The sequence below is a fragment of the Streptomyces sp. NPDC002156 genome (assembly GCF_053593675.1).
In genome coordinates, this window is sequence record NZ_JBSFDA010000039.1 from 1 (window position 1) to 56,872 (window position 56,872).

At 70.3% G+C, this 56,872-nt stretch carries 47 protein-coding genes; 12 read left to right on the plus strand and 35 right to left on the minus strand.

What is annotated here, in order from left to right; translation table 11 throughout:
- The 13 genes from ACWCRB_RS18290 to ACWCRB_RS18350 all read right to left on the minus strand — a co-directional run.
- Positions 1-1,495 (minus strand): putative baseplate assembly protein (locus ACWCRB_RS18290; protein ID WP_450997021.1); only part of this gene is annotated, 1,495 nt, incomplete at its 3' end.
- Positions 1,492-3,450, minus strand: coding sequence for a putative baseplate assembly protein (locus tag ACWCRB_RS18295; protein ID WP_450997022.1), 1,959 nt, complete (start codon positions 3,448-3,450; stop codon positions 1,492-1,494). The genes ACWCRB_RS18295 and ACWCRB_RS18290, both read right to left, overlap by 4 nt.
- Positions 3,447-3,869, minus strand: coding sequence for a GPW/gp25 family protein (locus ACWCRB_RS18300; RefSeq protein ID WP_450997023.1), 423 nt, complete (start codon positions 3,867-3,869; stop codon positions 3,447-3,449). The genes ACWCRB_RS18295 and ACWCRB_RS18300 overlap by 4 nt, the downstream gene beginning before the upstream one ends.
- The gene (locus tag ACWCRB_RS18305) at positions 3,866-4,567 is read right to left on the minus strand and encodes a phage baseplate assembly protein V (RefSeq protein WP_450997024.1); all 702 of its coding nucleotides are present in this window, start codon (positions 4,565-4,567) and stop codon (positions 3,866-3,868) included. The genes ACWCRB_RS18300 and ACWCRB_RS18305 overlap by 4 nt, the downstream gene beginning before the upstream one ends.
- Positions 4,564-5,745: a phage late control D family protein gene (locus ACWCRB_RS18310; protein ID WP_450997025.1), complete on the minus strand. Its 1,182-nt coding sequence runs from the start codon at positions 5,743-5,745 to the stop codon at positions 4,564-4,566. Before ACWCRB_RS18310 ends, ACWCRB_RS18305 begins: the two co-directional genes overlap by 4 nt.
- A 10-nt stretch (positions 5,746-5,755) precedes the next feature.
- Positions 5,756-6,427 carry a CIS tube protein gene (locus ACWCRB_RS18315; protein WP_450997026.1) on the minus strand — a complete coding sequence of 224 codons (672 nt, stop codon included), beginning with the start codon at positions 6,425-6,427 and terminating at the stop codon, positions 5,756-5,758.
- The gene (locus ACWCRB_RS18320; RefSeq protein WP_369035229.1) at positions 6,424-6,618 is read right to left on the minus strand and encodes a putative phage tail protein; all 195 of its coding nucleotides are present in this window, start codon (positions 6,616-6,618) and stop codon (positions 6,424-6,426) included. The genes ACWCRB_RS18315 and ACWCRB_RS18320 overlap by 4 nt, the downstream gene beginning before the upstream one ends.
- Positions 6,615-7,133 (minus strand): phage tail protein, encoded by a 519-nt coding sequence (locus ACWCRB_RS18325; RefSeq protein ID WP_450997027.1) that lies wholly within the window; start codon positions 7,131-7,133, stop codon positions 6,615-6,617. Before ACWCRB_RS18325 ends, ACWCRB_RS18320 begins: the two co-directional genes overlap by 4 nt.
- Positions 7,130-8,629, minus strand: a complete 1,500-nt coding sequence (locus ACWCRB_RS18330; protein ID WP_450997028.1) for a phage tail sheath family protein — start codon at positions 8,627-8,629, stop codon at positions 7,130-7,132. The genes ACWCRB_RS18325 and ACWCRB_RS18330 overlap by 4 nt, the downstream gene beginning before the upstream one ends.
- A gap of 1 nt (position 8,630) precedes the next feature.
- Complete coding sequence (locus ACWCRB_RS18335) at positions 8,631-9,086, minus strand: phage tail protein (RefSeq protein ID WP_450997029.1); 456 nt, start codon at positions 9,084-9,086, stop codon at positions 8,631-8,633.
- Positions 9,087-9,144: 58 nt separating this feature from the next.
- Positions 9,145-11,409, minus strand: coding sequence for a phage tail sheath family protein (locus ACWCRB_RS18340; protein WP_450997030.1), 2,265 nt, complete (start codon positions 11,407-11,409; stop codon positions 9,145-9,147).
- Between the two features lie 13 nt (positions 11,410-11,422).
- Entirely contained in the window at positions 11,423-12,169 is a 747-nt protein-coding gene (locus ACWCRB_RS18345) for a carboxypeptidase-like regulatory domain-containing protein (RefSeq protein WP_450997031.1), read from the minus strand.
- Positions 12,166-12,750: a DUF4255 domain-containing protein gene (locus tag ACWCRB_RS18350; RefSeq protein WP_369035223.1), complete on the minus strand. Its 585-nt coding sequence runs from the start codon at positions 12,748-12,750 to the stop codon at positions 12,166-12,168. Before ACWCRB_RS18350 ends, ACWCRB_RS18345 begins: the two co-directional genes overlap by 4 nt.
- Before the next feature lie 207 nt (positions 12,751-12,957).
- On the opposite strand from ACWCRB_RS18350, the gene ACWCRB_RS18355 reads away from it, so the two are divergent.
- Both ACWCRB_RS18355 and ACWCRB_RS18360 read left to right on the plus strand, forming a co-directional pair.
- Entirely contained in the window at positions 12,958-13,155 is a 198-nt protein-coding gene (locus tag ACWCRB_RS18355; protein ID WP_450997032.1) for a hypothetical protein, read from the plus strand.
- Between the two features lie 80 nt (positions 13,156-13,235).
- Entirely contained in the window at positions 13,236-14,069 is an 834-nt protein-coding gene (locus ACWCRB_RS18360) for an AfsR/SARP family transcriptional regulator (RefSeq protein ID WP_450997033.1), read from the plus strand.
- Positions 14,070-14,137: 68 nt separating this feature from the next.
- Here ACWCRB_RS18360 and ACWCRB_RS18365 read toward each other — a convergent pair whose 3' ends face one another.
- The 4 genes from ACWCRB_RS18365 to ACWCRB_RS18380 all read right to left on the minus strand — a co-directional run bounded on the left by ACWCRB_RS18365 (position 14,138) and on the right by ACWCRB_RS18380 (position 19,313).
- Positions 14,138-15,157 (minus strand): LLM class flavin-dependent oxidoreductase, encoded by a 1,020-nt coding sequence (locus ACWCRB_RS18365; RefSeq protein ID WP_450997034.1) that lies wholly within the window; start codon positions 15,155-15,157, stop codon positions 14,138-14,140.
- A 26-nt stretch (positions 15,158-15,183) separates the two neighbouring features.
- The gene (locus ACWCRB_RS18370) at positions 15,184-16,854 is read right to left on the minus strand and encodes a thiamine pyrophosphate-binding protein (protein ID WP_450997035.1); all 1,671 of its coding nucleotides are present in this window, start codon (positions 16,852-16,854) and stop codon (positions 15,184-15,186) included.
- Positions 16,851-17,921, minus strand: a complete 1,071-nt coding sequence (locus ACWCRB_RS18375; RefSeq protein ID WP_450997036.1) for an alpha/beta hydrolase — start codon at positions 17,919-17,921, stop codon at positions 16,851-16,853. The genes ACWCRB_RS18370 and ACWCRB_RS18375 overlap by 4 nt, the downstream gene beginning before the upstream one ends.
- 177 nt (positions 17,922-18,098) lie before the next feature.
- Positions 18,099-19,313: an MFS transporter gene (locus ACWCRB_RS18380; protein WP_450997037.1), complete on the minus strand. Its 1,215-nt coding sequence runs from the start codon at positions 19,311-19,313 to the stop codon at positions 18,099-18,101.
- 291 nt (positions 19,314-19,604) lie between these two features.
- On the opposite strand from ACWCRB_RS18380, the gene ACWCRB_RS18385 reads away from it, so the two are divergent.
- The gene (locus tag ACWCRB_RS18385) at positions 19,605-20,720 is read left to right on the plus strand and encodes an extracellular solute-binding protein (RefSeq protein ID WP_450997038.1); all 1,116 of its coding nucleotides are present in this window, start codon (positions 19,605-19,607) and stop codon (positions 20,718-20,720) included.
- 103 nt (positions 20,721-20,823) lie between these two features.
- Entirely contained in the window at positions 20,824-21,819 is a 996-nt protein-coding gene (locus tag ACWCRB_RS18390; RefSeq protein ID WP_450997039.1) for a LysR family transcriptional regulator, read from the plus strand.
- A 15-nt stretch (positions 21,820-21,834) separates the two neighbouring features.
- On the opposite strand, the gene ACWCRB_RS18395 is transcribed toward ACWCRB_RS18390, so the two are convergent.
- Genes ACWCRB_RS18395 through ACWCRB_RS18405 form a run of 3 tightly spaced genes read right to left on the minus strand, consistent with a single transcriptional unit; the run spans position 21,835 to position 26,295 of the window.
- On the minus strand, positions 21,835-23,070 hold the full coding sequence (locus ACWCRB_RS18395; RefSeq protein WP_450997040.1) for an ABC transporter ATP-binding protein: 1,236 nt from the start codon (positions 23,068-23,070) through the stop codon (positions 21,835-21,837).
- A gap of 48 nt (positions 23,071-23,118) precedes the next feature.
- Positions 23,119-24,849 (minus strand): ABC transporter permease, encoded by a 1,731-nt coding sequence (locus ACWCRB_RS18400; protein ID WP_450997041.1) that lies wholly within the window; start codon positions 24,847-24,849, stop codon positions 23,119-23,121.
- Between the two features lie 51 nt (positions 24,850-24,900).
- On the minus strand, positions 24,901-26,295 hold the full coding sequence (locus ACWCRB_RS18405; RefSeq protein WP_450997042.1) for a CapA family protein: 1,395 nt from the start codon (positions 26,293-26,295) through the stop codon (positions 24,901-24,903).
- A gap of 307 nt (positions 26,296-26,602) precedes the next feature.
- Between ACWCRB_RS18405 and ACWCRB_RS18410 the strand changes: the two genes are divergently transcribed.
- Positions 26,603-28,273, plus strand: a complete 1,671-nt coding sequence (locus ACWCRB_RS18410; protein ID WP_450997043.1) for a carboxylesterase/lipase family protein — start codon at positions 26,603-26,605, stop codon at positions 28,271-28,273.
- A gap of 249 nt (positions 28,274-28,522) precedes the next feature.
- On the opposite strand, the gene ACWCRB_RS18415 is transcribed toward ACWCRB_RS18410, so the two are convergent.
- From ACWCRB_RS18415 to ACWCRB_RS18435, 5 genes are read right to left on the minus strand one after another with little or no spacing between them, the layout of a single operon-like run.
- On the minus strand, positions 28,523-28,867 hold the full coding sequence (locus tag ACWCRB_RS18415; RefSeq protein WP_450997044.1) for a DoxX family protein: 345 nt from the start codon (positions 28,865-28,867) through the stop codon (positions 28,523-28,525).
- Positions 28,864-30,843: an acetoacetate--CoA ligase gene (locus ACWCRB_RS18420; RefSeq protein WP_450997045.1), complete on the minus strand. Its 1,980-nt coding sequence runs from the start codon at positions 30,841-30,843 to the stop codon at positions 28,864-28,866. The genes ACWCRB_RS18415 and ACWCRB_RS18420 overlap by 4 nt, the downstream gene beginning before the upstream one ends.
- On the minus strand, positions 30,840-32,420 hold the full coding sequence (mhpA, locus tag ACWCRB_RS18425) for a bifunctional 3-(3-hydroxy-phenyl)propionate/3-hydroxycinnamic acid hydroxylase MhpA (RefSeq protein ID WP_450997046.1): 1,581 nt from the start codon (positions 32,418-32,420) through the stop codon (positions 30,840-30,842). Before mhpA ends, ACWCRB_RS18420 begins: the two co-directional genes overlap by 4 nt.
- A 19-nt stretch (positions 32,421-32,439) precedes the next feature.
- Positions 32,440-33,378 carry a fumarylacetoacetate hydrolase family protein gene (locus tag ACWCRB_RS18430; RefSeq protein WP_450997047.1) on the minus strand — a complete coding sequence of 313 codons (939 nt, stop codon included), beginning with the start codon at positions 33,376-33,378 and terminating at the stop codon, positions 32,440-32,442.
- Positions 33,379-33,405: 27 nt separating this feature from the next.
- Positions 33,406-34,551 carry a VOC family protein gene (locus ACWCRB_RS18435; protein WP_450997048.1) on the minus strand — a complete coding sequence of 382 codons (1,146 nt, stop codon included), beginning with the start codon at positions 34,549-34,551 and terminating at the stop codon, positions 33,406-33,408.
- A gap of 135 nt (positions 34,552-34,686) precedes the next feature.
- Here ACWCRB_RS18435 and ACWCRB_RS18440 point away from each other — a divergent pair, with 135 nt between their 5' ends.
- Positions 34,687-35,337: a TetR/AcrR family transcriptional regulator gene (locus ACWCRB_RS18440; RefSeq protein WP_450997049.1), complete on the plus strand. Its 651-nt coding sequence runs from the start codon at positions 34,687-34,689 to the stop codon at positions 35,335-35,337.
- Here ACWCRB_RS18440 and ACWCRB_RS18445 read toward each other — a convergent pair.
- Together ACWCRB_RS18445 and ACWCRB_RS18450 are read right to left on the minus strand one after the other, a co-directional pair.
- A complete protein-coding gene (locus ACWCRB_RS18445) occupies positions 35,334-36,119 on the minus strand; it encodes an LmeA family phospholipid-binding protein (RefSeq protein ID WP_450997050.1) in 786 nt (261 codons plus the stop codon). The genes ACWCRB_RS18440 and ACWCRB_RS18445 overlap by 4 nt on opposite strands.
- 36 nt (positions 36,120-36,155) lie before the next feature.
- Positions 36,156-36,794, minus strand: a complete 639-nt coding sequence (locus tag ACWCRB_RS18450) for a TetR/AcrR family transcriptional regulator (protein ID WP_450997051.1) — start codon at positions 36,792-36,794, stop codon at positions 36,156-36,158.
- Positions 36,795-36,918: 124 nt separating this feature from the next.
- Here ACWCRB_RS18450 and ACWCRB_RS18455 point away from each other — a divergent pair, with 124 nt between their 5' ends.
- Both ACWCRB_RS18455 and ACWCRB_RS18460 read left to right on the plus strand, forming a co-directional pair.
- Entirely contained in the window at positions 36,919-38,532 is a 1,614-nt protein-coding gene (locus ACWCRB_RS18455; RefSeq protein WP_450997052.1) for an MFS transporter, read from the plus strand.
- Positions 38,533-39,246: 714 nt separating this feature from the next.
- The gene (locus tag ACWCRB_RS18460; RefSeq protein WP_450997053.1) at positions 39,247-40,959 is read left to right on the plus strand and encodes a SulP family inorganic anion transporter; all 1,713 of its coding nucleotides are present in this window, start codon (positions 39,247-39,249) and stop codon (positions 40,957-40,959) included.
- 39 nt (positions 40,960-40,998) lie between these two features.
- Here ACWCRB_RS18460 and ACWCRB_RS18465 read toward each other — a convergent pair whose 3' ends face one another.
- Together ACWCRB_RS18465 and ACWCRB_RS18470 are read right to left on the minus strand one after the other, a co-directional pair.
- Entirely contained in the window at positions 40,999-42,213 is a 1,215-nt protein-coding gene (locus ACWCRB_RS18465; RefSeq protein ID WP_450997054.1) for a sensor histidine kinase, read from the minus strand.
- Positions 42,204-42,866 (minus strand): response regulator transcription factor, encoded by a 663-nt coding sequence (locus ACWCRB_RS18470; RefSeq protein WP_450997055.1) that lies wholly within the window; start codon positions 42,864-42,866, stop codon positions 42,204-42,206. Before ACWCRB_RS18470 ends, ACWCRB_RS18465 begins: the two co-directional genes overlap by 10 nt.
- A gap of 122 nt (positions 42,867-42,988) precedes the next feature.
- Here ACWCRB_RS18470 and ACWCRB_RS18475 point away from each other — a divergent pair, with 122 nt between their 5' ends.
- Genes ACWCRB_RS18475 through ACWCRB_RS18485 form a run of 3 tightly spaced genes read left to right on the plus strand, consistent with a single transcriptional unit; the run spans position 42,989 to position 46,379 of the window.
- A complete protein-coding gene (locus ACWCRB_RS18475) occupies positions 42,989-44,251 on the plus strand; it encodes an FtsX-like permease family protein (RefSeq protein WP_450997056.1) in 1,263 nt (420 codons plus the stop codon).
- Positions 44,248-45,663, plus strand: a complete 1,416-nt coding sequence (locus tag ACWCRB_RS18480; protein ID WP_450997057.1) for an ABC transporter permease — start codon at positions 44,248-44,250, stop codon at positions 45,661-45,663. The genes ACWCRB_RS18475 and ACWCRB_RS18480 overlap by 4 nt, the downstream gene beginning before the upstream one ends.
- Positions 45,660-46,379: an ABC transporter ATP-binding protein gene (locus ACWCRB_RS18485; RefSeq protein WP_450997058.1), complete on the plus strand. Its 720-nt coding sequence runs from the start codon at positions 45,660-45,662 to the stop codon at positions 46,377-46,379. The genes ACWCRB_RS18480 and ACWCRB_RS18485 overlap by 4 nt, the downstream gene beginning before the upstream one ends.
- Positions 46,380-46,393: 14 nt before the next feature.
- Here the strand turns inward: ACWCRB_RS18485 and ACWCRB_RS18490 are convergent, their stop codons facing one another.
- From ACWCRB_RS18490 to ACWCRB_RS18515, 6 genes are all read right to left on the minus strand, one after another.
- Positions 46,394-50,008 (minus strand): alpha/beta fold hydrolase, encoded by a 3,615-nt coding sequence (locus ACWCRB_RS18490; protein ID WP_450997059.1) that lies wholly within the window; start codon positions 50,006-50,008, stop codon positions 46,394-46,396.
- Positions 50,005-51,912 (minus strand): fatty acyl-AMP ligase, encoded by a 1,908-nt coding sequence (locus ACWCRB_RS18495; RefSeq protein ID WP_450997060.1) that lies wholly within the window; start codon positions 51,910-51,912, stop codon positions 50,005-50,007. The genes ACWCRB_RS18490 and ACWCRB_RS18495 overlap by 4 nt, the downstream gene beginning before the upstream one ends.
- 720 nt (positions 51,913-52,632) lie before the next feature.
- Positions 52,633-53,346 (minus strand): anti-sigma factor family protein, encoded by a 714-nt coding sequence (locus tag ACWCRB_RS18500; RefSeq protein ID WP_450997061.1) that lies wholly within the window; start codon positions 53,344-53,346, stop codon positions 52,633-52,635.
- The gene (locus tag ACWCRB_RS18505; RefSeq protein WP_450997062.1) at positions 53,343-53,921 is read right to left on the minus strand and encodes a sigma-70 family RNA polymerase sigma factor; all 579 of its coding nucleotides are present in this window, start codon (positions 53,919-53,921) and stop codon (positions 53,343-53,345) included. The genes ACWCRB_RS18500 and ACWCRB_RS18505 overlap by 4 nt, the downstream gene beginning before the upstream one ends.
- Positions 53,922-53,997: 76 nt before the next feature.
- Positions 53,998-54,951, minus strand: coding sequence for a DUF1996 domain-containing protein (locus tag ACWCRB_RS18510; protein ID WP_450997063.1), 954 nt, complete (start codon positions 54,949-54,951; stop codon positions 53,998-54,000).
- Positions 54,952-55,110: 159 nt separating this feature from the next.
- A complete protein-coding gene (locus ACWCRB_RS18515) occupies positions 55,111-56,094 on the minus strand; it encodes a CHRD domain-containing protein (RefSeq protein ID WP_450997064.1) in 984 nt (327 codons plus the stop codon).
- Positions 56,095-56,264: 170 nt separating this feature from the next.
- Between ACWCRB_RS18515 and ACWCRB_RS18520 the strand changes: the two genes are divergently transcribed.
- Positions 56,265-56,747: a COG4315 family predicted lipoprotein gene (locus ACWCRB_RS18520; RefSeq protein ID WP_450997065.1), complete on the plus strand. Its 483-nt coding sequence runs from the start codon at positions 56,265-56,267 to the stop codon at positions 56,745-56,747.
- Positions 56,748-56,872: the final 125 nt, after the last annotated feature.

Below are 56,872 nucleotides of genomic sequence, written 5' to 3' on the forward strand. Positions count from 1 at the left end.
GGCCGTAGTCGGCCGGTGCCACGGCCCGGCCCCGGGCGCGCAGTTGGCCGACGCCCCGGCGCATCGCGTCCGCGTCGGGCTCGGCGTCCGTTCCTCCAGTGGCCGGGAAGGGGTTGTTGACGCCGGTGACGAACGGCAGCGCGGTCACCACCGAGTTGACGGCACCGGCGCGTACGGCACCGGCGCTGCCGCCGCCGACCCGGTAGCGGACGGCCCGTACGTTGCGGAACCCGGGCGGCACGGCCGTACCGTTGACGCCGTCCCCGAAGGTCACCTCGCCGGTGGCGTGGTCCACGGTGAACACCGGGTCGTCGGCGCCGTACGCGGCCAGGCTCTCCACTTCCCGCCAGCGGGAGGAGGTTCTGGACGTGGCGCCGGTCGTATTACCGGTCGTGGTGCCGAACACGTCGCCGCCGGTGTCGTCGTCGACCTCGATGACGACGGACCCAGCGAGGATGGGGGTCTGACTGAGCGTCATCCGCCGCAGGCCGCTGGCTCCCGGGGTCTGGACCGGCTGCAACGGCTCGTCCCTGATCGTGCGGGCGGCGGTGGCCGCGACCGTGTTCAGCCGCAGTCCGGACAGTACGGGCGCCGGGCCGCTGAAGGCGCCGTGCGCGATCTGCAGCCGCAGCCAGCGCAGTTGGGGCCGTGGCCGGGAGCCGGGCGGGCTGCCCGGCTCCCACGAGCGCGGGACCCTGAGTTCGACGGTTCCGTCGGCGCTCAGCCCGCCCGTGGAGTCACGTACCAGTTCGGCGGGTACGAGGCGGGTGCCATCGAGGACGTCCCAGCGCAGCAGGGGCGCGGCGGGCAGCGGAAGGGGTGCCGTGCCGCCGGAGTCCGCGGGAACGGGCGCGGCGGCGACGACCACGAAGCCCAACGAGAGACGCGGGTAGGGGACGGCCGTACCCGCGAGGCCGATCCACAGGCCGTTGCCAGGTTGCGGGTCGCGGCCGAACGGCGCGAACGGTCGGCCGGGGCCGGCCGGTCCGAGCGGCAGGTCCTCCAGCGTCCCCGCCTCCTGGACGGCGAGTGCGGCGAGGGTGGCCGGTGTGGCGTACAGGTCCTGGTCCGTCTCGTAGACGACCTGGCCCGCCGGTGTCGAGGCCGCGCTCTGGAAGCCCGCGGGGATGAGCACGGAGGCGCCGTCCGGCGGGTTCACGGTGAACTCCAGGAGCGCGGCGGCCGCACTCGCGGGTCGCCTGCGCACTCCGGCCGTGGCCAGGTGCTCGGCCAGTACCTTCTCCGGCAGCCGGTTGACGCGGGAGAGCACGGGTTCGGCCAGGGTCCCGAAGAGGCGTACGAGCGCGACTCCGGCGTCCTGGCGGTCGGGGTCGGTCCAGTCGGGGGTGTATCCGGCGATCCGGCCGCGTACGTCGGTGCGTACGGCTTCGCGGGTTGCCTCGACCAGTTCCGGCTGGACCCCGGTCGGTCCTGTGCCGGGGACGAGGTCGCCCTCGGTCCGCGTGTCCTTCTCCCACCACACGTCGCCGGTCATGCCAGCCCCTCCCCCGGTTCGACGGCGGGCACGATCCGGGTGCGGACCGACCGCAGTACGGGCAGTTCACCGGCGCGCAGTGGCACCTCGTCGCAGTCCTCGGCCGGTTCGGTCCCGTCGAGGCCGATCGCCACACCGGCGACGTCCGCGAGGTCTCCCAGGGCCCGCTGGGCGGTACGCAGTACGGCGGACGGGCGCAGCGCCTCGCCGAACGGCCAGCCGTCCTGCTCCTCGCCGCCGACGAGCGGGTCGAGGAAGCGCCGCAGCGCGGACGTGACCACGGCGGACACGCGGGCGCGGTCGGCCGGGCCGCCCGACAGGTCGACACGGAGGCTCAAGTCTCGGTAGCGGGGCTCGCGCACGAAGACCTCGGAGGTGAGCAGCCGGGCCTCGTCGAGGCGAGCGGCGACCGCGCGCAGCATGCCCGGGTCGGGCCGTGGCGCGACGACGAAGTCCTCGCGGTCGAGGTCGGTCCGCTGCACCGACGGGACGATGTGGACGGTCACCGCGCCGGGCACCCGGTCGCACGCGAATCCGGCGTGCTCCCCGAGAGACGCGTAGGCGCGGGCGACGGCGACCCCCGGCGTCGTACGGGCGAGGGTGACGAAGTCGTCCGCCGTGACCGCCCGGGTCACCTCCCCCAGGGACGCGCCCGCGCGCTGCCGTGCGGCGGTGACCGTCTCGGGGTCCTGACCGCCCTCGGCCCGTACGAGGTTGGCGGCCACGACCGTGCCGACGTCCGCCGGGGTGTCCGGGGCCGCGACCCAGTTGTCGGTCAGTCCGCCGTTGCCCTCCCGGCCGCCGCCGAGCACGTAGTCGACGACGACGTCCGGGTCCGGCTTGGGAATGCGCCCGGTGAGTCCGTCGCCGAAGACGACAGCGCCCTCGGTCCGGTCGACCAAGTGGACCCGGTCGGTCGGCGCGCCGAAGGTGAAGTCAGGCACCGGCCGCCACTCCTCGCCCGCCAGGCGTACGGCCGCTTCGAGGAGCCGGCCTGCGGCGTCCGGCAGCACGAGGTGCTGGCCGGGGAGCTTGAGCCACGCCTCGATCTGCTCCGCCAGATCCGCACCCTGTGCCGTGAACCGTCGGCGGTGGCGGGCGACGGAGACGTTGACGGCGAGTCGGCGGAGGCGGGGCGGTGCCGCGTGGGTCGCGGCCGGGGTCGACACCAGTACGCCGGTGTTCCGGGTGGTCCAGCCTGCGGGCGGGTGCAGCCGGACGACACCGGACCGCCTCAGCCCGGCCGTTCCGTCCTCGACCTTCTCGAACTTCTCGAACGGACCCGCGAGGCCGGAGTCCGGCCGGAACCAGGACCAGGTCAGCTCGGCGGGGGGTGGTACGTCGGCGACCGCGGTGGGCAGCCAGGACGCCACGGACGCGGCGGGGGCGTCCAGTTCGAAGAGGAGGCTGATCGGGCCTGGGGCGGGGTGCTCTCCGGTGAGCGGCAGGGTGAACCGGGCCTGGGCCGGCGCGCCGTCGTTCGCGAGGAGGGCGACGCCCCGACCGGCCCGGAGGTCCGCCGTGCGGTCGCGGTCGGTCCACACGGTGATCTCGGCGCTGTCGGCGAGCGGAAGGACGGTGACGTCGTCGTCGAGGGTGAAGACGACTCGACCCAACTGGTCCCGGGTCAGCGCCGTTCCGGCGGGGACGAGCGGAACGGCCGCACCCGGCTGCCGGGCGGACAGCCGCAGCACCGTGGCCGCGGCGCGGGCGGGGCGCGGCGGGTCGAGGCCGAGCAGCCGCAGGATGGCGACGACCAGGGCGTCCGGCACCTGGTCGAGCCAGTACAGCCGCTGTTCGAGGAGGTAGGCGAAGAGTTCGAGGAGAGTGACGCCGGGGTCGACGGGGGCGTGCAGTGTCCAGGCGCCGTCCGACTCGGCGGGGATGCGGCGGCGGACGGCCGCCATCATGTCGGCCCAGGTGAGGTCGTCCAGACGGGGCGCGGGCATGGTCATGGCGTGCTCCCCGTGGGGCCGGTGAGACCGCTGAGTCCGACGTAGAACGGGAACACCAGGTTGGCCTTGGTGTTGCTGCGCCGGACGCGGTAGACGACCGAGACGGTGACCCGTGACTCGTCGGCCGGGTCGGCCTCCGCGCGGACCTCGTCGAGCTCCACCCTGGGCTCGTGGGTGCGTACCGCCTCGGCGATCGAGTTCTCCAGGTCGCGCAGATTCTGCACACTGCCGGGAGCGAACACCAACTCCGGTGCTCGGGTGCCGAGTTCGGGCTGCATCACGCGCTCGCCGCGGCCGGTGAGCAGCAGCGCCCGCAGACAGTGCTCGATGCTCTCCTCGCCGACGGCGTAGCCGAGCCGCCCGGCCTCGTCGGGCAGGATCGGGAACCGCCAGCCCGTGCCGAGGAACTCCTCGCTCATGCCGTCCTCGCCTTCTTGGCCAGTACGGCGGCCGTGAGCGGTACGAGGGGCGGGCTGGTCGGCCCGGCGGAGGACGGGTGGGTGTGCGTGTTGAACGCCTGGAGCAGCGCGTTGCCGAGCACGAGCGGTTCGGTGGCGCCGGCGCCGAGTTCGATGGAGGAGGAGTCGACGGTCACCTTCGGCGCCTTGAGCGTGATCTCCCCCTGCGCGGACACCGTCACGCTGCCGCCCTCGGCTGCGGTGATCCGGATCTCCTTGCCCTGGTCGTCGAGTTCCACCACGTGTCCGGCGGCCGAGGTGATGCGTACGGCGGCCTGGGAGGCGTTGTCGTCGAAGAGGACCTGGTGGCCGTGCTTCGTCCGGATGACCTTCTGGTCGCGGCCGTCGGTGCGGGCGGTCGGCGGCTTGTCCTGGCCGTTGTAGAGACCGCCCAGGACGACGGGGAACCGCATGTCCCCGTGGACGAAGGCGACGAGCACCTCGTCTTCCTTCTCGGGGACGAACACGGAGCCGTAGCCGTTGCCCGCGTACAGCTGGCTCACCCGGCACCAGTCGGTGACCGTGGTCCCGTCGAACCACGGGAACCTCAGCTTGACCCGGCCCTCGTCGTCGCCGTCGACCTCCGCGACGAGCGCTTCCACGACGCCGTAGAAGCGTTTGTCGGTGCTGCGGGCCCGTGGCGCGGTCCTGGTCGTCACTTGTCCCCCTGGTGGATCCGCCGGCCGGTGAACTGGGTGAAGAAACCACTGGTGTTGAGGGTGTGCTCGACCCGTTTGACGAAGTAGGTGCCGGAGAAGCGGCGACCGAGGCCGTAGATCTCCAGGTTGTCGCCGGGCCGCAGTTCGGGCAGGCCCGCGACCTTGCCGGTCGCGGTGATGAACTCGTAGGCGCGCTCGCGCAGCAGGCTGATCGCCAGTTCGCGGGCCTCCTGGTCGCTGGTGACCGGTGCGTCGACCATGACCTCCTGGCGGCCCTGCGCCGCGGACTCGGCGGCCTGCGGCCCGCTCTGGCCGTCGGCCGTGTTCTGTCCGGCCGGGAGGTTCTCGGCGGTCGCGGTGAACGCGATCGGCTGCTTGGTGCGGGGGTCCCAGCCTCGTACCGTCACCTTGCTGACCTGCTGGGAGACCGTCAGGGTCGGGGTGAACTCCATCAGGTTGGGGATCAGTCCCACGGGCTGATTGGTGGGGCCGGTGGACAGCCCGGGAGCGTAGGCCAGCCGGTACACCCGGATGGGGCGGCCGTCCCGGCCGTCGGTGGGTTTGATGAAGTACAGCGTGTCCTCGCCGGTGGCCGGGTCCGGCAGCAGGAAGCAGTCGAAGTCGAGCCGCTTGGCGCGTTCCAGCAGGAAGCTCGCGTCGTCCTGGTTCTTCTGCACCACACGGTCGTGGACCGGGCCCTCCTTGGTGACCTCGATCTTCAGGTGGTTGCGCTGGGCGATCTCCTGGGCGATCTCCCAGTCCTGCTTGTTGAGGTAGATCTTGGTCTCGTTCTCGGTGGGCTTGCGGTCCTTCAGCCGCAGCAGCCCGTCGACTCCGCTGACCGAGACGGTGGGGGACGAGCCGTCGGTGAACTTCGGGCTGAGCGTGGAGATGGTCCCGGTGGCGACGGTGAGCAACTGGTCTGCGTAGCCGAGGCGGACCGAGACCCGGCAGCCGAGCTGGAAACTCGGCGAGTCGCTGTGCTTGAACCTCAGGTTGGCGTCGTCCCAGTTGTTCAGGGTGAGATCGAAGCCGGACATCTCGTCGATGTCCCGGTTCACCTTGATGTCGATGATGTCGTTCTTGGTGGACGGATCCATCTCCAGTCCCTCGATGCGCACCTCGAACTCGGGCGCGTACCGGTCGGGAGAGGCGACCTCGGGCGTGGGAGAGCTCATCGCGCGCTCCTCACGGCAGCCGGGGCACGGTCAGCACCCGGCCCGGTCGCAGGTCCCGTGGGTCGTCGATCCCGTTGGCGCGCGCCAGTTCGCGCCAGGCGTCGGGGCGCCGGTACACGGCGGTGGAGATGGAACTGAGGGTGTCGCCGCGGCGCACCACGTAGCTCTTCTCCACGGTGGGCGAGGAGCGGGGTACGGCGGCGACCTGCACGGCGGCCGTGCGGTACTCCTTGAGGGAGAGGTCCAGCATGGCCCGCAGCGGCACCCCGTCCGGCCGGAACAGCTGGTAGTTGACGTCCAGCTTCTCGACGACGCCGGTGAAGACCTCCTCGTCCCACACGAACCGGACGATGGGCGGCGCGTGTTCACGGCTGTCGGGGCGCAGCAGGTTGCGCAGGGCGTCGACGTACGCGGTCCGTACGTTCTCCAGGGTGTCGGAGGTGTCGACCAGCGCCTGGACGGTGAGCGTCTCCGTACCGCCGCGGATGTACTGCAGGGGCGGTGTCTCCAGGCCGGGGATGGTGATCTCGGCGAAGGTGTTGCTCTTGCTGAGCTTGTAGTCGGTGGGGTTGAACCGCAGCGGGATACGCCGCTGCCGCTCGTCGGCGATCACGGGCCGGACGATCTCCAGGCGGGCCTGGGCGGCGCCCTGGCGGGCGAAGGAGACGGGCGTCACGCTCACAGCGGGCCCTCCCCGTCGCCGAAGCTGCGTTCGGCCTCGGTGTGCTTGGCGCGGGCGCACGCGTCCTCGTACAGCTTCGCCCAGGCCTGGATGTGCTTGTTGAACAGCCGGGTGAAGACGGCGCCGTCGTCGCCTTCCACCTGGAACCGGACTTCGAGGTTGTGAATGGTCACCTTCGGCACACCGGTCACCTCCCTTGGCTCTGTCGCGGCAGCGCGTTCGCCGCGGTGTCCTGCAGGACTTTGGTCAGCCCCTCGTGGGCGATCTCCAGTGACTCGATGGCGATCGCGTTCTGTTCGGCGTGCAGGTCGGGTCCGCTCCACTTGGCGGCGAGCCCGCCGTGGAACGCCCAGGCCGCGCCGGGTATCCCGTCCGGGGCGAGCAGGATGATGGCGCCGTCGCGGCGGGCGCCGAGGGAGTCGGCGAGTCCGGCCTGGTACCAGGCCCACAGACCGGGGTCGCGTACCACTCCGCGTTTGAGGGTGATCCGGTTCCACGAGTGGCGCAGCGGCAGCTGGTGCACCGAGTCGTTGCGGCCGCCCTCCGGGTAGCTCGTCACCTCCAGCTGGGCGCCGAGCCCGGCGACCTCCTGGAACGCCCCGGCGGCGACGAGCGGCAGCAACAGCGCCTGCGCGGACGGCAGATACGCGTCGCCGGGGTCGAGCGTCACCAGGAATCGGTACTTCGGCAGCGGATCCTGGTTCATGCCTCGATCACCTCCAGACCACGGTCCTGGCCGAGTACGAGACGCAGCCGGACGAACTCCATGGGTACGGCGGCGGCGACCTCGATCTCGCAGACCAGCTGCCCGGGGTCCTGCTCCGGCGGGTTGTTGGTGTCGTCGCACACCACCCGGAACGCCTGCTCAGGGCGTGTTCCGGTGAGTGCGCCCGCCCGGAAGGCGGACAGGAGCACCGAGGTGATCGCCCGGACCAGGGTCAGCCGCAGCTCGGGCGAGTTGACGTCGAACACCAGGGGGCCCGCCACCCGCCGGATCGCGCGCACCAGGAGGTGCAGCAGTCTGCGGTGGGCGATGTAGCGGGTGCGGGGGTCGGCGGACAGGGTGCGTCCGCCCCACACCATCAGTCCCCGGCCCCGGGTGCACCGGATCAGGTCGACGCCCGCGTCGAAGAGGCGGACCTGCTGGGGTTCGGGGAGTTCGGCGGCGAGGTCGACGGCCTCCAGGATCACGGCGCCCGCGGGCGTGTGGTGCGCTCCGCGCTCGGCGTCGAGCCGGGCGATCACACCCAGGACGTGGCCGGACGCCGGGACGGTGCGCAGTGCGGGTCCGTCGGGGGTGCGCAGCAGCGGGTGGTAGACGGCCGCGCAGCTGAGCAGCCCGCTGTCGCCGGTCGCGGTCAGTGACTCCACCCACTCCACCGTGGCGTCGACGGAGGACAGTTGGAGCGGGACGTCGAGGACGACCAGGCGGTCGAGGAGCGGGGAGACGGTTCCCAGCAGTTCCAGGACCATGTCGGTGTGCACGGTCCCGGACAGGTCCGTGCCCAGGTCGGGCAGTGCCACCAGGGCCGGTTCCGGGAGTTCGGACTGCACGGTCACGGCGTCCGAGTACTCCTGCCGCGTCGGCGGGGCGTCGGTGCCGCCCGCGAGCGTCAGGGGCCAGGACGTCGAGATCGGGCCGGGAGTCCCGGGGGCGGGGGCGGGTCCGTCGGGGACCAGCCGGATGTAGCGGGACCCGGTGAGCCGGTCGGCCACGTCGGCGGGCGGCAGTCCGGCGAAGGTCTCGGGCGCCTCGCCGGGCACGGTGACCCGCACACTCACCGTCGGCGGTCCAGCCACCGTACTGGCCTGGTAACGGATGTCGACGCGCACGGTGTTGGCCCAGGCGCCCGGGCTGGTCGCGACCACCCGGTAGCGCGTGGCCGCGAATCCGGCGATGTCGCCGACCGGCCACAGGGCCCGCGCGGTGGCGGCCGGCCCGGACACCCGAAGCACCCAGGCCGTACGGCCGCCGTTCTCGAAGAAGCCGCGCAGCGCGTACGGCGTGGCGAAGGCGCCCTCCGGCGGTGGCGGCCCGAAGACGCCCACGACGTCGTTCCAGCTCTCCACCCGCACAGGGGTGGCCACCGGGCCACGGCGGAACCGGCCGAGGAACGCCGCCACGTCCGTGCGCAGCGGCTCCGGTTCCGGGCCGCGGGACGCGAACGTCAGGGATACGCCGGGAAGCGCTTCGCTCGTCATGTCAGACGTCGATCTCCAGCTTCTCGACCGCCAGGACGAGCGTCTCCATGGCGATCTCGTTCTTGGTCGCGCTGAGCGTCGGGCCGGTGTACTTGGTCGGCCAGCCCCGGTCGAAGTTCCAGCGCATCGTTTCCTGGCGGTTCTCGTCGAGCAGCACGATCGACCCTGAGGCGCGGCGCACCTTGCCGTTGAGGGCCTCGGCCACCCAGTTCCAGAAACCGACGTGGCCGGTGATGCCGCGCTTGAAGGTGAGGTTGGTGAACTTCTTCAGTCCCGGGATCTTGCGGACGGTGATGTCCTCGCTGCCGTTGCGGTACTCGATCGGCGGGATCTCCAGCTCCAGACCGCTCATCTCGGTGAAGGACCCGCTGACCGCGACGCCGTCGTCACTGACGTTGGTCACGATGATCTGGAAGTTGTAGGACGCGTAGGGATCTTCCCTGGTCACGGGTGGCATGGTGGCCGCTCCTCAGTCGGTGCACGGGCTCGGTCGGGGCTCTGGCTCGGTCGGGTGCTCAGGCGAGCTGGGTCTCGCGGGTCTTCTGCTGGATCCGGAAGATCACGAACTCCGCCGGGAAGACCGGCGCGACCCCGATGACACAGATGAGCCGGCCGTTGGCCAGGTCGTCCTCGGTCATGGTGGTGCGGTCGCAGGCGACGAAGAACGCCTCGTCGGCGGTGGTGCCGGCGAGCGCGCCACTGCGCCAGACCGTGGTGAGGAAGTTGGTGACCGTCTGGCGGACCAGGGCCCACAGCGACTCGTCGTTGGGCTCGAAGACCACCCACTGGGTGCCCTCGTCGATGGACTCCTCCAGGAAGAGGAAGAGCCGCCGCACGTTGATGTACTTCCACGAGCTGTCCGAGGACAGCGTGCGCGCGCCCCACACCCGGTGGCCGAGGCCGGGGAAGAACCGCAGTGCGTTGATGCCCTTGGGGTTCAGCAGGTCCTGGTGGCGTTTGGTGATGTCCTGGGCGATGCCGTCGGTCTGCCGGATCCCGCGGATGACCACGTTGGCCGGTGCCTTGTGCACGCCCCGCTCCACGTCGACCCGGGCGTAGATCCCGGCCATGTGGCCGGACGGCGGTACCTCGACGTCGCGGTTGGTGGAGGGGTCGCGGGTGACGAGCCACGGGTAGTAGAGCGCCGCGTACTTGGTGTCGAAGGGCTCGCGGAACGTCTGGATGCCCTCGATGTCGAGGCCGTCGCGCGGGTCGAGGATCGCGAACCGGTCCCTGAGCAGCTCGCAGTGGGTGACGAGAGCCGATTCGACGGTGCCTGACCACATGCCGGGCACCGCGCAGACGGCCACCTCGTCGATGTCCTCCAGGGCGACGATTCCGGTACGCCGTCCGCTGCCGCCGTCGGTGCCGACGAAGTCGGCCGGGCTGAGGCTACCGTACGCGTCGTCGCCGTCGGCCAGCGTCAGCCAGGAACCCGTCGCGGGCACCGGGAACTTCGTGGGGTCGGTGGACAGGCCGGGCAGCGCCGTGGCCTGCACGAGCTGCGAGCGACTCTGCAGGGCGGTCGTCAGGTTGGCCGGGTTGTCGCCGGTGAGCCGGAGGCCCGGGAACGTCTCCGTGACCGCGGCCCCGGCCGTGTCCGTGAACCGGGTGGTGACCTCGGCCTCGACCAGATGGATCCGGTCGGTCTCGAAGAGCGTCCCGGGTACGTTCCGGTCGAGGGTGACGAGATCCTCGGCGACCGTCTGGACGGTCAGGGCGGTCAGGGCGGTGCCGTCGTCGACCTGGACGACCGCGCCCTCGTACAGCCTGCTCGCGCCGCCGACCCGCAGCGTCGGTCCGGCGGCGGTATTGCCCCGGCGTACGCGGCGTACCGTGAGCCCGGTCTCCCACGCCGCGTGGGTCGTGTCCGCCGGGAAGGTCAACGTCACCTTGCCGTCGGCCGGTTGGCTCGCCTGGACCTTGAACCGGCGGGGGCCGATCTGCACCCACACGTCGGCGGGCAGGTCGTCGGGGTCGAGCCCGTTCGCCGCGGCCACCTCGACGGATTCACTGTCCGCGTCCGCGTCCGCGACCAGGCGCGTGATGAACAGGGCGCCCTCCTGCGGATCGGGCAGCACCGGCAGCGCGGCGCCGACCATCGGCTGGACCCGGACCCGGACACCGCCGCCCCACGCGCCGGGGCTCACCGCGGACAGCCGCAGCGTCTGTTCGGCGCCGCGCTGCCCGACCTGGACGTAGTCCCCGCGGGCCGTCCTGACCTCGGCGGGCAGCGCCGTCTCCAACCGGATCCGGCGGGCGGACATGTCGTAGCCGGCGACCACGGCGGTGTGGATCGTCTGCTGGTCGTCGCCACGGAAGATGTCGATCTGCTGGCCGACCCCGGTGAAGCCGATCAGGTGCCCGAGCTGGAGGCTGGTCGCACCGCGCGCGGCGTCGGAGGCGACGGGGCTCACCAGGCCGTTGGCCAGTTCCCCGGAGGCGGGTTTCGCGTCCGCGCTGGCGACCCGCTTGACGTAGAGCCGCTGGCCGCCGTTGTCGAAGAAGCCCTTGACGGCCAGCGGGAACAGCCACCAACGGCCGCCTTCGGTCGGGTCGTTGGCCCAGCGGTCCCGTACGCCCGCGTCCGGCTCGGGCAGGAAGCCGCCGAAGACGGTCTGGAACTCCAGGAAGTTCGTGACCAGTTTGGGCTTGCCGGTGTACGGGCCACGAGCGGTCACCCCGACCATGCCGGCCGTGCTCGTGCTCACCCCCGCGATCGGCCGTGGCCCCGCATCGATCTCCTCGATGTAGACCCCGGGGCTCAGATACTCGGCCATGGATGTGGCTCCTTCACTGCTCACGAATCTCGATGACGTGTCGGCGCTCGGCTTCCTGGGGCAGGCGCACGGTCAGCGACCCGGCCCGGCCCGGCCGTTCGGTGGCCTCAACGAGGAAGGTCTCCTCGGTGGTGTTCTCGGTGGCTTTCTCGCCCTCCCAGCGCAGGGCGAGCCGGAAGGCGCCCGTGGCGTCGGAGAGGGTGCGTTCGTGCCACGGCGTCAGGTCCTGGCCGGTCCGCCCCGCGGCCTCGACGAGCGCGTTCGCGACGGGTGCCCGGGTGGTCGCGTCGAGCACCACGCCGTGGACGGTGCGCACACCCGGCGGATAGGCAAAGGCGGCCCCCGGCAGCAGCCGGACCAGCCTCGGGGAGGCCTCCACGGACGGCGGGTGGGTGTTGTCGTACGGATACACCAGGAACTCGACGCCGACGAGAGCGGCCGAGAACGGCTCGCCGTCGGCCGGGTAGAGCGGCTGGTAGCCGGCGGCCTCGAACCGGACCCGGTGGCGCTCCGGCCGGGCCGCCCACGGCTCGGCCCGTCTGCCGAGTCCCGGGAAGGCGAGGTGGCCGCTGGGGGTGCGCACGGCCCGGTCGTCCAGCGGCACCCAGCCGCCTTCGCCGTCGAACCCGCCCTCGTCGTCGAACCGTTCGAGGCGGGCCTCCACGCCCGCGGAGCGCACCCGGCGGGCGTGGTCGTCGAACGGCACCAGCCAGACGGGGCTGTAGAGCGCCGACCGGGCAAGCGGCAGGAAGGCGCTCATGGCGTCGCCGTCCCCGCGATGATCCGGCTGCGCACCGGGCGCACCGGCGTCTCGACGGCCGAGTCCAGGTTGACGACGCGGATCTCGTAGTTCAGCGAGAGCCGGTACGGCTTCTGGATCGCGTACCAGACCCAGGACTTCTGATCGAGGGTCAGGGGCGTCAGTGTCGTGTGCAGTGAGTCCGTGCTGCCCGCCAGGCTGCCGGCCAACTGGGTGCCGTCCAGGATCGCGTCGTCGTAGAACGTCTGCAGGGCACGCCCGAGCATCCGGTGCTGGGTGTCCTGGTCGCCGCCCCAGGGGGTGATCAGATATCGCAGGAGCAGGGCCATCGGCGGTTTGCGGGCGGTGAGCGGGTCGGGCGGCTGGGAGCGCACCGGGGGCCGGTTGCGGGAGGTGGGGTCCTCGGCGATCTCGTAGAGGAACACCGTGAGTTTCGGGGGCGGCGTCTGCACCGTCTCGGAGAGGTCGTTCAGTTCCGCGATCGGTGGTGGCATGTCGCGCTGGCCCAACCCGCGCAGGGACTGCGTCAGAGTGCTCACGATGACGGACGAGACATCGGCGATCACACCGAAGTCACCCATGCGAAGCCCCCTCCCGGCGCGCGCCGACGACGTATACCGATGACATCTACCGAGAGGATGCAGAGGCCCCCGTGATCCGCCCGCGACTCACCCGTCACACCGGCGTCACCGATGCATCCCTGGATCCGTCCCCGTCGCTCGCGATGACGTCATCGAACACGGATCGACAACGCCCGGGTGACAGCGGTGAGGGACACTCGGTCTCTCATGGAGACCCCCTCGACACGGTCCGGCGTCCTGATCCTCCGGGTGTGGGTGGAGGACGGCAGGGAGGACGGCTTCCGCGCACGCATCATCCAGACCGTCGACGGAGAGCAGGAACCGCCCACCGCGGTGAGCAAGACCGTCGATGTCCTCACAGCGGTGCGGACTTGGCTCGATGAGCTTCTGGAACGCGAAGGGTGACGCCAATGCGACGCTCTGGTGATTCCCTTGTGACGCCGTCACGTTGATAGTCGACCCTGCAGGCATAACTTGCTCGTAACATGGCCTCGGGAATCCCAGCAGCCACGCCGAAGATCACCGAAGCCGAGATCGGTACGGGGGCGTCGATGAACGGACAAACACAACCCATCTCCCTGAGGTTACTCAAGGGATTTGCACTGGCTATAGATCACACTCGCATTCCGGTCTGCTCCAGCACTCAACGACTCCTCGCGTTTCTGGCTTTGCAGGACATGCCGCGATCCCGCACCTACGTGGCCGGAATCCTCTGGCCGGATGTCACGGCATCGCGCGCCAACGCAAACCTGAGGTCGTCCCTGTGGCGGGCGACGCGCGCCGGCCACCCGATCATCGACGTGTCCGCGCACGACCTGGCCATCTCCAAGGACGTCACCGTCGACCTGCACGCGGCGGTTGCACACGCGCACAGACTGCTCGACAACTCACGCTCGTGCGACGACATCCTGACCATGCAAACACTGGCAGGCCTGTCATCGGATTTGCTACCGGAATGGCCAGAAAACGACTGGATGTTGATCGAGCAGGAGCAATACCATCAGCTCCGGCTTTATGCCCTGGAAGCGATGACCGAGCGTCTGACGGAAGCGCGACGCCACGGTGAAGCCGTCGCCGCGGGACTTACCGCCGTGCGTACCGAACCCCTGCGGGAAAGCGCTCATCGCGTACTGATGAAAGCGCATTTGGCGGCCGGTAACAGGGGTGCGGCAGTGCGCCAATTCGAGCAGTGCCGTCGCGTCCTGCGGGAGGAATTGGGCCTGGAGCCCTCCCCCTCGCTGAGGGCCCTCCTGCCGCCCCACACCGAACGCAACGGACGGACACGGCTTCAGCCCTCCGCGACCCAGCTCAAGGTGTGACCGTCCGCGCCGAGTCGCGCACGAGCGGTGGCGGCAAGCGGGCCGAGCGGCTCCTTCCGGGACGGCGCTCACCGGATTCGGGGCAGTACCTGTTCCCCGAAGTTCCGCAACGTCGCCTGGAGTTGCGTGAGGCTGCCGCGGTTGGCCAGCCACATCCGCCGTATCCCCGAGTTCCGGAGCCTCGCGATGCGGTCGATCCAGTCCTTCGTGTCGCCGGCCATCCCCCAGCGGTCCAGGGCGAACCCGGTCAACCCGAGGCGGTCCATGAGCTGTTCGTTGGCTCCGCCCGGTCGCTGGTGATCGGCCAGGACGTAGTGCCGTACGTAGGCGCGGACGGCGTCGTGGTGGCGTTCGGGAACCAGCCGTCCGTCCACTCCGGCTCGCATGCTGTGATGCAGGATCGAGGCCAGGGACGGACGTATCCGCTTCCGCGCGCCCTCCCGGTCGGCGTCCAGGACGCTGCGGACGGTGAACCAGGCCTCGACGTCGGCGGGTTCACGCCCGCGCAGCCGCGCACCGGCACGTACGCGGTCCAGTGACCACGCGACGACATCGGCCGTGAGCCCGGTGCCGATGGAGACCGCCTCGGCGATGCCACCGGCGAGTTCCAGCATCCGGGGACCCTCGGCACCGACAGAGATACGGACGGGAGCCCGCGCGCCGCCGTACACGTCGATCTCCCGTCCGTCGAAGCGGCCGTGACCGGTCGTCAGGAGAGCGCGGACGCACGTGACGTACTCCTCCAGTCGTGCTCGCGTCGCCGGTCGCCGCCCGACGCTGCGCACGGCGGAGTCGCCGGTGGCGATCTCCATGAAGGCGCGGCCCCCGGTCATGGCGTCGATCGTGGCGAGGAAGGCCGCAGTGATCTGCGGGTCGCGGGTCCAGGGGTTGGTCGGGCGCATCCCGACGTACGCCCGGGTGGTGCCGAGTGCCAGGAGGGTCACCCTCGACGCCGCCTCGTTCAGTCGGAATCCGGTGTCGCCCACGCCGATCGAGTGCAGGCCGTAGTCGTCCGCCATCCGGGCGAGCTCGACCAGACCGTGGGCGTGCTGTCGGGTGAGGACGGGATCGGTGAGGGTGAACTGCATCGCGAACTCCATGGGCGGGGCCGCTTTCAGCTGTTCGGTGTCGGGGTCCGGTGCGGCAGGCGCAGATGCCGGCTGAGCACCGAGCGCGCCGTGCGCACATCGACGACCGCGAGGCCGGGACGCAACGCGGTCTCCGCGAGTGCGAGCGTGTCGGGCGAGTCGATGGTGAAGGCGTCCACGCCGAACGCCGCCCCGAGCGCCGCGAGGTCGGGCGCGGGCACGACGGCCGCCTCCGCGTGACCGCCTTCGAGACGGAGCCGCTGGTACTCGGTGCCCAGGGCGTCGTCGTCGAGGACGAACAACGTCAGGTCCGCGCCGGCCCGGGCCGCGGTGTCCAGCTCCTGCACATGCATCATGAACGCGGCGTCGCCCTCGAAGACGACTGTCTTGCGCTCGGGCGCTCCGAGGGCCGCGCCGATGGCGGTCGTGAGTGCCTGTCCGATGGATCCGAAGCCCTGCGCGGCGAAGAACCGGCCCCGCGCCGGGGCCGTGAGGAAGGCGGCGGCGAAGCCCGAGCAGTGGCCGTTGCTGATGACCACGGTCGCGTCGTCGGGGATGTGCCGGTCGATCGCCGCGAGCGCGACCCGTGGATCGACGGTGCCGTCGGGGACGGGTGGGCTGAAGTCGCGCAGGTCCTCCTGCCAGCAGGCGGCGGACGGGCCGACGGGGGTGAACCAGGGCGCCCGGGTGTCCGGGGTGTCCCGCGTCAGGGACAGGGTGTGCCGCAAAGTCGCCGCCGCGTCGCCACGGAGGGTCTCGGCCTTGCCCGTGGCCGCGAGGTCGTCGACGACCTTGACGACGTGTGCCGCCTCGAACAGGCGCGTCGACTGCGTGGTGCTACGGCCCATCGAGGCGCCGACGGCCACGACCAGGTCGGCGGAGCGCAACACCCGCTCCGCCGCCGGGTGCGCCAGCCCTCCGGCGATCCCGAGGTCGTACGGATGTCCGTCGAACAGCCCCTTGGCGGGCAGCGTCGTGGCCAGAGCGGCACCGAACCGGTCCGCGAGCGACGTCATCATCGCGGGCGAGGTGTCGTCCATGGCACCGCGGCCCGCGATGAGTACGGGGCGTTCCGCACGCGTCAGGAGTCGGCTGATCCGTCGGGCCGCGTCGATGTCGTCATCGGCGGTGGTCGTCGCTCGCGACCGGTGTGTCGATCCGCTTCGGACACACCCGTCCACGGGCAAGGTGAACAGGTCCGCCGCGACGCCGAGAACCACCGGTCGGCACTCGTCCCGGGCGAGCGCCAGGACTTCGGCGAGGACGTCCGCCGGATGCTCCCCCGGCTTCATCCTGCGGTAGGCGGCCTCGCACGAGGCGACGAAGGAGGCCTGGTCGAAGGTCTGGGCCCCCTGGTAGCCGCCCGGTGTCTCGGCCGCCACGACGAGGAGCGGGGACCGGTTGCGGGCCGCCACCAGCAACGACGTGGCCACGTGACTGAGTCCGGGGCCGTGGGTGACCGAGCAGATCCCGATGCGCCCCGAGGACCATCCGTAGCCTTCGGCCATCGCCACGGCGGCGTTCTCGTGCCGTACCTCGACCACGGGAACACCCCGTTGTCCGAGGGCGATGAGCAGGTGCATGTTGCCGTCGCCCATGAGCCCGAAGACATGCGTGGCCCCGGACCGCGCCACGGCGTCGGCGAACTCCTGTGCCTGCGTGCGACGCCCGGTGCCGCGCTCGTCGATCTGCCTCAAGAGGACTCCTTCGAGGCCCGGGACGACCGTTGCAGGTGTGCGGAGAAGAAGGGGAGGACCTCTTTCTCGAACCGTTCGGGAATGCGGTTGGTGTGGTTGCCCTCGTAGACCTCGAAGGTGTGCGGCACCCGGTAGGTGGTCAGGACGCGGTCGAGTTCGGTGAGGTTGGCGGCGATGTTCGTGTCCTGGTCGCCGACATCGAACGCGATCCGCTGTCTCCTGAGGTTGCCGATGTACTGGTCGATCATGGCCAGGGGGCGGTTGGCGGTCATGCGCGCGATGACCGACTCCTGGAGTTCGCCGTTCTTGACGGGAGAGTCGTAGTAGAGGGGCGGCTTGGCGGGATCGGGTGCCCACGACGCGGCCGCGGCGACCGCCGTACGGATGCCGGAGGGGATCTGCGTGTAGTCCTCGGGCCGTTCGGTGAACGCCTCGAACTCGGCCATCTCCTCGGGGGTGTCCGGGATGTTGCTCGTCCGGGAGATGCAGCACGCGCTCAGCACGTAGAGGGCCGAGAAGACATCGGGGTGTTTCATACCGATCCGCAGCGTGCCGTAGCCGCCCATGGAGTGGCCCGCGAGCCCGCGAGCCGCCGCCCGGGGGATGGTGCGGAAGTGCCGGTCGACGTAGGACACGAGGTCGTGCGAGACGAAGGCCTCCCAGTCCCCGGTGGTCGCTCCGCTGGAGTAGTTGCTGCCGCCGTAGACGGTCATCGCGTTGGGAGTGACGATGATCATCTGTCGTGAGGTGCCGGCGTCGAGCGTGCGGTCGGCGCTTACGGGGATGTTCGTCCGGGCGTCGGTCGCGAAGTAGCTCAGATCCGTTTCCGTGAATCCGTGGAGCATGTAGAGGACGGGGTAACGGCGTTGGGAGTCGGACTTGTATCCGGGAGGCAGGTAGACCGAAACCTCGCGGTCCGGTGAATCTCCTTCGAGGTTTCCTTCGAGTGATGTCCCGTGCACCCGGACGCGCAGAACCGTGCCTTTCCCATTCTGCGCCGTCCGGTCGACCGAACTCTCGAACGGTGCGGCGCCGAGGGAGACCGTGATGAGAACGGCGGCCGACACGACAGCGCCGATTCGCCTTCTCAGACGCCCTGTGTTCCATTTCGGTTTCACGGCTCGCTCCTCTTGTCACGGCGGCATCCCCATCAGGAAAGTCAGCTTGCGGAGCGAGTGCAACACTCTGCGCGTAAGCGTTCGTGATCGACCGATAAGCAGGAACGCAACGGACGCCGAGGAGAATCAGCGCCTCACGTTCGGCAGGTGTCTGCGCGCCTGCGGCGGAAGCGCGGCGGCGGCCGTCCCGGCGAGGAGGGCGAGTGCCACACACGCCGCGGGCAGGGAGAGGGTTCCGACCAGGGCCGCGATGAGGAACGGCGCCGCGGAGGGGCCCAGTTCCGTGGTCAGCCGCCACGATCCGAGGAAGACCGCGGGTGATCGCGGGTCGGCGAGATCCGACCCCACCGTGGCGACGACCCCGCCGCTCCAGCCGTTGGCCACGGCCATCAGCGTCGTACAGGCCAGGAACCACCAGAGCCCGGCGGGCAGACGGGAAGCCACGGCGAGACCGAGGTGCGCGACACCGAACACGACCAGGGCGGGAACGGCGACCGCCAGCCGGCCCCAACGGTCGGTCACCACTCCCCCGATGTGGAACAGGGAGAAGTCGAGGCCCGCGGCCAGGCCCACGACCAGCGTGACGGTCGCCTCGTCCAGTCCGACGGCGGCACCCACCAGGGGCACGAGGACGCGTCGGGCGCTGCGCATCGTGCTGACGACCGAGAGGGTCAGACCGAGCGTCAGCAGGACGTCCCGCCGTCGGCGGACGACGCTCAGAACGCTCGGCCGTGCCCCTTCGTCACGCTCGCCCGCGCCTCCCCCGGCGAAGGGCGCCCGCGCGACAATGACCGCCAGCAGGCCGGAGGCTGCCACGACCACCAGGAAGCCGCCCCGCACCTCACCCGTGAGGCGGATGAGCACGGACGCGAGGAGCGGGCCGGTGAACAGTCCCAGCCGCGTGGCCCCGGCGAGGGCGGAGAGCGACCGGCCGCGTACCTCGGCGGGCACCGCCACGGTCACCCAGGTGTGCCGGGCCATGGTGAACACGGCGACGCCGCTCCCGATCAGCATGGCACCGGCCATGAGAGCCCACAGGGAAGCCGCCCGGTAGGCCGCCAGACCACCGAGTCCCGTGACCGCCGTGGACCCCAGCATCGTGGGCCGTTCACCGAACCGTTGGACCAGCCATCCGGCAGGCAGGGCGAGCAGCAGTTGTCCGACGGTCAGCATGGCGGCGACCACTGCCGCGACCGCCGAGGAGTCCGTCAGGGACAAGGCCGCCAGGAGTGTGACGGGCGCCGCCGCGCCCTGGCCGGAGCCGTGGAGGACGTTGGGTATCAACGCGGTCGGCAGCAACTCCCGCCAGGGAACGGCCGACCGCGGTGCCTCCGCTGTCACAGGCGCCTCCCTGCGTAAGGTCACGTCCGCACCGTTCCGCGCCGACGGCACATGCGTGTACTGTCCCCATGCCAACTGTGGACAATGTTGTCGACGTTCAAGGATGGAGGGCGCCGTGGTTCCGTGGGAAGCCACTCCACCGAAATCCCATCGAGCGATAAGACCAGCCTTATCGGTCGAGTAGGGACCCGACGCTTTCAGGCCCCGAAGTGCGGCCCTACCGTTTCTGGCGGGTTACGGACGGCTACGGCCGACTCCTTGCCGACAACCCGGAGTTGGAGGCTGGTCAGCATGCGAGCGAGAATCGCACTCGTCGGGATCACGGCCGCTCTTTCCCTGCTGCTGGCAGGCTGTGGCGGCTCCGGAAGCAGCAATACCGAGAACCTGCCGAAGAGCGCGGCCGACGCGGGCGGAATGGATGCCCTGGTGACGAAGGCGAAACAGGAGGGCGAGGTAAGTCTCTACGCCGCCACCACGGAGAAGTCGACTTCCGCATGGGTGAGGCATTTCGAGAAGAAGTACGGCATCAAGGTCAAGCTCTACCGGGACGGCAGCACGACCCTTTTCCAGAAATGGGCCCAGGAAGTCAGCGGCGGCGTGAACAACGCCGACATCGTCATCCAGAACGTCTACCAACTCTGGCAGGACGCGAAGGACAAGAACTGGATCACCGGCTACAGGACCGGGAACTACGGCAGTTACGACTTCGCCGGGGTCCTGCCCGGCACGGGACTGGCCGGGCTCGTCTACCCGCTCCACCAGAGCATCGGAGCGGTGGCGTGGAACACGAGGGTGACCACGCCCGAGCAGGAGAAGCTACTGAGGGAGGACCCCGTCGCGGCTCTCGCCGATCCTTCGTTCAAGGGCCGGATCGCACTCGGCGACACCGGCGGCGCCACCACCGCGGGGAACTACGCCAACGTGATCCTGCACCAGTCCGCCACGTACGGGTGGAAGTGGCTGGAGAGCGTCGCCGACAACGATCCGGCCCTCTTCGAGAGCCAGATCCCGATCGCCGAGCAACTGGTGAAGGGCGAGTACGCGGTGACGTTCGGCACCGACACCCTCTACAACGACTACATCGACGACGGCGCCCCCGTCGAGTACGCCTACCCGAAGCCCACCAACGCCGCCCTCTGGATGGTCGGCCTGCCGACGACAACCCCCCATCCGTACGCCGCCCGGCTGTTCATGGAATGGGCGACGTCCGACGAGGGCCACGATCTGATGGCGACCTACGGTTCGGGCACCGGAACCCGTACGGGATGGGTCGACAAGCGCGAGGTGGCCAAGGAGCCGTGGTACACGAAGCCCGAGGTCTGGTACGGCATGGCCACCGAGCCCGACCTGCAGAGTGACGGTTTCGCCGACTTCGTCAGCAAGGTAAACGCCACCCTCGACAGGTGACCGCTCACCTCCGAGGACTCGACACCCCGGGGAGAGCCGTACGGGACACGGCCCTCCCCGGGTTCACGGCTGTGCGCAGCCGTTCACGGCGACAGGAGAGAACATGGCGCTCCCCCACGGCGACTGGCGTCACACCAGCCGTCAAAGGCTCATAGCGGGCCTGACGTTCGAGCAGATGTACACCTTCCAGACCCTGGCCCGCGCCGGGTCCTTCCGGGCCGCGGCGGCCGAGCTGACGCTCACCCAGCCCGCCGTGTCCCAGCGGATCCGCTATCTGGAACGCCTGCTGGGCTGCACACTGCTCGAACGCCGACAGGGAGCACGGTCCGAACTCACGGCCGCGGGCCGGGAGTTGCTGGCCTTCTCCGAGGAGGTGCTGTCGTACACCGACCGGTTCCACCACCGGCTGGAGCAGATGAAGGACCTCCCGGAGGACACGTCCCTCACGGTCGTCAGCGACTCCGACCACATCCGGCATCTGCTCGTCGAGGCCGTCATGGCCATGAAGAAGCTGGCACCGTCCGTCCGCGTGGTCATCAGACACGAGCCGTCGCGGCAGGCGTGCACCCAGGCGCTCTCCGACGGACGCGCGGACCTCGGCATCTGCCGCTACCCGGCGCCCAGCGAGTTTCCCGCGCTGGGCACGATCGAGGAGCGGATGTACCTCTACGCCCGCCCCGAGGACCGCATTCACACACTGTCGGAGGGCGACCGGATCGCCCATCTCGCGCGCGCGGACTTCGCCACGTTCGCGGACGGGATGCGCAGCCGCCAACTGGTGGAGCGCTGGGCCGAGAAGGTGGGCATCTCGCTGCACGTCGTCCTCGAATCGCGCGGTCTGGAGGCGATGCGCACCTATGTCACCCACGGCCTGGCCCTGGCCGTCCTCCCGGAGTTCTGCGTGCGGGAGGATCTCGCCGCCGGCCTCCTCCGGGCCGTGTCGGCCCCGGGCCTCCCCCTCCTGCGGGGCGCGGTCATCCTGAGCCCGCCCGACCGTGAGGTGACCCGGGCGGCCCGGGTGTTCCTCGGCAGGCTGCCGGCCAAGGTGAACTCCTCGCCACGCCTCGCCACCCGCGCAACGGTGCCGACGCCCGCCTGAGCCTGCCTCCTGGGGTCAGCGGCCCAGCACCTCGGTCGGTACACCGGAGAGAAGTCCGACGTCCACCGCTTCCTCCCCGCTCCCACCCGCACCCGGTGCCTCTCCGTGACCGGGGAACCAGGTCACGTTCTCCGGCGGGAGGAGCAGTGCCTGTTCGGCTCCGAGCCGCGGGGGCGGGGAGGTCGGTCCGGTGACGGCCTGGACGCGCAGCCGGTGCCTTCCCGCTTCGTAGGTGCGCTCGAAGTGATCGCCGAGGAACTCGCTGGCGACGAGACGGGCCCTGAACTCGTTCCCGTCGAGAGTCTCCGGAAGCGGTCCGGTCTCCCTGGAAACCCGCACCCATTCCGGCCGGAAGACGACGGATATCTCGTCGCCCACGCGAGGGACGCCGTCCGTCGCGCCGCGGGCGATGTCGAGCACCACGTCCGGCCCGAGCGTGGGGACCCGAACCGTGAAGGCGCGGATCCCGATGCCGGCGACCGTGCCCGGTACGACGTTGGCCTCACCGACGAACGTCGCCACGAAGGCGTTCGCGGGCCGGTGGTACAGGTCCCAGGGAGCGCCGACCTGCTGGATGACGCCGTGGTTCATGACGACCACGCGGTCGGACAGGGACAGCGCCTCGGACTGGTCGTGCGTCACGTAGAGCACCGTGATCCCGGTCCGGCGCTGGATCTGCCGGATCTCGTCCCGCATCCGGGCGCGCAGTTGCGCGTCGAGGTTGCTCAGCGGCTCGTCCATGAGGACCAGGCTCGGTTCGGTCGCCAACGCGCGGGCCAGAGCCACGCGTTGCTGCTGTCCGCCGCTCAGGTCGGTCGCGTTGCGGCCGGTGAACTCCGCCAGGCCGACCAGCTCCAGCATCTGCCGGGCCTTCGCACGCGCCCGGTCCCGGGGCATCTTCTTCGCCTTGAGGCCGTACATGACGTTCTCCAGGGTCGTCATGTGCGGCCACACCGCGTAGGACTGGAAGACCATGTTGATGTCCCGCTTGTGCGGCGGGACGCCGACGCCCCCGGAGTAGAGCCGCCGGCCGCCCAGGGTGATCTCCCCGGACCTCGGGGTGTGCAGGCCGGCGACACACCGCAGTGTCGTCGTCTTCCCGCAGCCGCTGGGTCCCAGCAGCGTCACGAACTCGGACCGGCCGATCCGCAGACCGAGATCCGAGACCGCCATGGTGCCGCCGTAGTCCGCGTAAAGCCCCTCCACCAACAGGCCGTCGTCCGACGACGGATTCCCGTGCGGCTCGTCCATCGATCCGTTCACCTCGTTCGTGTGTCCAGGCGGTGTGGTCCGTGCGGGTCAGGCCCGCTGGTGCAGCTTCCCGGGCCGCAGCAGGGCCCGCATGACGACGATCCACGCGATCATCAGAGCGGTCTCCAGAAGTCCTACGACGGCGGCGGCGGGCAACGACGCCTGCTGGGCGTAGTTGAAGGAGAGGATGGACAGCAGCATGGTGTCCGGCGTGTAGAGCAGGATCGCGGTGTTGATCTCGCGGACCGTGAACAGGAAGACCATGATGACGGCGGCCGATATCGACGGCCGCATCAGCGGCAGGAGGACGGTGTACACCATGCGTGCCTGGCTCGCCCCGCACATCCTCGACGCCTCCTCCAGGGACTTGTCGATCTGGGCGAACCCGTTGCCGGTGACGCGGGTCGCGTGCGGCAGGTAGGACGCCACATAGGCCAGCACCATGATGGTGAGCGAGCCGTACAGCGGCGTGCCGAGGTACATCGCGAACACGCCGGTGGCGAAGACGATGCCGGGAACGGCCAGGGGCGACATCGCGACGGCGTTCAGCAGACCGGAGCCCCTGTGCCGGACGCGTTCGGTGACGTACGAGGTCAGGATGCCCACGGCCACGGCACCGAGGGACGTCGCCACCGCCACCGCCACCGTGTTGGCCAGCGCGTCCTTCAGCTCGGGTGCGCCCAGCACCTCTCTGACGACCTGGGTGGTCGGATGGATCTCGTCCAGGTTGGACGAGGTGCTGAAGGCGCGCAGGCAGAGCGCGGCGTAGGGCAGGACCGTGGTGACGAGGGAGTAGAGCGCCAGAAGAAGGATCACCGCGTACTTGGCCCGGCCCAGCGAGATCCGCTTCCTGTTCTGCGACTTGCCCGTGACGGTGACGAACTTCGAGGACTGGCGCAGGCCCCGCTGGTACAGCCACAGCCCGATGACGCTGAGCAGCACCAGCATCGTGCCCAGGGCGGCGGCGAGCGCGTAGTCGCTCGGGTAGCCGTTCGTGGCGCGGTAGATCGTCACGGCCAGGGGGTGGAAGGACATCTTGGCCCCCAGCAGTGCCGGCACCGAGAACATGCCGGTGGCGCTGATGGTGACGAACATGACCGACGAGAGCGTGGCGTGCCGGACGGCCGGCAGCGAGATGCGCAGGGCTGTCTGGACCGTGCCCCGGCCGTTCATGTGCGAGGCCTCCTCCAGGCTCGCGTCCATGTTCTGGAGGCTGCCGGACACCAGCAGATAGCCGTACGGCACGTAGTGCAGCGCCAGGATGACGATCAGCCACTGGAACGTCATCACGTCGATCGACACCCAGCCCGGCAGACCGATGTCACGCGCGAGCTGGTTGAGCAGTCCGGTGCGCGGGGCGCCGAGTTCCAGGAACGCCAGGGCACCGATGAACGGCGACAGGAAGAGCGGCGCGATCACGACGAGTTCGAAGAACCGTCGCAGGGGTACGTCGGTGCGCGCCAGGATCCAGGCCAGCGCGCCGCCCAGCACGGTGGCGAGGATCCCGCATGCCAGCGACATGGCCATGGTCTCGGCGAGGATCCGCCAGATCCGCGGAGATCCGTACGAGTCGGCCAGGGCGTGGAGGGTGAAGGTGGACAAGGGGTTTCGGGGGTCCTCCGTGACGGCGCGGACGAACACCAGCGCCGTCGGGAGGAACACCAGGCCCGCCAGGAGCAGGACGACGAGGACCAGGAGACCCCGGGGCCCCCACCGCGCCCTGAGCGCCTCCCTGGTCGGGCGGGGCGGGGAGATCTCCTCCCGGGTCAGCGTGGCCATGTGTCACCGCATCCCATCCTCGGAACCTCCTGATCCGTGATCGCGCCGCGGTCAGTCCCCGATCCGCACCCTGCCCACAGCCCCGTCGATCTCCACCTGTGTGTCGTACTCCGCGGACAACCGCTGGTAACGCTCCAGTACGCGGGCGCCGTTGGCCTGGTCCGCGATGAGCGGGCGGCCCTCCGTCAGGGGGTGCTCGGTCGACTTGCCGGTGCCGCGGGTGATCTTCGCTTCCTTGGAGACCTCACGGCCGAGTTCCACCGGGTGGAGTGTGACGTCGGTGACCCGGCCGTCGGTGAGGCGCACGTCGAGGACGGCCGAACTCCACCACGTGGGGGACGGTGTGTCGAGGCCCGGGTGCAGGGGGTGGACATCCGGGGTGAGGGTCGGCAGGGCGTCCACGTCGTGGCCCCAGGTCTCGTAGCTGTCGTACGGGACGCGCTCCAGGAACTCCGACTGGGCGAAGAAGTTGCCCAGACCGTAGAAGATGGGTTTGCCGCGGTAGATCTCGATGCCGAGCGTCTTGTGCCAGCCGTGGCCGACGAAAATGTCCGCGCCGGCCTCGATCGCACGGTGGGCGAACTCCCTGACGAACCGCGGCGGTCGGTCGCCGCGGGGTCCCTCGGAGATGTTGAAGTGGTGGGCGACCATGACCAGATCGGCCATCGCCGCCGCCGACCGGATCGACCGGAGGTTGCCCTCCAGGTCTCCCTGGTGGCACTCGGTGTGGATCCCGAACTCGTCCCCCTCGCGGAAGACCATCTCCCCGGCGGCCGACTGCCCACCCGGCAGGTTGTACTGGAACTCGCCGGCGGTGAGCATCCGGCCCGTCCTGCCCGACTTGCAGTCCTTGTTGGTCCGCAGCACGTTGAGCCGGTCCGCCGCGGACCTCAGGTGCTGGGCGGCATCCGACGGCACCACGTAGGTCGTCGTGACGCGCAGGGGGTTGATGCCCGGGCGGCCCGCCATGGTCTCCTTGGGCACGCCCGCCCACTCGTGCGGCCGGTTGCCGGAGGTCGTCGAGATCAGGGCCATCCGGCCCTTCGGGGTCTCGACGAAGGCCGGAGCCCGCGCGGCGTCCAGGTCCTGTCCCGTTCCGGCGGACGCGAGTCCCGCGCCCCTGAGCGCCGCACGCGTCGAGAGCAGAGCGCGTTCCCCGAAATCCAGACTGTGGTTGTTCGCCGTCGACATGACGTCCACGCCCAGCCAGCGCAGATCCCGTGCGATGCCGGGATCCGCCAGCATGTAGCTTCCGAACCAGTCACCGCGGGCCGGATACACCTCCGAGGAATTCCCGAAGTTCATCTCCAGATGCGCGTATCCGACATCGGCAGCACCGAACAGCCCACGAATTTCCTCGAATTCACCCTCACGATGAATAGAGAACGGCCGGGTCACCATGCACTCGCCTGCGATCGCGACCGACCAGTCGCCGGTATGGGGCATATGACCTGCACTTCCCTTCGAAATGCCGGACGCAGCCGCACACCGTGGCGCGGCGACTCCTTCTGCCATCACGTTCCGCCAGGCTAGGCCGGTGCGGTTTCCCCGCAGAAGTCCACAGTTGCTACTCCCCCCATCAACAACAGTTATCGGTCGCCCGCAGGGAATCCCGTCACGCGTATTGCTCCCAACATTGCCGGACGGCTACGTTCTCGGCGCTCGCACGATCTCTCCGCGGAGGCCGCCTCCATCAGGGCTGCCTCTCACCGCAGTTCACCGTTCCCGATCACAGAGTCAGGAGCTGGGAACCATGATCAGAACGAAGTCGTCCAGCCGAACCGCCATCACACTGGCCGCAGTGGGCGTGCTCGGCCTGGGACTGCTGTCCCCGGTCGCCGCCGACGCCCTGGGATCCTCGGCGGATCCCCCCGCAGCCGCCCGCACCTCTTCACTGGTGGTGCGGACGGATGCGGGCAAAGTCCGCGGCGAGAGCCGCACCGGCTACGACGAGTGGCTGGGCATCCCGTACGCCGCCGACGCGTCCGGGCGCAACCGGTGGAAGTCCCCTCAGCCCGTGGCCAAGTGGTCCGGCGTACGCAATGCCACCGCCTTCGGCAACCGGTGCGCGCAGAACACCGGTTGGGACCCCGGCTACGAGAAGACCATCACCAGCGAGGACTGCCTCGCCCTCAACGTGTACGCCCCCGACAACGCCAAGGCGGGGGTACCTGTCGTGGTGTGGATCCACGGCGGCGGCAACACCGGGGGCGCCGGCCAGGACACCAACCCGCGCAGGTTCGTCCAGCAGACCGGCGCGATCGTCGTCACCGTCAACTACCGTCTCGGCGCACTCGGTTTCCTCAACCTGCCCCAACTGCAGGCCGAGAGCGGGAACGGCCCGGGCAACTACGGCCTCCTCGACCAGCAGGCCGCGCTGCGCTGGGTGCACTCCAACATCGCGGGCTTCGGCGGCGACCCGAGGAACGTCACCGTCTCCGGGCAGTCCGCCGGGGCCACGGCGGTCTGCGACCACCTCGCCTCACCCACCGCCAAGGGCCTGTTCACACGCGCCGTCATCGCCAGTGGCGGCTGCAACCTGCAGACGGCGGCCGCGGGACAGACGCAGAGCGCGACGTTCGTCAACGCCGTCGGCTGCTCCGAGGCGTCCGACATCCTCGCCTGCCTGCGCGCCAAGCCCGCCGCCGACCTCCTGGCCGCCCAGAAGAAGGCGGGCGTCTCTCCCTCCGCGGGCGGATCGGCCTTCCCGGTGAACCCCGCGACCGCGGTCCGGACCGGGAACTTCACCCGCGTTCCCGTGATGATCGGTCAGACCGACAGCGAGCGCGGTCTGTCCACCTTCCAGAACTACGACTACCTCGGCACCCCCATGACCGCCGCGCAGTACGAGCAGCAGGTGCGCTCCGCCTACGGCGCCGACGCCGACAAGGTTCTGGCGGAGTACCCCCTCAGCGCGTACGCCACCCCGGGCGAGGCCTGGACCGCCGCCCAGAACGGCTCCACCTCCTACACCCGGCAGCAGCTGTTCACCTCGCTGTCGAGGTGGGTGCCCACCTACGCCTACGAGTTCGCCGAGAGCGACACCCCGCATTTCACGTCCATCCACCTGATCCAGCAGAAGAGCGCGGCGGCCCGTGACTTCGCCTTCGGCGGTGCCATCCACGTCGACGACCTCGGCTACCTCTGGGACTACCTCGGCCAGACCCTGCCGTACGACGACGACCAGTTGGAGCTGTCCCACCAGATGATCGCCTACTGGGGCCGCTTCGCCGCCGAGGGCACCCCCAGTGGGGCGGGTACGCCGACCTGGCCGAAGTACAGCGCGGCAACGGGGAGGTTGATGTCCCTCAAGGCCTGCGACACCGCCCCGTCGAGCAACCGGGCCCCGGCTGCCTGTTCGGAGGTCAGCGACGGCTTCGCAGCCGAGCACAACCTCGATTTCTGGGCGAGCCTGCCGGACTGACGAACGATCACGACAACCCTCTGGTGCCGGCAACAGCATCTCCATCGGCGCCTTGGACCTTCGCTGCCGGGACAACACGTCCGGGGCCTGTCGAGCCGGTCGTCTCGCAGGCCCCGGACGTGGGCGCGGGCCGCCCCGGCCTCGGAGGGAGGGGGAGGCCGGTGTGCGCGGGCAGCCCGCGGAGGAGCCGGGGACGGGCAGCCGCCGACCTCTCGGGGCTGCCCGCGCCCGGCCCGCACAGGACGCGCGTCAGCCGGCGGCCACCGCCGTCACCGCGTACGTCACAGCGATCAGGGCCAGTACGGCGGCCGGGACGGCCCGGGGCGGCGGGTCGCCGTGGCGCAGGTGGACCACCGCCGCCGCGGCCATCAACAGGGCAAGGCCTGTCGCGGCGGCCACGCCCAGAGGCGTCCGGGTCAGCCCCATCAGCAGACCGGCGACCCCGGCCACCTCCAGGGTGCCGACGACGCGGTAGAGACGGATCGACATGCCGAGGTGGGCCGCCGCCCGGCGCATGAACGGCACCGCGGCCATCTTCGCCAGGCCCAGCGGGAGGAGGACCAGCGACAAGGCGACGGCGAGCAAGGTGGTCATGCGGTGGTCCTGCCCTTGCGGCGCTCGGCGCCCAGGCGGGCGAAGTGGTCGATGAGGTCGGGAGCGTCCACGACGGCCGGGTTGACGACCTGTTCGACCGGGGCGCCCTGGAGCAGGCGTTTGACCGGGACCTCCAGTTTCTTGCCGGTGCGGGTGTGCGGGATGCCCGGGACTTCGATGATCTCGTCGGGGACATGGCGGGGTGAGGCGCCGGTCCGGATCGCCTCCTTGATCTTCTCGCGGAGGGTGTCGTCGAGGGTCACTCCGGCCCCCGGGACCACGAAGAGCGGCATCCAGTAGCCGCCGCCGGGTTCCTCCGCGCCGATGACCAGGGCCTCGGTGATCTCGGCGAGGCGTTCGACGACGTCGTGGATGTCGGCGCTGCCCAGGCGGACGCCGTTGCGGTTCAGCGTGCTGTCGGATCGGCCGTGGACGATCACCGAGCCGTACGAGGTGTGGGTGATCCAGTCGCCGTGCCGCCAGACACCGGGACAGGAGGAGAAGTAGGCGTCGTGGTGGCGGGTGCCGTCGGGGTCGTTCCAGAAGCACAGCGGCATGGACGGCATGGGCCGGGTGACGACCAGTTCGCCGACCTCGTCCGTGACCGGGCGGCCCTCGGCGTCGTACGCGGCCAGTGCCACGCCCAGGTGAGGTGCCGACAACTCCCCTGCCCACACCGGGGTGTTGGGCGCGCTGCCCGCGAAGCCGGACACCACGTCCGTACCGCCGCTGATCGAGGCGAGCAGCACGCGGTCGCCCACGTTCTTGCGGACCCAGGGGTAGGCGGAGGCGGGCAGGGCGGAGCCGGTGCAGCCGACGACGCGGACGGACGACAGGTCGTGCGCGGACGGGTCGATGCCGAACTTGGCCATCCCCAGGAGGTACTGGGGGCTGGTGCCGAAGACGGTCACGCGGTGGCGTGCGGCCAGTTCCCACAGGACGTCGAGCTTGGCGAAGGGGGCCGGGCTGCCCTCGTACGTGCAGGTCGTGGCGCCGGTCAGGAGTGTCGAGGCAACCAGGTTCCACATCATCCAGTGGGTGGTGGTGTACCAGAGGAGGCGGTCGCCGGGGCCCAGGTCGGAGTGCAGGCCGAGGGTCTTGAGGTGTTCGAGGAGGACGCCGCCGTGGCCGTGGACGATGCCCTTGGGCAGACCGGTGGTGCCGGAGGAGAACACGACCCACAGGGGGTGGTCGAACGGCACCGGCGTACAGGCGAGTTGTTCGGTGCGGGCGGCGGCATCCTCCCAAGGGACCACCAGCGAGGGGTAGTCGCGCGAGGGCCAGGGCAGGCCCGCGTGGTCCACCAGCAGGGCGGCCTTCAATGTGGGGAGGGCGCGGGCGAGTTCGAGGCTCGCATCGCGGCGGTCGTGGCCGGTGCCGTTGAATAGGTAGCCGTCGGCGGCGATCAGCACGGTCGGATCGAGCTGGGCGAAGCGGTCGGCGGCGGCCTTGGGCGCGTAGTCCTGCCCGCACACCGACCAGACGGCGCCGAGGCTCGCGGTGGCGAGGAACGCGACGATCGCGTGCGGGGTGTTGGGCAGATAGCCGACGACCCGGTCGCCCTTGCCGACGCCAAGGTCGCGCAGGGTGGCGGCGACGGAGGCGACCTGCGCGCGCAGCGCCTCCCCGGTGACCTCGTAACCGGAGCCGGTCTCGTCGAGGGCGATGATCGCGGGCCGGTCGGCGGTGAGGTTGCGCAGGGCGTGGTGGGCGTAGTTGAGGGTGGCGCCCGGGAACCAGCGGGCGCCGGGCATGGTCTCCTCGGCCAGGACCCGCTCGTACGGGGTGTCCGAGTCGATGTCGAAGTACGTCCAGACCGTGCCCCAGAAGCCTTCCAGGTCGGTGACGGACCAGCGGTGCAGGGCTGCGTAGTCGGTGCCGTCCAGTCCGGCATGGCGGGCGAAGTCCATGATGTTGCTGTCGGCGACAACCTGCGGATCGGGCGTCGTGAAGGGCTCCGGGTAGGGCCTGGTCATCGTGCGGTGCTCCTCAGCAGGCTTTTCTCGACTGGGTGTCGGGCGGCGATCGGGCTTCGTGTGGTGTGCAGCAGGGACGCCCAGGCGGCGGTCGACGTGAAGTCCCGGCCGCCCGACGGGACGACATCCATCACCACACGGTCGGGCCGCAGCAGGACCGCGTCCGCGTCTCCTGCGCGCAGCCAGGCGGCGAGTGTGCCGTCGTCGCCGAGGCCGGTCACCGGGACCGCGCGTACGCCGAGGCCGTGGGCGATCGCGGTCAGCGAAGGGCCGGGTTCGGTGGCGGTCAGGACGGTGAAGGAGTCGCCGAGCACCTCGTCGAGACGGGTGCGCCGTCCGTCGACGCTCACCCACGGTTGCGGACAGTACGTGCCCGCAAGACCCCGGCGGAGACCGCGCCGCACCAGCGGCCCGGCGGTCAGGGGCCGGCTGAGGTCGCGGCCTGCCAGTTCGGTCACGCCGGGTATGCGGCAGGCCGCGGCCAGGGCCCTGCGGCGGAGTGCGGCGGCGCCGTCCTGGCCGCCGGTCATGGCCCAGCCCATGGCGACCGCGAGGCGGATCACATGCCGGGCGTGCGGCTTGCGCTCACTCTCGTACGTCTCCAACAGCCCTTCCTCCGCACCCTGTCGGAGAACTCGGGCCAGCTTCCAGGTGAGGTTGTAGGCGTCCCGTATACCCGAGCACAGCCCTTGTCCGACGAACGGCGGGGTGAGGTGGGCGGCGTCGCCGAGCAGGAAGACCCGTCCGCTGCGCCAGCGGTCGGCAACGCGCGCCCGGAAGGTGTACTGCGACTCGCGGACGACCTCGAAGTCCCCGTCGTACGAGGGCGGCAGCCACGGCGCGACCAGCTCGCGGACCGTCTCCCGCCCCTCCCCCAGCCGGAACTCCCAGCGGTAACGGTCCTCGCCGACGCGCATGAAGGTCGCCGGCCTGGCCGGGTCGCAGACCTGGTCGACGCCCTCCCAGCAGCGGACATCGGCCGTCGTGCGGACGTCGACGACGGTCCAGCGTTCCTCGAAGCGCAGGTCCTCCCAGACACCCCCGATGGCCTCGCGGGTGAGGCTGTTGGCGCCGTCGCAGCCGAGGACCGCGTCGGCCCGCAGTTCGTGCTCGCCGTGGTCGTCACGGTAGGTCACACGGACGGGGCCCGAGGTGTCCGGGCCGACGCCGGTGACCTCCACGCCACCGCGCAGTTCGCACTCCGGGCGTTCGGCCAGGGCCTCGCGCAGCAGGCGTTCCAGCTCGGGCTGGTCGAACATGCTGGACTGTGGATAGCCGTGCACACCGTGCCGGGAGCGCCGGAATTCGGCCATCACCCGGTGCCGGGGGTCCAGCAGGCGCAGCCCGTCGGCCGGGCGGGCGATCGCGGTGAACTCCGCACCGACGCCCGCGGCCTGGAGGATCCTGCGGATCTCGTCGTCGGTGGCGACGGCGCGCGGGAGCGGGTAGACGTCCTGGTGGCGTTCCAGGACGACACTGCGGACTCCGCGCCGGGCCAGGAGAAGGGCGGCGGTCACGCCCACCGGCCCGGCCCCGACGATCACGACGGGCACACGTGCGGCTTCGTCGACGTTCATGTGCGGCTCACCTCGGATGTCAGTTCGCGTCCGCGACGGGCGTACGCTGCTCGCCGAGGTCGATCCGGCCGTCCGGGGTCGCGATCGTCGCCGTGATCACGTCGCCCGGGTTCAGGTAGTGCGGGTTCTTGGCCTGGCTCTTGAAGAAGGCCTTCCACTTCACCGCGGGCGGCAGCAGCGCGCCGATCTTCTCGACCGGCTTGGGCGGGGCCTTGAGGGCGGTGCCGCCGGGGGTGCCGGTGAGCAGGAGGTCGCCGGGGTCGAGGGTCTGGAAGCGGGCCAGCAGGGTGAGCGCCTGCGCCGGGCGGACGATCATGTCGGCGAGGGTGCGGTCCTGGCGCAGGTCGCCGTTGACGCTCAACTTCAGCCGCAGATCCAGGAGATGGGCGAAGTCGCCCGGGTCAAGCAGCGCGAGGTGGGGCCCGGTGGGCGTGAAGGTGGGGTACGACTTGCTCTCGTAGAACTGCGTCTTCGTGAGCTGTACGTCACGGGCGCTGACGTCGTTGGTGACGACCAGCCCCGCGACGTACTCGTGCAGGTCGGACTCCGTGACGACGGCGCCTATGGGCAGGCGGGCGCCCATGACCAGGCCGAGTTCGATCTCGTAGTCGAGGAACTTCACGTGCGACGGGCGGACGATGGTGTCGCCGGGGCCGCTGACCGAGCCGGACGCCTTGCGGAAGAAGGCGGGCGGGATGTCGCCGGTGAAGCCCGAATCGCGGGCGTGGCTGCGGTAGTTGACCATCTGGGCGACCACCCGGCACGGGGTGGTGACCGGGGAGAGGGCGGCCAGGTCGGCGACGGGCCTGCCCGCCTCTCCGGAGCGAGCCGCCTCCTTCACGGCCTCGCGGTCGAGAAGCAACTCGTCGGTGGTGAGGGCCTTGGTGTCGACGCGGACGGCGCGGTCGCCGACCACCGACCACCAGCCGTCGGCGGTGCGCAGGACGTTCGTACTCATGTCAGTGCCTTTACAAGGGGTATGTGGTCAGGAGTTCGCGGCCTTGAGCAGCCCGAACAGTCGCGCCGGGTCCATCTCGTTGTCGCCGCGCAGGGCCTCGACGACATCGCGGACACGTTGCGGGGACGGGCTCGCGCCGAGGAAGTCGCGGGTGGCGGGCGGTCCCCACTGGGCCAGACCGCTGGTCGACATCGGCGCCCAGCCCGGCTCGACGTCGCAGGAGAAGAGGTCGCCGTCGGCGAAGTGCTCCAGCATGAAGCGGTCGGGGTCGCGCCAGTAGTCGAAGAGCTGACTGCCCTGGATGTGCCGACCTATGCCCCAACTGCGCTTGTAGCCACGCTCGTTGAGGTACTCGCCGCCCGCCGCGATCGAGTCGAGGTCGGTGACCTGGTAGGCGGAGTGGACGTACCCCGTGCCCGGCCCCAGATGCATGGCCAGGGTGTGGTGGTCGGCCGGCACGCCGCCCAGGTCACAGCGGATGAACGCCATCGTCGGGCCACGGCCGCGCTGCCCGTCCAGGAACAGGAAGTCGGACACGATCATCCCGAGGGTGTCCAGGTACCAGTCCAGAGCCCGGGCGAACACGCGGGTCTCCAGCACCACATGGCCCAGGCGCTGGATGCGGGACGGCTCGCGCGGCGGGCGCTGCGTGGCGTTCGTACGACGGTGATCCGTGCCGAAGTTGAGGAGCACCGGCCGCTGTTCCGGCAGCGCGGGGAGCTGTTCGGCACAGTGCACGACCCGCACCGGGAAGCCGGAGGGGTCGAGCAGGTCGACCACCTGGCCGCCGCCTGGGACGTCGGCCGCCCGTACGGACGATCCGGTGGCACGGGCCAGCCGGTCGAGGTCGGCCCGCCCGGCGGCACGGAAGGCCGGGCCGATGAAGCGGGATGTACGGCCGCGCCGGATCACCATGCAGGGCGAGCCCGCGAGGGTGCCGCGCAGCCACAGCTCACGCTCGGTGCGCGCGGCGACGCCGAAGCCGAAGTCGCGGGCGAAGATCTCGGCGCGGTCCAGGTCGGGCTTCTCGAACTCCAGCCAGGCCAGGTCCGCCACCTTGATCAGGGGATTCCGGGACCGGCCCGGATGCTCGCCGCGCAGGGCGCCCTGCTCGCTGTGGAGGTCCTGATGGGCCGTCCTGAGGTCGGCCCCGTTGACACGGTTTTCAGACATGGTGCCCTCCGAGCAACATTGCCGTAATGAGGAAATCATCAACTGTGACAGTTCCGTCGTCAAGACGTTCACGGCAGGAAATGATGAATTCATCAGGACTGCGATCGTCATCGCCCCGATGGTTAGACTCTGCGCATGTCTACGTCAGCCCCGCCCAGCAACCGGTTCGAGCGGCGTCGTGCAGAGACCCGCAGGGCTCTTGTGCGAGCGGCCCGGCAGATACTCGCCGAGAGCGGTGACACGAGCGCCAGCATCCAGGCGATCGCCGAGCGCGCGGACGTCGGCTTCGGCTCCTTCTACAACCACTTCGACTCCAAGACGGAGCTGTTCGAGGCGGCGGTGGTGGACGCCCTGGAGGAGTTCGGCCAGAACTTCGACGAGCGTCTGGCCGGGATCGACGACCCGGCGGAGCTCGTCGCGGCCGGCTTCCGGCTCAGCGCCCGTATGTCCGACTCCCATCCGGAGCTGATGCAGGTCCTGCGCCGCCGCGGCCTCGGGCACATCCACTCGGACAACGGACTGGCCAGTCGGGCACTGCGCGATCTCCAGGCAGGCATCGCCTCCGGCCGTTTCACCGTCCTCGACCCGGTGGTCGCCCTGTCCGCACTGGGCGGCACCCTGCTGTCCCTGGTGGAGCTGCGTTTCGCCCGCCCCGAGGTGGACGGCGACGAGGCCGCGACGAACCTCGCCGAGATGGTCCTGCGCATGCTGGGCCTGCCGGCGGACGACGCCCACGAGGTCGCCCGGCGCCCCCTCCCCGACCTCGACCGACCGTCCTCCTCCTAGGCACTCGACGACGAGTCCGGGCGGAAGGTGACCGAGCGGCCGGTGAAGCGGGCGTCGATCCCGCCCTCGGTGGTGGTGACCGACCGTAGTTGGAGCCCCTGAGGAAGGCTCTGCAGCGGGATGGGCTCGTCCAGGGCCTTGTCGAGCAGGGACTTCAGCGGAGGGATCAGCTCACCCTGCTCGGCGCGGACGTCCGTGAAGGCGATGCGGTTGCCGGTCGCCGCCGAGACGGCGGCGCTCACGGTCACGTCGCCGACAATCGGCAGACTTGCGGTCGCGTTGATCCGGTCCGGGTCATCACCCTGCGACACCTCCACGCCGAGCGCGTTCGACACGTCCGCGTACGACAGGTAGGCGGTCGCCCGAACGCTGCGGGCGTTTGCTTCGTCGGCGCTTCCCGAGGTCGTGAGCCCGTCCATCCCGACCGTCAGCCTCGTCACCGGCAGGGGCCGGGTCGTGCCGTTCGCGGGGATGTCGTGGGCGGTGAGGTCGACGTGGTCCAGGCGTCCCTCGGCCAGCTGGGCCAACACGGGAAACCCGCTGACGTGCACCGACGGCCGGTCGGCGGTTCCCATGCCGTCCTGGAAGGCCTGGGCCGTACGGCTCTCCGCGCGGGCCGCGGCGATCCGGTCGACCGCGACGGCACCGATCAGCAATGCCGCCAGGGACGCGGCGGCGATGATCACGCGCCGCCTGGTCCGGGTCGGGGGGCTCACATACACGGAGCCGTCGCCGTAGTAGGGCTCGCCGACGTACTCCTCGTCGCGCTGGGACTGATACATGGTTCTCCTCTTCGGGTGGTGCTTCGGGACGTGCGCCTACGCGCCGTCGCCCTCGATCCGGACGAGCTCGCGGACACGGGTGGCGGCGTGGTCGGGGTTCACGCCCATCGCGATCAGCGCGGCGGCCGTGGTGCCCGTGCCGTCGTCACTCCAGGCCCCACCGTTCACGCAGTCCAGAAGCCCCAGCAGCTGTCCCTCCAACCCCCGGGTCAGCACGGCCGGCGGAACACTGGTCTGGAAGACGCCCCGCCGCTGTCCCCTGCCGATGATCGCCTCCGCCATGTGGCGTGCGGGGGCGAGGAGTTCGGCGACTCGTTCGGCACCGAGGTCCTGGGGGGCGAGGCGAAGCAGGATGCGGTAGCGGTCAGCGACGGGCCACACGGCGAGGACGAAGCACGCCAACTCCGTGACGGCATCCGCCGCGGGAACCCGCGGGGCCACGAGCGCCTGTCGCAGCGCCTGCGCGGCCTCCTCCACCAGCCCTTCCACGAGTGCGGCCCTGCCGCTGAAGTGGCCGTAGACCGTACGGCGCACCACACCCGCAGCCTCGGCGATGTCGCTGAGGCTGCTGTCGGGGTCGCGCCCCAGTTCCTGCCTGGCTGCTTCGAGGATGCGGGCCCGGGTGAGCAGGGTTCGGCTGCGTTCCGGGGTGGCTGTGACGGGTGCGCGGGCCATGTCGGACCTCCGTTCGACGGGGAGGGCAACTCGATAGTTGCACACCCATGGGCAATAAACTAGCCTGCACATCCATGGGCAAGTAACTGCTCACTCCGCTTCCCCCCTGCCGAGGAGCCTGACGATGCCGCTCTTTGCGAACACACCCGTCGAGAAGATGACCGAGCCCCATCCACGCCGCTGGTGGGCCCTGCTGGTCCTGTGCCTGAGCCTGCTGATCGTCGTCATGGCGAACACGTCGCTGATCGTGGCCGCCCCCGACATGACGAAGGACCTGGGCCTGTCGAGCAGTGACCTGCAGTGGGTCATCGACGGCTACACCGTCCCGTACGCCGCGCTGATGCTCGTGCTCGGCGCGATCGGCGACAAGTACAGCCGCCGCGGCGCCCTGGTCCTGGGCCTGCTGATCTTCGCGGGCGGTTCGGTGATGGGCGGCCTGGTCGACGAGACCAACCTGGTCATCGTCGCTCGCGCGATCATGGGCGTCGGCGCCGCCGTCGTGATGCCGGCCACGCTCTCGCTGCTGGTCGCGATCTTCCCGAGGGCCGAGCGCGCCAAGGCGATCACCGCCTGGTCCGCGACCTCCGGTCTCGCCATCGCCGCCGGCCCGCTGTCCGCCGGGTGGCTCCTCGAGGACCACGCCTGGGGCTCCACGTTCCTGATGAACGTGCCCATCGCCGTCCTCGGCGTCGTCGGCGCACTGCTGCTGGTCCCGCCGTCGAAGGCGAAGGGAATGGGCCGGATCGACTACGTCGGCGGACTGCTGTCGATCATCTCGGTCGGCTCCCTGGTCTACGCGACCATCGAGGGCCCGCACTTCGGCTGGGGCGTCGGCCCGATCACCGCGGCCGTGGCCGCCGGCGTGGGTCTCCTGGCCTTCGTCGCCTGGGAGTTGAAGCACCCGAACCCGATGCTGAACGTGCGCAAGTTCACCGAGCGCCCCTTCAGCGGCTCGATGCTCGCCGTGCTGTTCTTCTTCTTCGGAACCTTCGGCTCGATCTACTACTCCACCCAGTTCCTCCAGTTCGTCCTCGGCTACGACGCCCTGGAGACCGGCATCCGCCTGCTGCCGCTGGCCGGAGCCGTCTTCGCCGGAGCCGCGGTCACCGGCAAGCTCGCCCCGAAGCTCGGCGTGAAGCTGGTCGTGGGCACCGGAATGGTGATCGGCACGACGGGCGTCTTCCTGCTCACGCAGATCGAGTCGAGCTCGGCCTACACCGCCTTCCTGGCTCCCCTGCTGCTGCTCGGCTTCGCGATCGGCCTGAGTCTCGCCCCGGCAACCGACACCATCATGGGCTCCTTCCCGGAGGACGAGCTGGGCGTCGGCGGCGGCGCCAACGACACCGCACTGGAACTCGGCGCCTCACTGGGCATCGCCATCCTCGGCTCGCTGCTGGCCACGTCCTACAAGGACAAGCTGACCGGCATGATCGGCGGCCGGCTCCCGGCCGAGGCCATGGACACCGCCAAGGACTCCGTCGGCGGCGGCATCGCGGTCGCCGAGCAGGTCGCCAAGAACCCCCAGGGCGGCGCCGAGCAGGCCCAGACCCTGCTGGGGGCGGTGCACGAGTCCTTCGCCCACGCCATCGCCCACACCAGCCTCATCGGCAGCATCATCATGGCCGCCGGGACGCTGATCGTCATCGCCGTCCTGCCCGGCCGGGGGCACACCACCAAGCACGGTGCGGAAGAAGCAGCGCGGACGACCGAGGAACAGACCGAGACCGTGGGCGCCTGAGCCCCGCACACCGGAGGCCGGAACCCCGATTCCGGCCTCCTCCACCCCCAGGACGGGCCGTGCCTTGAGCGGCACACGGCCCCGGGCGGTGCCGGGAGGGGACACCCGGCACCGCCCCCTTCTGTTGTCCGCACCCGGGACGCCGGCACGACCGCCGAAGACACATCGGACAGTTCCTGGCGCGCGGTGGCCAGGATGCGCGCCCGGTTGGACCGCACGTTGCTTCGCTGCGGCACGCGGGTCCCGACCGGCCGCGGCCACGTACGCGGCCGGTCGGGCCCTGGTCAGGCGGGCAGCGGGTGCATCGCTGCGCCAGCGTGGCGGCCAGCAGTTCGCGTTCGGCCTCGGTGCGGGCGTTGTCGTGCGGCCACTTGTTGAAGGCGGCGACGTGGAAGTGGTACTTGCGGAAGACGACGTACGTGCCGTTGCAGCCGAGGACGTCCACCTGCCGCTCCACTGGCGCAGTAGCGCGTCGCGGCATCCGTCGATTCGGCGCCGGGACTTCCTCCGGCGCCGAATCGACGTCGTCCGCCGTCTGTACCGCACGTGAGTGGGGCGCCTAAAGCTGGTGAGCGACGTGTTGAGTCCGAACGACCCTGACCCGAAGGCCTGTTGGGCCGGCGGAGCAGGTCCTCGGGCGACTCGGCGCGGCCCGGTCCCTCGCGGTTGCCCGGTCATGCGTGGATCATGAGGTCTCTCGGCAGAAGGAGGCCCATGTCCCGCAGTTCGGGCAGACCCGTTCCGGTGTGGCGTCGGCTGACGCCGGGGCTCGGCGTGCTTCTCGGCTATCGGCGCGCCTGGCTGCGCGGCGATCTGCTGGCCGGGGTGACGGTGGCCGCGTATCTCGTGCCGCAGGTGATGGCGTACGCGGGGGTGGCCGGGCTGCCGCCGGTCGCCGGGCTGTGGGCGATCCTGCCCGCGCTCGCCCTGTACGCGGTGCTCGGTTCCTCGCGTCTGCTGTCGGTCGGGCCCGAGTCCACGACCGCGCTGATGACGGCGACCGTGGTCGGCCCGCTGGCCGCGGGTGACCCGGGCCGGTACGCCGTACTGGCCGCCACTCTCGCGGTCACGGTCGGGCTGCTGTGCGTCGTGGCCTGGGCGGTGCGGCTCGGCTTCGTCGCGGACCTGCTCTCCCGGCCGGTGCTGGTCGGCTATCTGGCGGGTGTGGCACTGATCATGATCGTGGATCAGCTGCCGAAGCTCACCGGGGTCAGCACCACGGGCTCGGCGTTCTTCCCCCAACTGTGGTCCTTCGTACGGCATCTGTCGCAGGTCCATCTGCCCACGCTGCTGTTCGCCGTGCTCCTGCTCGCCTTCGTCCTCGCCGTGGCCCGCTTCTTCCCCGCCGTCCCCGGTCCCTTGCTGGCCGTGGTCCTCGCGACGACGGCCGTGGCCGTTCTCGGCCTCGACGACCGCCATGGGATCAAGGTGATCGGCGACGTCCCGGCGGGTCTGCCCGGTCTGGCGGCTCCGGATCTGACGGAGCTGCCGCACCTGGTGCTGCCCGCCCTCGGCGTGCTCCTGGTCGCCTACACGGACTTCATCCTCACCGCGCGCGCCTTCACCGACCGTACCGACGACGGCCCCGGGCTCGACGCCAACCAGGAACTGCTCGCCCTGGGCGCGGCCAACCTCGGTGCCGGGGCGGTGCAGGGTTTCCCGGTCAGCAGCAGCGCCAGCCGTACCGCCCTCGCCTCCTCGGCGGGCGCCCGCTCCCCCGCGTACTCACTGGTCGCCGCCGCGGCGGTCCTCGCCGTCCTCCTCTTCCTCAGCCCCCTGCTGACCCGCACGCCCTCGGTGGTGCTGGGCGCGCTCGTCGTCTACGCGGCCCTCCGCATGATCGACCTGGCGGGCTTCCGGCGGCTGGCGTCCTTCCGCCGCCGGGAGTTGCTGCTCGCGCTCGGCTGCCTGACCGGCGTACTGGCCCTGGACATCCTGTACGGGGTACTGGTCGCCGTCGGTCTGTCCGTGGCCGAGCTGCTGACGCGGGTCGCGCGTCCGCACGACGCGGTCCAGGGGGTCGTCCCCGGGGTGGCCGGCATGCACGACGTGGACGACTATCCGCAGGCCCGGACGATCCCCGGTCTGCTGGTCTACCGCTACGACTCGCCCCTCTTCTTCGCCAACGCGGAGAACTTCCGCCGCCGGGCCATGGCCGCCGTCGACGAACAGGACGACCCGGTCCGCTGGTTCGTCCTCAACGCCGAGGCGAATGTGGAGGTCGACATCACCGCCCTGGACGCCGTCGACGAGTTGCGCCAGGAACTGACCCGCCGGGGCATCGTCTTCGCCCTGGCCCGCGTCAAGCAGGATCTGCGGGACGACCTGGACGCGTACGGCCTGACGGAGTCCGTCGGCACCGGCCTGCTCTTCCCCACCCTGCCGACCGCGGTGGCCGCGTACCGGAAGTGGGAGCGCGCTCAGTAGGCCCACGCTCTTGCCTGACGTGCAGAGCGGGGGCCGGCGTCATGGGAAGCGCACGGTGACGGTGAGGCCGCCCTGTCGGCCCGGTTCGGCCGTTGCCCTGGTTCCGTGGGCCTCCGCGATGGAACGGACGAGGGACAGGCCGAGCCCGTGGCCTGTGGTGCTGGTGCGGTCCTGGGTGAGGCGGCGGAACGGCTCGAACAGGTCCGGGACCCGGTCGGCCGGCACGGTGGGCCCGGTGTTGGTCACGGTCAGCGTGCGGTCTTCGAGCCGTACGCGTACCCGGCCGCCGGGGTGGTTGTACTGGATCGCGTTGCGGATGAGGTTGGTCAGGAGGTGGCGGAGGAGTACGGGGTCGCCGAGGACGGTCAGCGGCCGGTCCGCCGTCACCGCCACGTCCAGCTGCTCTTCCTCGGCCTGCGGGGCTAGTTCGGCTGCCACGAGCATCGCCGCGGCCGACAGGTTCACTGTCTCGGTCTCCTCCAGGCCGCGGTCGCTGCGGGCGAGCAGCAGCAGCGCGGTGATCAGCTGCTCGGCCTCGCGGTTGGTTTCGAGCAGGTCTTCCCGTACTGCGGCGAGTCCCTCGGGGAGCGGATCGGCGAGGCCGACCTCCAGGCTGGTGCGCTGGGCCGCGAGGGGTGTTCTGAGTTCGTGGGAGGCGTTGGCGACGAAGCGCCGTTGGCTCTCGAAGGACTTCTCCAGCCTGTCGAGCATGGTGTCGAAGGTGTCGGCGAGACGGTGGAGTTCGTCGTCCGGGCCGGTGAGCGCCAGCCTCTGGTGCAGGTTCTGCTCGCTGATCCGACGGGTGGCCTCCGTCATCGCGGCGACCGGCCGGAGCGCCCGCCCGGCCAGCCACCAGCCGAGCAGTCCGGCCAGGAGCGCCATGAAGAGCAGTCCGACGGCCGACCAGAGGACCATCTGCCTCAGGGCGGTGTCCTGCACGGCTTGTACGGTCTGGTCGATCTGCCGGATCAGGGCGATGTCGTCGCCGGTCGCGTCCAGCGACGGGCGGGTTGCGTTTGGGTCCGTGGCGCGCGCGTACCCACTGGGGAACTCGCCGGGGAACCCGCTGCCTCCCGGCGCGTCGGCCTTCGTGATCGCGATGCCCTTGACCTGTTGGGCCGTCCCGTAGCGCGCGAGCAGCACCACGAAGGCCAGCAGCGCCGCGCCCGTCAGCAGGAAGAGCGTGCAGAAGGCCGCGGCCAGCCGGGCACGGAACGGCATGCCCCGCAGCAGCGTCCGCGGGTTCAGTCGCACAGCCGGTATCCCTGTCCCTTGTCCGCGGTGATGAGGTCGGGGTCGCCGAGCTTGCGGCGCAGCCGGCTGATGACGGCCCGTACGGCGCTGGTGCGCGGGTCGAGGTTCTCGTCCCAGACGGTACGCACGAGTTCGTCGTGCGGGACCGCCGCCCCCTGTGCCTCCATCAGCAGTTGCAGGACCGCGAACTCCTTGGGCGTCAGGTCCAGCGGCCGGCCGTCCGCGGACACCGCGCGCCGCGCCAGGTCCAGGGTGATGCCCTCGTGTCGTAGCGCGACCGGTGGCGACTTGGGGACGCGACGGCTCAACGCCCGTACGCGGGCGACCAGTTCGGCGAAGTCGAACGGCTTGGCCAGGTAGTCGTCGGCGCCGAGAGCCGTGAGTCCGTAGACCTTGTCCGTGATCTCGCCGGCCGCGGTCAGCATCAGGATCCGTGGCGGGTCGGTGAGTTCGCGCAGTCGTCGGCACACCTCGTCGCCGGTCATGACCGGCAGGTCCCGGTCGAGGATCAGCACGTCGTAGTCGGTCAGCAGGCACATCCGCTCGGCCTCGTCGCCGGAGGCGGCGACATCGACGGCCATCGTCTGCCGGCGCAGACCGGTGGCGATCGTACGGGCGAGAACGCGATGGTCCTCGGCTACCAGAACTCTCATGATCCCCATGAAACCCGGCGCCGCATTGCAGCGGGATAAGGACAGCGTCATGAGGACAGCGTCCTTATCCCGCTGCAACGCGCTTATCCCGCTGCGCGGGGCGCCCTGGTTCTGTCCTGGCCATGAACTTCGTCAAGCGTGCCGGGCAGAGTCTGCGGGCCAGGAAAGCCAGAACCGTCGTCCTGCTGGCGATCTGCGTCGTCATCTGCACGCTGCTGCTGGGCGGCTTCCTGCTGCAGGGCGCCACCGCCCGTCAGGAGGCGGAAGCGCGGCGGACGATCGGCGTCGATGTGACGGTGAGCGGCAAGGGCCTCACTTCGGCGGTGGCCGACCGGCTCGGTTCGTCCCCGCAGGTGCACCGGTACACCCCGTGGCTCCCGCTCGACGCCGAGGGCCTCGGTGTCAAGCCGCTGCGGTCCGGCGCCCCTGAGGACGGTGACGGAAGTACCGGGGCGCGGACACAGCCGTCCCTGGCGCTGATCGGCGTACGGGACTCGGGGCTGCTGCTGCGCTTCTCGTACGGCTCGAACAGGATCATGGCGGGGCGCGGGATCACCCCTGAGGACGCCGGTCGGGCGGTCGCCCTGGTCGAGCGGCGGCTGGCCGAGAAGAACGGCATCGAGGTCGGCGACACCCTGCGCGCCCGGTCCGCCGACGGAAGCCGCACCGTGCCGCTCGAGGTCGTCGGGATCTACCGGGACTCGACGCCGGACCCGTCGACATGGACGCCGCCGCACCTGCTGCCCGGCAACGCGCTCTACGTGCCCGTCGGCGCGGTGCGGCGGCTGAGTCCCGGCGCGACGGACCTCACCGAGGCGGTCTTCCGGATCGGCTCCCCGGAACAGGCCGAGCGGCTGCACGCCGAGACCCGGCGGCTGCTCGGTGCCGGGGCGTTCGACTTCCGCGTCAATGACAAGGCGTATCGGGACCAGGTCCGCCCGATCCAGCGGGTCGCGGCCTTCGCCGGGCTGATCGTCCGGGTCGTCGCCGTGGCCGGTGCGCTGATTCTCGGGCTCGTGGTGACGCTCCAGATCCGCAACCGCCGCGACGAGCTGGGAATCCTGCTGTCGCTGGGCGAGAAGAAGTGGAAGCTCATCGGCCAGCACACCGTGGAAGTGGCCGCCGTCGCCCTGCCCGCCGTGGCTGTCGCCGCCCTGGCCGGTCAGCTCGCCGTCCGGCAGGCGGGCGACGCGCTGCTCGCCCCCTCCGCGAGGTCCGGGTCCCCGGACGCACCGGCCGCCGACCGGCCCGAGATGCGCGTGGAGCCCTCCGACCTCGGCAGGGTCGCCGGCATCGGTCTCGGGATCTCCCTCGTCTCGACCGTCGTCCCCGGCGTCGGGATCCTCCGTCTCCACCCCCGCTCCATCCTCGTCTCCGACGAATGAGCCCCCACAGAAAGCCGATCCACATGAACTTCGTCAAACGCGCGGGCTTCAGCCTGTGGTCCCGCAAGGGCAGAACCCTGGTCACCCTCTCCACGTTCCTCGTCATCTCCGTGATGGTGCTGGCCGGGGTACTGGTCAAGGACGCGACCGCCCAGGCCAGAACCGAGGCCGAGCGCTCCGTGGGCGCCGAGGTCAACCTGGAGATGGACCTGAACGGCCTGAGCGCGGGCGGTGGTCTCGTGGCCCCGCAGATCGATGCCACGACGGTGGACGAACTGGGCGCCTCCCCGCTGGTCCAGAAGTACAACTACTCCATGTTCGACCGGGGCGTCGTGAAGGCGGGCGCCGAACTGGTCACCGAGGGCGTGGACTCGTCGACCTCGTACATGGGGCCCGATGGCACCCCGACCATCGGGATCCTCGACTCCGCGCTGCTGCCCGACTTCCGCAGCGGCAATTTCACGCTCCTGTCCGGCGCCCACCTCACCGCCGCCGACAAGGACAAGCACCTGCTGCTGATCGAGGAGCGGCTGGCCCGGAAGAACGGCATCGAGACCGGCGACAGGATCACCCTGGGCGCCAACGAAGGCAAGGCCACGGCGGAGTTCACCGTGGCGGGCATCTTCCGGGACCCGCGGCCCAGTTCCGAGCCCGAGCCGGAGCACCTCGTGAACCCGGCCAACATGCTGTACGCGTCCGTGGGCGGCTTCGCCGGGCTCAACTCCACTGCGGACGGGCCCACACAGGTCAGGACAGCGACCTTCCTCCTCAAGAACGCCGACGACGTCAGGAAGTTCAAGGAGGAGGCCGAGCGGATCGCGGGTTCGGCGCTGGACGGATTCACCCTGGACGCCAACGACAAGGCGATCCGGCAGATGACGGGCCCTCTGGACAGCATCAGTTCCACCGCCGCCGTCGCGATGTGGCTGATCGGCGTCGCGGGCGCCGCCGTCCTCGTCCTCCTCGTCAATCTTGCGGTCAAACAGCGACGCAAGGAGTACGGCGTGCTGCTGGCCATGGGCGAGAGGAAGTGGAAGCTCATCGCCCAGCAGGCGCTGGAGATCGTCGCGGTCGCGGCTCTCGCCGTCGGTCTGAGCGGCCTGTTCACCCAGAGCCTGACCCAGAGCGCCGGCCAGTCGCTGCTCGGCCAGGAGGCCGCCGAGGCCCGGGACAGGCTCGACTCCTGGCAGCCCCCGGCTCCCGGCAGCACCGGCCTCGACCAGGGCATCGACCCGGACGACAAGCCGGTGGAGAACGCCGACCCCATCGACAGGATCGACGTACGCCTCGCCCCGGCGGACCTCGCCACCGTGGGCGGTGTCGGTCTCGGCATCGGCCTGCTGGCCACCGCCGTCCCGGCCGCCTCCGTCCTGCGGTTCAGCCCCCGGACCATCCTCACGAAGGGCAAGTGACAGCCACCATGACCAGCGCCACCGCGACCCCGCCCGTCCTCCGCCTTGACGGTGTCAGCCACACCTACGTCGGCCAGCGCCGCAGGACCGCCGTACTCAAGAACATCGACTTCAGCTTCGAACGCGGCACCTTCTACACCGTCCTGGGGCCCTCGGGCAGCGGCAAGACAACCCTGCTCAGCCTTGCCAGCGGCCTCGACGCACCCACCCGGGGCACCATCAGCTTCAGCGGCCAGGACCTGACGCGGATCGGCCTCGGCCGCTACCGCAACAAGCACGCCGCCACGATCTTCCAGCACTACAACCTGCTCACCTACATGACCGCCCTCCAGAACGTCACCACCGCCATGGAGATCACCGGTACGAAGCCCGGCCACGGCAGCCGCAAGGCCCGCGCTCTGGAACTCCTGGAACGGATCGGTCTGGACCGGGACATGGCCACGCGCAACGTCATGCGGCTCTCCGGCGGCCAGCAGCAGCGGGTCGCCATCGCCCGCGCCCTCGCCTGCGACGTCGACATCCTCTTCGCCGACGAACCCACCGGAAACCTCGACGAGGACACCGCCCAGGGCATCATCGACACCTTTCGCGAACTGGCCCACGAACAGGGCAAGTGCGTCATCGTCGTCACCCACTCCCAGCACCTCGCGGCGCAGTCCGATCGCGCCCTCACGCTGCGCAAGGGCAAGTTGACGGACGAGGTGAGACCCCGATAACCACCTGACCGTCGTCACCGGGCGGCCGTCAGGCTGATCCGGGTCGCCTCCGCGACCGCGGTGAGGTGGGGGCGGGTGAACATGCTGAAGTGGTTGCCGGTCACCGGAACGACGGTCAGGTCGCCCAGTTCGACGGTGTCCCAGCCGTTGGGCGAGTCGAAGTGCATCGGGACACGGTGGTCCTCCTGGGTGAGGGGGAAGAACCCCGCCTCCGGTTTGACCAGGACCACCGAGAGGTCCGAGGGTTCGGGCCGGTAGAGCGCGAAGGCCCGCAGGCCCGCCTGGTAGGTGCCGACCAGGTTCACGAGGTGGGACTCGTACGACTGCGGGTCGGGCGCCCCGAGTGCCAGGGCGATCTGTTCGCCCTGCTCGTCCAGGGGCTTGGAGCGGTCGACACCGCAGCTGCACCGGTCCGTCGCGAGGCAGGCTATGTGCCGCAGTGCGAGGAGTTCCTCTATGGCCCGCAGGTCGTCGTCGGCCGGCGCGCCCCGGCCGGGCAGCGGGACGTAGGTGTCGAACAGGACGACCCTGTGGACCTTCTCGCCGCGTTCACGCAGGTGGCGTGCCGCCTCGTAGGCGAGCATCCCTCCGAAGGAGTGGCCGCCGAGATGGTACGGGCCGTGTGGCTGGATCCGCTGGACCTCGTCGGCGAACACGGCCGCGAGGGCCGGCATGTCGTCCAACGGCTCCTCCGTGCCGTCGAGGCCGGGGATCTCGAGGGCGTAGCAGGGCCGTCCGTCGCCGAGGGCTCGGGCCAGCGAGGCGAGGTAGCGGGCGGAGCCGCCGAGGCCGCCCGCGCAGAAGAAGGGGACGGGCGGGTTGAGCGGGAGCATCCGGCGGGGTGCGGGTCGGGTGGTGTCCATCGCGGCCTCCTGGCGGCGGGTGGACGCGGTGCCACCGATGGATGTGGGTGCGTCGGGTTCCGCGAGATGGCGGGCGGCCTGGTCGATGGTGGGGAGTTCCATGAAGAGGGTGTGCGGGATGCGGTAGCCCAGCCAGTCGGAGAGCCGTGCCTGGAGGGCCGCGACGGACAGCGACTCCAGCGCGTACTCCTCCAGCGGCCGGGCCGTGTCGAGGGAGGTCGCGGGCAGCCGCAGTTCGGCGGCGATGTTGGTGACCAGCCAGTCCCGTACGGTGTCCACGGTCAGCCGGGCGCCGAGCCCGGGAGCGGTGACGGCGGAGCGTACGGGGGTGGTGGCCGCGGTGGGCGTCCGTGTGCCGTCCACGGGCGGGAAGTGACGGCGGGCCAGGTCCTGGGCGTGGGCGACGGTGCATTCGACCAGTTCGAAGGAGGGCAGGCTGCCCGTGTAGTAGGTGCGGTGGCGGCCCTGCATCGCTTCGAGCCGGTCCAGGATGCCGTCCTGGAGGTCGTCGCTGCCGAAGTGCGGCATGAACGCCCACTGGCGTTCGAGGTGTACGGCCTCCAGCCGTCCGCCGAGGCCTGCGATGTCGTCCCGCAACAGGGGGACGATCTCTTCGGGGCGGCCGTACGAGTAGAAGGTGCGGACGTCGCTGCCCGGGTAGCGGTGGTGGTAGGCGACGCAGTGGCCCGTCGCCTCGCGGGTGTCGTTGTGCTGCTTGAGGAAGTAGAAGGCGGAGTCCGGGAGGCCGGGCGCTGTGGCGACGGTGGTGTGGTAGGCGTTGGCGCGGATCCGCGCGGCGAGTTCGCGCTCGTGTTCGGTGCTGTCCAGGATCGGCAGCACGCGGTCGAGGGCGACGGTCAGCACCAGGTCGTCCGCCTCCACCGGGCCGGAGTCGGTGTGCACCCGTACGCCGTCCGCGTGCCGTTCGACGGACTCGACACGCACCGCACACCGTACGTCGGCGAGTTCACGGGCGATCCGGCGCCACAGGGTGGCGAAGCCGCCGGAGATGGTGAACGCGCCGGGGTGGCCCAGGAGTTCGGCCCTGTGGGACAGGAGCCCGGTCATCTCCGCGTACTTGACGAAGTACAGCGCGGGGACGTCGTCGTCGAGGTGGCCATAGCCGGCCGCGGTGTAGCCGGTGCCGAAGGAGGCGGCCATGGCCTGGAGTCCGTGTGCGGCCAGCCATTGCGTCACGGGGGCGGCGAGCGCCTTCGCGGAGTGCGCGAGGCCGGGTTCGGCGATGCGCGGGAACTCCCGCTCCCGCAGGGCCTGGTAGCGCAGGAACGTGTCCCTGCGGAAGAAGGAGGTGTCCTGCGGCAGCACGGCGCCGTGCGCGGTGTCGAGGACCCGGTACGGGGTGGTGGCCTCCGTCGCCACGCCCAGCTCGGTCGCCAACTCGGCGACTCTCTCGTACTGGTTGGTGCAGATGTGGCCGCCGAGGTCATAGGCGCGGCCCTCGATCTCCACCGTCTCGCACTTGCCGGCCACCGCGTCCCGCTCTTCGAGTACGGTCACCCGGCGGCCGGAGCGCTCCAGTTCGCGGGCGATGGTCAGGCCCGCGGGTCCGGCGCCGATGACCACGACGCTGCGGGATCCGGCGGCGACGGGTGAAGTCGTCCCGGAGGTGGGTCCAGCAGTGGTGCTCGTCGTGATGTTGCGGCTGGGACGCAGCAGTCCCGCCAGTTCGGGAGGCTGCCGCTCGCCCAGCCGGGCGTAGGACGCGGCCTGGTAGACGAGCGCCCGCAGATGGTTCAGGGAAGCGGTCGAGTGGGGCGAACGGGCGAGGGCGATGCCCAGGTCCGGCGGGGCCAACGCCGGGTCGAAGGCCAGGAGGTTGACGGTGTCGTCGTCGGTGAGGGTGTCGAGGTGTACGTCCCCGAGGTCGAACCAGGGGCACAGCTCCTCCGGCCAGCGACGCGCCGGGTCGAGGGCGGTCTCGGTGTTTTCGGGGATGCCGTCCAGGGGGTGGAGCTGGGCCTGGAGCACGTTGCGTACGCCGGTGGTGCGGACGCGGTGGCGGAGGTCGTCGCGAAGGAACGCGGGGTCACGTGTGTCGCCGTACGGGCGCGGGATCTCCTCAGGGGCGTCCGGCGGCCACCACAGGTCGCCGTGGTCGAAGTCGCCTCGCGCCAGCGGTTCGTCGGCCGGGTGCACGCGGAAGCGGATGAGCCACTGCTGTCCGTCCTCGGCGACGAAGCCCTGGGGCACCTGGGAGTAGAAGTCGTAGGTGGCGTAGGAGCCGGCGGTCCTGATGTTGTTCCAGATGGTGGACCGTACGGCCGGATTCTCGCTGATGCTGCGGGCGCGTTCCTCGGGGGTGCCGAAGCTGCGCCGGAAGATCTCGGCGGTGGAGGCGAAGAAGGTCGGGCCGGTGTTGAAGGTGAGGTCGAGCAGGCCGGGTTCGAGTCCGGTGGCGCTGTCGGGGGTGGCGTCGAGCAGGCGGAGGGTGAGTCCGCGGACCGTCGGCTTGACGTCGTCCGTGCCGACCGAGTTGCTGTAGCGGACGAGCACCGGGAAGCGGCGGCCCGGCCGGAGGAAGCCATGCGCGGGCAGCAGGGGGCTGTCGCCCACGGTCAGGACACCGCGGGCAGCCGTCGAAGTGGCGTGGAAGAAGCGGTCCCTGCGGGCCGCGGAGGCCACGGTCAACGCGGACATGTCGATGAGGACGCGCCGGAAGTCGTCGTCGACGTCGTACATCCGCGGATCGCGGGGACCGGTGGCGAGGATCGGACCGTTGTGGTCAGCGTGGTCTGCGTTCGTCAACGTCGTCCCTCGGTGAACTCGTCGCGGGCAGGGATGTCGCTCTCGTGCACGGAGACCAGGAGCGTGGTGGTCTCGCGGTCGATCTCGCCGTTCAGGAGTGCCTCCTTGCACACCCGGCGGCGGACCTTGCCGCTGGTGGTCTTGCGGACCAGCCCCGGCCGACCCAACACGACGGCGTGGCAGGAGAGTTGGTGGTCGGCGTAGACGAACTTGCGGACCGTCGCGCAGATCTCGGCGGCGAGGTCGGCGTCGACCCGCTTCTGGCCCGTCTCGGCGAAGACCACGAGCCGCTCGCCGTTCTCCGTGGCGTCCGCGCCGGCCGCTGTGGTCGCGGTGTCCCCGGGGAAGGTCTCGTCCGGCCCGAGCGCGAAAGCCACGACTCCGCCGGGGCGGACGGCCCGGTGGCACTCACGGACGCTGTCCTCGATGTCGGAGGGGTAGACGTTGCGTCCCCGGATGATGATCAGGTCCTTGATCCGGCCGGTCATGAAGAGCTGGCCCTCGTACAGGAATCCCAGGTCTCCGGTGCGCAGGTACTCCGTCGGGTCGTCGTCGCCCGTCACGGTGGCGTGGAAGACCTCGCGGGTCGTCTCGGGGCGTCCGTGGTAGCCGGCCGCGGTGGTCGAGGAGTGGACCCAGATCTCGCCGACACGCCGGGGCGGGCACGGGACTCCGGTCCCGGGGTCGACGATCCGGATCCGGTCCGCGGGTTTGCTGGAGAAACCGCAGCCGTGGTACTCGACGTGCCTTTCCGCGTCCAGGGGGTCCGGGCCGCCGGGGGTGTCGTCCACCAAGACGACTTCACCTTCCGCCAGCGCCTTTCTGTCGAGGCGCAGCACTCCCTGGCCGCGGTTGGTGACGCTCGCCGTGTTCTCCGCGAGCCCGTAGGCGCCGTAGAAAACGTCGGGCCGGATCCGGGACACCTGGAAGGCGTTCAGGAAAGTACGGATGGTCCGGGTCCTGATCGGTTCGGCGGCGGTGATGGCCATTTCCAGGGAACTGAGGTCCCATCCGGCGCGCATTTCGGGGGTGGTCTTTCGGACCGCGAGGTCGTACGCGAAGTTGGGCGCCGAGGTGATCGTGGCTCCCACCCGGGACATGACGTCGAGCCAGATCCAGGGCCGTTGCAGGAAGGTGAGCGGCGACATGATGTGTGTCGTGGAGTTGCCGAGGGCGGTGCTGAGCAGGACGTTGATCAGTCCCATGTCGTGGTACTGCGGGAGCCAGAACACCCCGCGGGTGTCCGGGTTGAGCCGGAGGTCGACGACGTTGGCGGCGATCTCGTGGACGAGGTTGCCGTGCGTGACCATCACGCCCTTGGGGACTCCGGTGGACCCCGATGTGTACTGCAGGAACGCGGTGTCACCCGGGTCGGCCGGTTCGTACCAGGTTCCGGGATCGCAGTCGGCCCCACTGTGCCTGCCGGAGCGCCGGTCGGTGCGGTACCAGGGGATACGGGGCCAGTTGTGCTCCGACCGTCCGAGCAGTCCGGCGACCGAACCGGCCCTGCGGGAGCGGTCGAAGAGGCCGTTGGTGAGGGCGGCACTTGCGCCGCAGCTCTCCACTATGGCGTTGAAGCCGGCCAGATCGCGCTTGAGCCGGAAGGGGTTCGGGGGGTAGACGGGCACGGGGAGAACGCCTGCTGCCAGGCAGCCCATGAAGGCTTTCACGAAGTCCAGCGAGGGCGGGTAGACGAGCACCGCCCGGTCTCCGGGGTTGAGTCCTGATAACCGCAGGGAGGTGGCGATGTCGTCGACGGCCTCGGCGAGTTCGCCGGCTCGGAGCGTCTCCTTGTCCTCACCGAGGTCGTCGACAAAGGTGAAGAGGAGTTTCTCCGGTTGGGTTTCGTAGAGGTGCCGCAGAGTGGCGAGCAATGAATTGCGCTGCGAGATTCCGAACGTCATTGTGGCCGTCCTGTGAAGGGGAACGCCAGAAGACCGGTGACACCGGTAAGAGTTCAGCCAAGCGGTGGTTGCGCATTCAAAAAATACGACTGGTCCAGTCCATTGTCAACGGCCGACCAGCCGCCCTATTTCCGCCTTCTTCCGCAATGTCCCACAAAGGTGCGGCACCAATTTCCTATGAATTCACTGTGACTTCGACGCCCTCTCGCGGGACACCGAAGAGCCACTTCATTTCGTGCGCATGAATTTTCGTTTCCTTCTGTTATCCATTTACGCAACCAGGTTTGCGGGAACGCACACCATGCAAGGGGCCCCGGTTCCCGCCGGGGCGGGCGGCCCCATGAACTCGGCCAGGCGGTACGGGCGGAGGGCAACGCGGTCGCCCGAGCCGCCGACCTCACCCTCGCCTTCGCGCGAACCGGGTCGACGACGGGACAGACCACTGTCACCTTCTCGCGGCGAACTCCTGGTGACGCGGCACCCCGGTGCCGTACCGGAGCGACGGATGAACACCCACGGTGCGCCGCGGATGGTCTTCTCCCTTCCCTGCCGCTTCCGAAATGCGATGTCCATCAAGCGGGACTCTCGATTCACTGATGCACGCAGCAGAAAAGGAGCGTCGTGCCCGGCGGGCACTTACGCTCCATCGACAAAAATCACGTCCAGGTGGCGGGCCGTACGGCGGGATCCGTCTCCGGATCCCGCCGATCCCGCCGTGTCTCAGAGTTCGACCGCCACGTACTCCTTGCCCCGGTCGTTCTCGACGACGACCTTCGCGACGTCGTCGACCCGTACGGCCGCGGAGCCGTCGAGGTTGGCGCCCTTGGCCTCGTCGGCGACGAGCCAACTGCCGGCGATCTCGCGGGTGCCGTCCTTGGCCACCACGATCAGGCGGCACCGCTCCCCCGCCGGGATGCCCTTGACGGAGGCGTTGACCCGGACCCAGTCGGCGGCCGGGGTCACCCGCACCGTCATCTGTGTCCCGGTGGCGGCGCTGGTCGCCGAGCCCACCTCGGAACCGGCGGGCGGTGCGGCAGGGACGGAGGCCGAAGGCGGAGCCGGCACCGCCTCCGGAGACGTCCCGCCGCCGAAGGACTGGCCGATCAGTAGGCCACCGCCCAGCACGGCCGCGGCCGCGACGGACGCCACCGCGGACAGCACCACCCGTCGTCGCCGCTCAACACCCGTACGTTCGCTGCGGGCCTGTCGCAGCGTGCGCTGCAGCAACAGGTCCCCGCCCTCCGGCGGTCCGTCCAGGAACGCCTCCGGCGGCACCTCACCCAGTGCGGCCTGCATCTCCCGCAACCCGTCCAGTTCGTCGCCGCATCGCGGGCACGACTCCACATGTTCGTCGACGGCCCGAACCTCCTGCTCGTCGAGCGTGCCGAGGACGTAGGCACCGAGCAATTCGCTGTCGTGCTGCTGAATGCTCATACCGCCACCTCCTTCAGTGCGACGAGCTTCGCTGTTCTTGGTTTGTCCCTGTACATGTCCCGTAATGCCTTCAGGGCATAGTGTGACCGGGACTTGACGGTCCCGGGCGGTATCCCCAGAGTCTCTGCCGCCTCGTTGACGCTCCGGCCCTGGAAGTAGATCTCTCTCAGTACGTCCTGGTGGTCCGGCGAGAGCCGGTCGAGGGCTTCCATGACGAGCATCGAGTTCACCACGGCCTCCGCGTGGTCCTCCTCCACCGGGGTGGTGGTGACGGACTCCGCGACCTCCGTCGGGCGCGAGGCCTTCGCCCGATGCCGGTCCGTGACGATGTTGCGGGCCACGGTGAGCAGCCAGCCGCGCACCGAGCCCTTGCCGTTGACCAGCACGTCCGGGTGCTTCCACGCCCGGATCAGCGTCTCCTGGACCACGTCCTCCGCTGCCGCGTGATCGCCGGTCAACCGTTGCGCGTATGCGAGGAGGGCTCTGCCGTGTTCCTCGTACAGCGCCCGGATCAGTGCCTCGTCACTAGCAGTTCTTTGCTTGTGCCGAGTGCGGGACCACAGTGCCGCCGCCATCCACTTACTCCCGTCCTCTCCCTGACTGACACGTCCAACACGCATCCCCGAGGAGGTTGGTTCAATGTGGTCTGCGTCACTCGGGCCGGCAGTGGCGGCCCTCGTTGATGCAGGACACGAGCTGTTCCATCCGACGGTCCGTCATGACGTTGACGAACAGACCGTGGTCGGTGACCGGATCGCGCTTCTGCTCGGGGAAGGAGTCCAGGGCGTAGCGCACACCGTGCGGGACGTCGTACGTGAGGGTGATCCTCAACTGCGGTACGGCGAACGTGGCCCGGGGGCAGACGCCGTTGGCGGCGGGGAACACCACGTGCGAGCGGTGGTCGGGGCTGTCCGTGGACAGGCCGTCCCAGCAGCTCGGGAAGTCCAGCGTGCGCGTCGGTCCGCTGCCCTCGGGGCACAGCGTGTACTTCACGGTGAAGCGCTCCGCGTAGCCGGAACACCCCCACTGCGCGCGTACACGGCCGGGCTCGTTCACGGTCGCCGCCACCGGGTCCCCCGTCACCATCCGCAGGAACCGGGGCATGGCGACGACTTCGCTGGTCGGGCTGGAGCGGAACTCCATCCGGACCGAGGACGCCACCAGGATCTCGCCGGCGTTCCCGTCGATCCCGCCGCCCACTGCGTGCGCATCGCTCCCGGTCCGGTCCAGCCGTCGCAGAACCGGCCAGTAGTACGTGGACCGGTCACCGCCCACACAGGTGGTGGCGGCCGCCGCCAGACCCTCGTTGGTCGACAGGGCGTCGGTCGTCACGTTCCCGACGTAGTCGTGCACGTGATGGGCTCCGCCCGTCAGCCCCGGGGAGATCACGAGGTTGTCGGCGTTGCGATGACCGTTCTCGTTGCGTCCGCAGTCCTCGGTGAAGGATCCCCTGGAGGCGTCCGGTCCGTCGGCCGGGACAGCGGTGGCGGAAACCGCCGAGATGTCCACGTACCGGTCGGCCGACGGTGCCGCCTGTGCCGATGAGGGGTGGCCACCGAGGCCGAGGATCCCCACGGCCAGCGCCACGCACACACCGAGCACCACGGGCACAACCACCTGTAAAGACCGGGCTCTTGAGCGGAAGAATCGAATCCACACGCGAGCAGCGTCCCAGCAATGTCCAGACCAATCAAGCCTGCCCTTGAGCCATGAGGTCCTGTTGACGGCATCACGGGTCCTGACCGGTCGTTCAGGAGCCGGCGGTCAGCGGAAGAGCTGGCCGCGCACCGCCCCGTCGGGGAACTCCGCGGTGTGCAGGTTGGCGTAGAAGCCGGTCGGGCGCTTCTTCAGCTGCTTCAGCACCGCGGTGTCCGCCACCGCGACCGAGCCCGAGAGGGCGAAGATGTTCTGCGGTACGGGTGTCGTGAACAGCGGCACCTTCACGGCGCCGTTCTTCCCCAGCACCCCCTCGTGGATGTGGCCCGCGACCGGAGCCGCGATGTTCACCCAGGCCAGGGAGTAGCCCACCGAGCGTCGTCCGGGGTGCAGGAACGCCACCGCGTGACCGTCCCGGTCGCCCACCGCCTTCGGGTCCTCGGCCGGAACCTCCTGGCTGCCGTCTGCGAGGGCACGCAGGCTGCCGCCCCTGATGATGGCGAGCGGGTTGATCGACCGGCCCGTCGGCTTCAGTTGACCGCGCACCGCTCCGCCGGGGAACTCCGCGCTGTGCAGGTTGACGTAGAAGCTGCCGGGGTCGGTGCGCAGCCGTTCGGCCAGCGCGGCGTCGTTGACGGAGGTCTGGCCCGCGGCCGAGTCCACCCCGGCGGGCATGGCGGTGGTGAACAGCCCCGTCTTGACGGCGCCGTTGACGCCGGCCTTGCCCTCGTGGATGTGGCCGAGGGTCGGCGCGCCGATGCCCTGCCAGCTGAGCGCGAAGGTGACGCGGTCGCCCTTGACCTTGACGAGGGCGACGGCCTGGCCGTCCTGGTCGCCGACCGCCGGGCCGCCCGGCGTGGGCACTTCCTGCGCACCGTCCAGCCGCGCCACCAGCGAGACGGCCCGGGCCTTCGCCGACACCGCCGACAGCGGCTTCGTGGCCATGGTGGAGGCGGCGCCTGAACCGGTGTGCCCGGTATGGCCGGTGTGGCTGTCGTGGGCGGCGGCCGGGACGGCGGCGACTCCGGCGAGCGTGCCCGCGGCGAGTACGACGGCCGAGGCGGCCGAGACGAGGGCGGAATTCCTGCGCATTTTCTTGGACCTTTCCGAGTGCGGGTGTTGCTTCGAGCACCCAGCACACGGCCACGGCGGTACGGAGGTTCAGAGAAATTCCGATTGAACCCGTCGCGCCGGACGCACGTGTGGGAATCCGCGACGCGCTTTCGCGTGCAGCCACGACAACGAAAAGGACGGTCGACATCATGCGCGCACGGACCACACGGATCACTCTGGCGGCGATTCCCCTGACCCTGCTGGCCCTGACCGCCTGCGGCGGAAACACGGAGGGCACGGCGGCGGACAAGCCCGCGAGCCCCTCCGCGCAGGGTTCCGGGCAGACCGTGAAGGTGGCCGACTCCGACCTCGGCGACATCCTGGTCGACCAGGACGGCCGTACGCTCTACGCCTTCACCAAGGACAAGGCCGGCACCAGCAACTGCGACGCCGACTGCATCGCGGTCTGGCCCGCGCTGACCGGCTCGGCCAAGGTCGCCGCAGGTCCCGGCACCGACACGAAGCTGCTGGCCACGGCCGCCAGCGCCGGCGGCGCGGTGCAGGCCAGGTACGGCGAATGGCCGCTCTACTACTACGTCGGCGACGCCTCCCCCGGTGACGTCAACGGGCAGGGCCTGGACGGCGAGTGGTTCGTGCTGGGCGCGGACGGCAAGCTCATCCGTGAGAGCTGAGAGCTGAAAAATCTTCGAGAGAACCTTCGGGGGATTGAACCCCCTTCCCGCGCAGCCCGTGTTCACGGCAGCAGCGGAAGACTGACCGACCGACCGCGCCGGACGCGCCGTCGGAATGCACCGCT

What these genes read in the sequence shown, in the direction of transcription:
- ACWCRB_RS18295 (WP_450997022.1), bottom strand. Translation starts at nt 3,450, where the DNA reads ATGACCATGCCCGCGCCCCGTCTGGACGACCTCACCTGGGCCGACATG.
- ACWCRB_RS18300 (WP_450997023.1), bottom strand. Translation starts at nt 3,869, where the DNA reads ATGAGCGAGGAGTTCCTCGGCACGGGCTGGCGGTTCCCGATCCTGCCC.
- ACWCRB_RS18310 (WP_450997025.1), bottom strand. Translation starts at nt 5,745, where the DNA reads ATGAGCTCTCCCACGCCCGAGGTCGCCTCTCCCGACCGGTACGCGCCC.
- ACWCRB_RS18325 (WP_450997027.1), bottom strand. Translation starts at nt 7,133, where the DNA reads ATGAACCAGGATCCGCTGCCGAAGTACCGATTCCTGGTGACGCTCGAC.
- ACWCRB_RS18330 (WP_450997028.1), bottom strand. Translation starts at nt 8,629, where the DNA reads ATGACGAGCGAAGCGCTTCCCGGCGTATCCCTGACGTTCGCGTCCCGC.
- ACWCRB_RS18335 (WP_450997029.1), bottom strand. Translation starts at nt 9,086, where the DNA reads ATGCCACCCGTGACCAGGGAAGATCCCTACGCGTCCTACAACTTCCAG.
- ACWCRB_RS18340 (WP_450997030.1), bottom strand. Translation starts at nt 11,409, where the DNA reads ATGGCCGAGTATCTGAGCCCCGGGGTCTACATCGAGGAGATCGATGCG.
- ACWCRB_RS18345 (WP_450997031.1), bottom strand. Translation starts at nt 12,169, where the DNA reads ATGAGCGCCTTCCTGCCGCTTGCCCGGTCGGCGCTCTACAGCCCCGTC.
- ACWCRB_RS18350 (WP_369035223.1), bottom strand. Translation starts at nt 12,750, where the DNA reads ATGGGTGACTTCGGTGTGATCGCCGATGTCTCGTCCGTCATCGTGAGC.
- ACWCRB_RS18355 (WP_450997032.1), top strand. Translation starts at nt 12,958, where the DNA reads ATGGAGACCCCCTCGACACGGTCCGGCGTCCTGATCCTCCGGGTGTGG.
- ACWCRB_RS18360 (WP_450997033.1), top strand. Translation starts at nt 13,236, where the DNA reads ATGGCCTCGGGAATCCCAGCAGCCACGCCGAAGATCACCGAAGCCGAG.
- ACWCRB_RS18365 (WP_450997034.1), bottom strand. Translation starts at nt 15,157, where the DNA reads ATGCAGTTCACCCTCACCGATCCCGTCCTCACCCGACAGCACGCCCAC.
- ACWCRB_RS18385 (WP_450997038.1), top strand. Translation starts at nt 19,605, where the DNA reads ATGCGAGCGAGAATCGCACTCGTCGGGATCACGGCCGCTCTTTCCCTG.
- ACWCRB_RS18390 (WP_450997039.1), top strand. Translation starts at nt 20,824, where the DNA reads ATGGCGCTCCCCCACGGCGACTGGCGTCACACCAGCCGTCAAAGGCTC.
- ACWCRB_RS18395 (WP_450997040.1), bottom strand. Translation starts at nt 23,070, where the DNA reads ATGGACGAGCCGCACGGGAATCCGTCGTCGGACGACGGCCTGTTGGTG.
- ACWCRB_RS18400 (WP_450997041.1), bottom strand. Translation starts at nt 24,849, where the DNA reads ATGGCCACGCTGACCCGGGAGGAGATCTCCCCGCCCCGCCCGACCAGG.
- ACWCRB_RS18405 (WP_450997042.1), bottom strand. Translation starts at nt 26,295, where the DNA reads ATGCCCCATACCGGCGACTGGTCGGTCGCGATCGCAGGCGAGTGCATG.
- ACWCRB_RS18410 (WP_450997043.1), top strand. Translation starts at nt 26,603, where the DNA reads ATGATCAGAACGAAGTCGTCCAGCCGAACCGCCATCACACTGGCCGCA.
- ACWCRB_RS18415 (WP_450997044.1), bottom strand. Translation starts at nt 28,867, where the DNA reads ATGACCACCTTGCTCGCCGTCGCCTTGTCGCTGGTCCTCCTCCCGCTG.
- ACWCRB_RS18420 (WP_450997045.1), bottom strand. Translation starts at nt 30,843, where the DNA reads ATGACCAGGCCCTACCCGGAGCCCTTCACGACGCCCGATCCGCAGGTT.
- mhpA (WP_450997046.1), bottom strand. Translation starts at nt 32,420, where the DNA reads ATGAACGTCGACGAAGCCGCACGTGTGCCCGTCGTGATCGTCGGGGCC.
- ACWCRB_RS18430 (WP_450997047.1), bottom strand. Translation starts at nt 33,378, where the DNA reads ATGAGTACGAACGTCCTGCGCACCGCCGACGGCTGGTGGTCGGTGGTC.
- ACWCRB_RS18435 (WP_450997048.1), bottom strand. Translation starts at nt 34,551, where the DNA reads ATGTCTGAAAACCGTGTCAACGGGGCCGACCTCAGGACGGCCCATCAG.
- ACWCRB_RS18440 (WP_450997049.1), top strand. Translation starts at nt 34,687, where the DNA reads ATGTCTACGTCAGCCCCGCCCAGCAACCGGTTCGAGCGGCGTCGTGCA.
- ACWCRB_RS18445 (WP_450997050.1), bottom strand. Translation starts at nt 36,119, where the DNA reads ATGTATCAGTCCCAGCGCGACGAGGAGTACGTCGGCGAGCCCTACTAC.
- ACWCRB_RS18450 (WP_450997051.1), bottom strand. Translation starts at nt 36,794, where the DNA reads ATGGCCCGCGCACCCGTCACAGCCACCCCGGAACGCAGCCGAACCCTG.
- ACWCRB_RS18455 (WP_450997052.1), top strand. Translation starts at nt 36,919, where the DNA reads ATGCCGCTCTTTGCGAACACACCCGTCGAGAAGATGACCGAGCCCCAT.
- ACWCRB_RS18460 (WP_450997053.1), top strand. Translation starts at nt 39,247, where the DNA reads ATGTCCCGCAGTTCGGGCAGACCCGTTCCGGTGTGGCGTCGGCTGACG.
- ACWCRB_RS18470 (WP_450997055.1), bottom strand. Translation starts at nt 42,866, where the DNA reads ATGAGAGTTCTGGTAGCCGAGGACCATCGCGTTCTCGCCCGTACGATC.
- ACWCRB_RS18475 (WP_450997056.1), top strand. Translation starts at nt 42,989, where the DNA reads ATGAACTTCGTCAAGCGTGCCGGGCAGAGTCTGCGGGCCAGGAAAGCC.
- ACWCRB_RS18480 (WP_450997057.1), top strand. Translation starts at nt 44,248, where the DNA reads ATGAGCCCCCACAGAAAGCCGATCCACATGAACTTCGTCAAACGCGCG.
- ACWCRB_RS18495 (WP_450997060.1), bottom strand. Translation starts at nt 51,912, where the DNA reads ATGACGTTCGGAATCTCGCAGCGCAATTCATTGCTCGCCACTCTGCGG.
- ACWCRB_RS18500 (WP_450997061.1), bottom strand. Translation starts at nt 53,346, where the DNA reads ATGAGCATTCAGCAGCACGACAGCGAATTGCTCGGTGCCTACGTCCTC.
- ACWCRB_RS18505 (WP_450997062.1), bottom strand. Translation starts at nt 53,921, where the DNA reads ATGGCGGCGGCACTGTGGTCCCGCACTCGGCACAAGCAAAGAACTGCT.
- ACWCRB_RS18515 (WP_450997064.1), bottom strand. Translation starts at nt 56,094, where the DNA reads ATGCGCAGGAATTCCGCCCTCGTCTCGGCCGCCTCGGCCGTCGTACTC.
- ACWCRB_RS18520 (WP_450997065.1), top strand. Translation starts at nt 56,265, where the DNA reads ATGCGCGCACGGACCACACGGATCACTCTGGCGGCGATTCCCCTGACC.